This window comes from Psychrobacter sp. HII-4 (assembly GCF_904846595.1).
Classification (GTDB): Bacteria; Pseudomonadota; Gammaproteobacteria; order Pseudomonadales; family Moraxellaceae; genus Psychrobacter; species Psychrobacter celer.
On sequence record NZ_CAJHBJ010000019.1, the window covers coordinates 1 to 54,435 of the forward strand.

45 protein-coding genes, 1 pseudogene and 1 other annotated feature are annotated in these 54,435 nt (G+C 47.6%); of the genes and pseudogenes, 31 read left to right on the plus strand and 15 right to left on the minus strand.

Features of this window, described 5'->3' with window-relative positions:
• Positions 1 to 281: 281 nt before the first annotated feature.
• Together JMX98_RS09410 and JMX98_RS09415 are read right to left on the minus strand one after the other, a co-directional pair.
• Positions 282 to 1,055 (minus strand): hypothetical protein, encoded by a 774-nt coding sequence (locus JMX98_RS09410; protein ID WP_201586114.1) that lies wholly within the window; start codon positions 1,053 to 1,055, stop codon positions 282 to 284.
• A 171-nt stretch (positions 1,056 to 1,226) separates the two neighbouring features.
• Positions 1,227 to 2,174, minus strand: a complete 948-nt coding sequence (locus tag JMX98_RS09415; protein WP_201586115.1) for a dienelactone hydrolase family protein — start codon at positions 2,172 to 2,174, stop codon at positions 1,227 to 1,229.
• Positions 2,175 to 2,683: 509 nt separating this feature from the next.
• On the opposite strand from JMX98_RS09415, the gene JMX98_RS09420 reads away from it, so the two are divergent.
• The 8 genes from JMX98_RS09420 (at position 2,684) to mmsB (ending at position 14,309) form a co-directional block, all read left to right on the plus strand.
• Positions 2,684 to 3,823: an MFS transporter gene (locus JMX98_RS09420; protein WP_265089367.1), complete on the plus strand. Its 1,140-nt coding sequence runs from the start codon at positions 2,684 to 2,686 to the stop codon at positions 3,821 to 3,823.
• Between the two features lie 166 nt (positions 3,824 to 3,989).
• A complete protein-coding gene (locus JMX98_RS09425) occupies positions 3,990 to 5,660 on the plus strand; it encodes a fatty acid--CoA ligase (protein ID WP_201586116.1) in 1,671 nt (556 codons plus the stop codon).
• 230 nt (positions 5,661 to 5,890) lie between these two features.
• Positions 5,891 to 7,930 carry a propionate--CoA ligase gene (locus tag JMX98_RS09430; RefSeq protein ID WP_201586119.1) on the plus strand — a complete coding sequence of 680 codons (2,040 nt, stop codon included), beginning with the start codon at positions 5,891 to 5,893 and terminating at the stop codon, positions 7,928 to 7,930.
• A 313-nt stretch (positions 7,931 to 8,243) separates the two neighbouring features.
• Entirely contained in the window at positions 8,244 to 9,728 is a 1,485-nt protein-coding gene (locus JMX98_RS09435) for a CoA-acylating methylmalonate-semialdehyde dehydrogenase (RefSeq protein ID WP_201586121.1), read from the plus strand.
• 207 nt (positions 9,729 to 9,935) lie between these two features.
• Positions 9,936 to 11,096 (plus strand): acyl-CoA dehydrogenase family protein, encoded by a 1,161-nt coding sequence (locus tag JMX98_RS09440; protein ID WP_201586123.1) that lies wholly within the window; start codon positions 9,936 to 9,938, stop codon positions 11,094 to 11,096.
• Positions 11,097 to 11,162: 66 nt separating this feature from the next.
• Positions 11,163 to 11,960 (plus strand): enoyl-CoA hydratase, encoded by a 798-nt coding sequence (locus JMX98_RS09445; protein ID WP_201586125.1) that lies wholly within the window; start codon positions 11,163 to 11,165, stop codon positions 11,958 to 11,960.
• A 42-nt stretch (positions 11,961 to 12,002) separates the two neighbouring features.
• On the plus strand, positions 12,003 to 13,262 hold the full coding sequence (locus JMX98_RS09450; protein ID WP_201586127.1) for an enoyl-CoA hydratase/isomerase family protein: 1,260 nt from the start codon (positions 12,003 to 12,005) through the stop codon (positions 13,260 to 13,262).
• Positions 13,263 to 13,355: 93 nt separating this feature from the next.
• Positions 13,356 to 14,309 carry a 3-hydroxyisobutyrate dehydrogenase gene (gene mmsB, locus JMX98_RS09455; protein WP_413786545.1) on the plus strand — a complete coding sequence of 318 codons (954 nt, stop codon included), beginning with the start codon at positions 13,356 to 13,358 and terminating at the stop codon, positions 14,307 to 14,309.
• A 152-nt stretch (positions 14,310 to 14,461) separates the two neighbouring features.
• On the opposite strand, the gene JMX98_RS09460 is transcribed toward mmsB, so the two are convergent.
• Positions 14,462 to 15,220 (minus strand): IclR family transcriptional regulator, encoded by a 759-nt coding sequence (locus JMX98_RS09460; RefSeq protein WP_105245544.1) that lies wholly within the window; start codon positions 15,218 to 15,220, stop codon positions 14,462 to 14,464.
• 71 nt (positions 15,221 to 15,291) lie between these two features.
• Between JMX98_RS09460 and JMX98_RS09465 the strand changes: the two genes are divergently transcribed.
• A complete protein-coding gene (locus JMX98_RS09465) occupies positions 15,292 to 16,134 on the plus strand; it encodes a hypothetical protein (RefSeq protein WP_227680112.1) in 843 nt (280 codons plus the stop codon).
• Positions 16,135 to 16,351: 217 nt separating this feature from the next.
• Here the strand turns inward: JMX98_RS09465 and JMX98_RS09470 are convergent, their stop codons facing one another.
• The 3 genes from JMX98_RS09470 to JMX98_RS09480 form a co-directional block, all read right to left on the minus strand.
• On the minus strand, positions 16,352 to 17,119 hold the full coding sequence (locus JMX98_RS09470) for a 4'-phosphopantetheinyl transferase family protein (protein WP_201586131.1): 768 nt from the start codon (positions 17,117 to 17,119) through the stop codon (positions 16,352 to 16,354).
• Positions 17,120 to 17,235: 116 nt separating this feature from the next.
• Complete coding sequence (gene pal / locus JMX98_RS09475; RefSeq protein ID WP_201586134.1) at positions 17,236 to 17,754, minus strand: peptidoglycan-associated lipoprotein Pal; 519 nt, start codon at positions 17,752 to 17,754, stop codon at positions 17,236 to 17,238.
• A 206-nt stretch (positions 17,755 to 17,960) separates the two neighbouring features.
• Complete coding sequence (locus JMX98_RS09480) at positions 17,961 to 18,641, minus strand: DUF6231 family protein (protein WP_201586137.1); 681 nt, start codon at positions 18,639 to 18,641, stop codon at positions 17,961 to 17,963.
• 526 nt (positions 18,642 to 19,167) lie between these two features.
• Here JMX98_RS09480 and pepN point away from each other — a divergent pair.
• Entirely contained in the window at positions 19,168 to 21,810 is a 2,643-nt protein-coding gene (pepN, locus tag JMX98_RS09485) for an aminopeptidase N (RefSeq protein ID WP_201586140.1), read from the plus strand.
• Positions 21,811 to 21,985: 175 nt separating this feature from the next.
• On the opposite strand, the gene JMX98_RS09490 is transcribed toward pepN, so the two are convergent.
• Complete coding sequence (locus JMX98_RS09490; RefSeq protein ID WP_105245556.1) at positions 21,986 to 23,068, minus strand: 3-deoxy-7-phosphoheptulonate synthase; 1,083 nt, start codon at positions 23,066 to 23,068, stop codon at positions 21,986 to 21,988.
• Between the two features lie 326 nt (positions 23,069 to 23,394).
• Here JMX98_RS09490 and lpxB point away from each other — a divergent pair, with 326 nt between their 5' ends.
• The 3 genes from lpxB (at position 23,395) to JMX98_RS09505 (ending at position 26,054) form a co-directional block, all read left to right on the plus strand.
• Positions 23,395 to 24,726 carry a lipid-A-disaccharide synthase gene (gene lpxB / locus JMX98_RS09495; protein ID WP_227680114.1) on the plus strand — a complete coding sequence of 444 codons (1,332 nt, stop codon included), beginning with the start codon at positions 23,395 to 23,397 and terminating at the stop codon, positions 24,724 to 24,726.
• A 150-nt stretch (positions 24,727 to 24,876) separates the two neighbouring features.
• Positions 24,877 to 25,728: a ribonuclease HII gene (locus tag JMX98_RS09500; protein ID WP_201586142.1), complete on the plus strand. Its 852-nt coding sequence runs from the start codon at positions 24,877 to 24,879 to the stop codon at positions 25,726 to 25,728.
• Positions 25,729 to 25,853: 125 nt separating this feature from the next.
• On the plus strand, positions 25,854 to 26,054 hold the full coding sequence (locus JMX98_RS09505; RefSeq protein WP_201586143.1) for a hypothetical protein: 201 nt from the start codon (positions 25,854 to 25,856) through the stop codon (positions 26,052 to 26,054).
• A gap of 84 nt (positions 26,055 to 26,138) precedes the next feature.
• On the opposite strand, the gene JMX98_RS09510 is transcribed toward JMX98_RS09505, so the two are convergent.
• Complete coding sequence (locus JMX98_RS09510) at positions 26,139 to 26,804, minus strand: DUF924 family protein (protein WP_201586144.1); 666 nt, start codon at positions 26,802 to 26,804, stop codon at positions 26,139 to 26,141.
• 90 nt (positions 26,805 to 26,894) lie between these two features.
• On the opposite strand from JMX98_RS09510, the gene nspC reads away from it, so the two are divergent.
• Complete coding sequence (nspC, locus tag JMX98_RS09515) at positions 26,895 to 28,112, plus strand: carboxynorspermidine decarboxylase (RefSeq protein ID WP_201586145.1); 1,218 nt, start codon at positions 26,895 to 26,897, stop codon at positions 28,110 to 28,112.
• 282 nt (positions 28,113 to 28,394) lie between these two features.
• Entirely contained in the window at positions 28,395 to 29,666 is a 1,272-nt protein-coding gene (locus tag JMX98_RS09520; RefSeq protein ID WP_201586146.1) for a saccharopine dehydrogenase family protein, read from the plus strand.
• Positions 29,667 to 29,790: 124 nt separating this feature from the next.
• Here the strand turns inward: JMX98_RS09520 and htpX are convergent, their stop codons facing one another.
• Positions 29,791 to 30,705 carry a protease HtpX gene (gene htpX, locus JMX98_RS09525; protein ID WP_201586147.1) on the minus strand — a complete coding sequence of 305 codons (915 nt, stop codon included), beginning with the start codon at positions 30,703 to 30,705 and terminating at the stop codon, positions 29,791 to 29,793.
• Between the two features lie 272 nt (positions 30,706 to 30,977).
• On the opposite strand from htpX, the gene JMX98_RS09530 reads away from it, so the two are divergent.
• The 11 genes from JMX98_RS09530 to radA all read left to right on the plus strand — a co-directional run bounded on the left by JMX98_RS09530 (position 30,978) and on the right by radA (position 41,741).
• Positions 30,978 to 31,592, plus strand: coding sequence for a 6-pyruvoyl trahydropterin synthase family protein (locus JMX98_RS09530; protein ID WP_201586149.1), 615 nt, complete (start codon positions 30,978 to 30,980; stop codon positions 31,590 to 31,592).
• Positions 31,582 to 32,112, plus strand: coding sequence for a tRNA (adenosine(37)-N6)-threonylcarbamoyltransferase complex ATPase subunit type 1 TsaE (gene tsaE, locus JMX98_RS09535; protein ID WP_201586152.1), 531 nt, complete (start codon positions 31,582 to 31,584; stop codon positions 32,110 to 32,112). The genes JMX98_RS09530 and tsaE overlap by 11 nt, the downstream gene beginning before the upstream one ends.
• Before the next feature lie 45 nt (positions 32,113 to 32,157).
• Positions 32,158 to 34,086, plus strand: coding sequence for a DNA mismatch repair endonuclease MutL (mutL, locus tag JMX98_RS09540; protein WP_201586154.1), 1,929 nt, complete (start codon positions 32,158 to 32,160; stop codon positions 34,084 to 34,086).
• A gap of 172 nt (positions 34,087 to 34,258) precedes the next feature.
• Entirely contained in the window at positions 34,259 to 35,410 is a 1,152-nt protein-coding gene (miaA, locus tag JMX98_RS09545) for a tRNA (adenosine(37)-N6)-dimethylallyltransferase MiaA (protein ID WP_201586156.1), read from the plus strand.
• A 371-nt stretch (positions 35,411 to 35,781) separates the two neighbouring features.
• Positions 35,782 to 36,276: an RNA chaperone Hfq gene (hfq, locus tag JMX98_RS09550; RefSeq protein ID WP_075100954.1), complete on the plus strand. Its 495-nt coding sequence runs from the start codon at positions 35,782 to 35,784 to the stop codon at positions 36,274 to 36,276.
• Between the two features lie 223 nt (positions 36,277 to 36,499).
• Positions 36,500 to 37,492, plus strand: coding sequence for a KpsF/GutQ family sugar-phosphate isomerase (locus tag JMX98_RS09555; protein ID WP_198336984.1), 993 nt, complete (start codon positions 36,500 to 36,502; stop codon positions 37,490 to 37,492).
• Positions 37,493 to 37,612: 120 nt separating this feature from the next.
• Positions 37,613 to 38,179, plus strand: coding sequence for a KdsC family phosphatase (locus JMX98_RS09560; RefSeq protein ID WP_201586158.1), 567 nt, complete (start codon positions 37,613 to 37,615; stop codon positions 38,177 to 38,179).
• Entirely contained in the window at positions 38,176 to 38,757 is a 582-nt protein-coding gene (lptC, locus tag JMX98_RS09565) for an LPS export ABC transporter periplasmic protein LptC (RefSeq protein ID WP_201586160.1), read from the plus strand. Before JMX98_RS09560 ends, lptC begins: the two co-directional genes overlap by 4 nt.
• A 79-nt stretch (positions 38,758 to 38,836) precedes the next feature.
• The gene (gene lptA, locus JMX98_RS09570; protein ID WP_100749759.1) at positions 38,837 to 39,364 is read left to right on the plus strand and encodes a lipopolysaccharide transport periplasmic protein LptA; all 528 of its coding nucleotides are present in this window, start codon (positions 38,837 to 38,839) and stop codon (positions 39,362 to 39,364) included.
• A 54-nt stretch (positions 39,365 to 39,418) separates the two neighbouring features.
• Positions 39,419 to 40,198 (plus strand): LPS export ABC transporter ATP-binding protein, encoded by a 780-nt coding sequence (lptB, locus tag JMX98_RS09575; RefSeq protein ID WP_100749706.1) that lies wholly within the window; start codon positions 39,419 to 39,421, stop codon positions 40,196 to 40,198.
• 94 nt (positions 40,199 to 40,292) lie between these two features.
• Positions 40,293 to 41,741, plus strand: a complete 1,449-nt coding sequence (radA, locus tag JMX98_RS09580; protein WP_201586162.1) for a DNA repair protein RadA — start codon at positions 40,293 to 40,295, stop codon at positions 41,739 to 41,741.
• Positions 41,742 to 41,852: 111 nt separating this feature from the next.
• Here radA and JMX98_RS09585 read toward each other — a convergent pair whose 3' ends face one another.
• Together JMX98_RS09585 and rodA are read right to left on the minus strand one after the other, a co-directional pair.
• Positions 41,853 to 42,467, minus strand: a complete 615-nt coding sequence (locus JMX98_RS09585; protein WP_201586165.1) for a septal ring lytic transglycosylase RlpA family protein — start codon at positions 42,465 to 42,467, stop codon at positions 41,853 to 41,855.
• Between the two features lie 611 nt (positions 42,468 to 43,078).
• Complete coding sequence (gene rodA, locus JMX98_RS09590; protein ID WP_105245580.1) at positions 43,079 to 44,221, minus strand: rod shape-determining protein RodA; 1,143 nt, start codon at positions 44,219 to 44,221, stop codon at positions 43,079 to 43,081.
• 312 nt (positions 44,222 to 44,533) lie between these two features.
• On the opposite strand from rodA, the gene JMX98_RS09595 reads away from it, so the two are divergent.
• Both JMX98_RS09595 and JMX98_RS09600 read left to right on the plus strand, forming a co-directional pair.
• Entirely contained in the window at positions 44,534 to 45,436 is a 903-nt protein-coding gene (locus JMX98_RS09595) for a D-Ala-D-Ala carboxypeptidase family metallohydrolase (protein WP_227680115.1), read from the plus strand.
• Positions 45,437 to 45,659: 223 nt separating this feature from the next.
• Positions 45,660 to 46,211 (plus strand): hypothetical protein, encoded by a 552-nt coding sequence (locus JMX98_RS09600; protein WP_201586171.1) that lies wholly within the window; start codon positions 45,660 to 45,662, stop codon positions 46,209 to 46,211.
• A gap of 114 nt (positions 46,212 to 46,325) precedes the next feature.
• Here the strand turns inward: JMX98_RS09600 and JMX98_RS09605 are convergent, their stop codons facing one another.
• The 3 genes from JMX98_RS09605 to JMX98_RS09615 form a co-directional block, all read right to left on the minus strand.
• Positions 46,326 to 47,852 carry a M16 family metallopeptidase gene (locus tag JMX98_RS09605; protein ID WP_227680117.1) on the minus strand — a complete coding sequence of 509 codons (1,527 nt, stop codon included), beginning with the start codon at positions 47,850 to 47,852 and terminating at the stop codon, positions 46,326 to 46,328.
• 47 nt (positions 47,853 to 47,899) lie between these two features.
• On the minus strand, positions 47,900 to 49,462 hold the full coding sequence (locus JMX98_RS09610; protein WP_201586176.1) for a M16 family metallopeptidase: 1,563 nt from the start codon (positions 49,460 to 49,462) through the stop codon (positions 47,900 to 47,902).
• Positions 49,463 to 49,550: 88 nt separating this feature from the next.
• Positions 49,551 to 49,712, minus strand: coding sequence for a hypothetical protein (locus tag JMX98_RS09615; RefSeq protein ID WP_201586178.1), 162 nt, complete (start codon positions 49,710 to 49,712; stop codon positions 49,551 to 49,553).
• 725 nt (positions 49,713 to 50,437) lie between these two features.
• Between JMX98_RS09615 and ftsY the strand changes: the two genes are divergently transcribed.
• Both ftsY and JMX98_RS09625 read left to right on the plus strand, forming a co-directional pair.
• Positions 50,438 to 51,493 carry a signal recognition particle-docking protein FtsY gene (gene ftsY / locus JMX98_RS09620; protein WP_192992939.1) on the plus strand — a complete coding sequence of 352 codons (1,056 nt, stop codon included), beginning with the start codon at positions 50,438 to 50,440 and terminating at the stop codon, positions 51,491 to 51,493.
• Between the two features lie 83 nt (positions 51,494 to 51,576).
• A complete protein-coding gene (locus JMX98_RS09625; RefSeq protein WP_201586180.1) occupies positions 51,577 to 52,149 on the plus strand; it encodes a methylated-DNA--[protein]-cysteine S-methyltransferase in 573 nt (190 codons plus the stop codon).
• 174 nt (positions 52,150 to 52,323) lie between these two features.
• On the opposite strand, the pseudogene JMX98_RS09630 reads toward JMX98_RS09625, so the two are convergent.
• Positions 52,324 to 52,998, minus strand: a pseudogene (locus JMX98_RS09630) (IS256 family transposase); the annotation flags it as partial.
• Positions 52,999 to 53,047: 49 nt separating this feature from the next.
• Between JMX98_RS09630 and JMX98_RS09635 the strand changes: the two are divergent.
• Positions 53,048 to 54,267, plus strand: a protein-coding gene (locus JMX98_RS09635; protein ID WP_413786546.1) for an IS3 family transposase whose coding sequence is annotated in 2 segments (ribosomal slippage) — positions 53,048 to 53,324 and positions 53,324 to 54,267 — 1,221 coding nt in all. Because the reading frame shifts where the segments join, the coding sequence is not laid out codon by codon here.
• Positions 53,323 to 53,439, plus strand: a sequence feature (AL1L pseudoknot). Its footprint overlaps the gene before it by 117 nt.
• Positions 54,268 to 54,435: the final 168 nt, after the last annotated feature.

The following is a 54,435-nucleotide window of genomic DNA, read 5'->3' on the forward strand; positions in this document are numbered from 1 at the left end:
ACTCTTTTTTGCCGCTTCATCGTTAAAAATAAGCGCTTAGAATGACTAAACTTATTATTTTTAACATCGAATCGCCTAAAAAATAGTCGCTGTCAGTGCCATGGTCGAATGTTCAACACGCCCTAATAATTTTAATTGTAAACTCTATGATAGTACATCGTTTGATAAACAAGTCACTAGTAAATAGTAATGGATTCAAGCCGCTAGTATCGTTACACAACTTTTGTAACTCGTCCCAAGCTTTACAGTTGCCGTAACTGCATATCGATTAGGCCTTTCGATTAAGTCTGGCTAGAGGCCGCTTCTAAATCAGCGCGCGCGTTATCAATTCTCGATAGCAATGCAGCTTCAAACTCACCTTCTGCAAAGACGACTAGACCAGAATGGGCCCCGCAAAAGTTACGCACCTCTCGCCACTCGTGAGCAAGCTTTGTCGCCCAGTCGCAGTACGCTTTGCCAGCGTCAGGCTCATCTTTTAATGCTTTAAGTGTGGTCGCATGTAGGTTGATACCGGCTTGCACATCATTAAACTTCTTTGATGGCGGTATCTCAAAGGTATCGTCGACATAGAGGCTTTGACTGGCAGGGTGATAGACGAGAAGCGAGCCTGAATGTACGGAGTCGTCTGGGGCGATGTAATAGATACCTTTTGGTTGTGAAAACTGTAGCTCAGGATAGCGCTGGGCTACAGCTTCGCTTTCTACGTAATCCTTGCTCCAGTTGACCTCGGGTACCTGCTTATGATGGCGAGCGCTACCATAAAAAGTAGCGTGCGGAAAATCCTTGGCAACGCGCGCACAGTGTACGGTGTGAAAAGGATGTACATTGAGCACGGCTTCAATATCTTTACCATTATTGGTCAGCGCCAGCACTTGCTCGCGCACCTCACCAGTTAAAGTATAGCTATCTAGCAAAATAAACTTCCCTGATGCTAGCTTAACGAGCGCTGATTGATTACCGATATCGACCATACCATTTCTGACAAAAGAGCCTCTAATGTTCCAAAACCCAGCGCCTAGGTCATGTATCTGATCTTTTTTAAATTCTTCTGACATATAAGCCTCTATAGTGAATGACGTTCACGAATGTATAAAAGTAGTCTTTTAAGTGGTTTTTGAATAATTCTTTTTATTCATTCGGGAACCATAATACGCTTAATTAGATAGACTTATCCCTACGGTAACTTTTGTTGTACAGGGAACATACAAGCCAAGTATGTAAGTCAGTTACGGACAGTCAGCGTAATCATAATTCGATATACGCGGGTTTATGCTATAGTCTTCTCGACCACATAAGAACTGATCAAAGCGGGTATCGCCATTGATATGACGCTGCATCCACGCGATACTAGGCTTGCTTAGTAGCTTTTCATTCAAGCGGTAACTTGGACAGAGATGGCTGGCGTTATTGACCTCAATCTTCATCTTAGGCCCTGTCGCTTGTTTATAAAACAAATTGGTATACTTGTTATTAGCCGCAATAACATCGTACTCACAGGAGATAACAAAAGTCGGCGTTGTTACTTCACCATAGCTTCTATCATGATAAGGGGCGAGTGGCATAATGGCGCGTACGTTGCTACGCGTAGATGCCAGTTTGAGCGCGCCGCCCCCGCCCATGGACCAACCAATTGCCCCTAAGCGATCAGGATCTACTATATTGCCTACTGTATTATCGCTGATTACATAATCTAAAGCGTGGCTTAGCTGCTTAGCGCGGCTATCGGGTCTATCATAAATAGAGTTGGTATTCATTGTAATCACGACAAAGCCCCAAGCAGCTAGGCGGGGTCCCAACCATTTAATCGACGATTCATAAGAGACGTAGCCAGGTATCACAGCAATTGCGCCCAAACGTCCGCAGTTGCCAGCGTTAGTCGGATAGTAAATAGTGCCACCGCCAAAGCCGTCTACTAACTCACGTGGTACTTTTTTGCTAGCAATGTTAAAGGGTCCGTTATTTTTTGTTTGACTTAAATTATCAGCGCTAATTGCACTGTCAGAAATACAAGTTACATCTTGGTTTAGCGATGCTACCGATGTTGAGGTTGGCGTTGGCACTGTCTGTGTCGTTTCTATTAGTGCAATCTTAGCTGAAGCAGGCGCTGTAGACAGTAGCGCGTAGGTAGCTATTGTGATTGCAGCTATACTCAAACGCGTTAGGCAATTCATCATAGTAGTTGTCTTTTGATATTTGATAGTTGTCTTTTAAAAAGTTCAGTGCATTGCTTAATAGTCAATCTTAACAAGAGAGTAAGCTGATAAAAGCCGATTTACAATAGGTTTTAATAATTAATGTGTCAAAGGGAGCGATGTATAAGTTTAGGACTTGTTGGACGTTGTTTTTGCTGGACGTTTAAGAATGTCCATACTCAGATAGAACACCGAGGCACTTGAGAGCCTAGGTGATAAGTATCAATAACATTTTGTGCCCTTAAAACCGATATCGCTCGTGCTATAGTACTTCATTAATTAATAAGCGCTAAGGGTAGGTAATTAAAATACCTAGAGCGCTACTTTCTTTTTACTTACGCTTTTTAGCGTCCAATACAGTTAGCACTATTTTGAAACCAATACATCATACAACAAGTCGCAACGTCGCCGACGCTCACCACTCAAACGGCGAGAGAGCATATCACGCAAACACGCCACACCATTCGCCTTCGTGGGTATTAAAGCTGACCATGGGGCTTATCGGCATGTTTGCTTTTTTGCAGGTCTATTCTGTGCAGGCTATCTTGCCAGTGCTTATCACAGATTTTGCTGCCACAGAAGTACAGGCGGGTATGGTGGTTGGCGCGACGGTACTGGCGATTGCAATTATGTCGCCTTTTTTGGGCATGCTGTCTGATGCTGTCGGCCGTAAGGTGTTTATTGTTGGTGCTTTATTGTTTTTGGCGATACCAACGGCGCTTATCGCTCAAAGCCCGAGCATCGGCTGGATGGGGGTTTGGCGGTTTTTGCAGGGGTTGTCTGTACCCGGTATCACGGTGGTGACGATTGCTTATATCGGCGAGGAGTTTGAGGGGCGTGCGGTCACAGAGCTGATGTCGTTTTATGTATCAGGCTCGGTGCTTGGCGGCTTTATGGGCCGGTTTTTGCTGGGGCATTTGCATGAGCTGCTCGGCTGGCGTGCAGGCTATTATGTGATGGCGGCGATGACGTTACTTGGCGCTTTATGGGTCACTAAGATGCTGCCTGCGTCGCGGCAGTTTGTGGCCAATCCAAACTTTCGCTCGGCGATACAGACGCTCGGCGAGCACTTAGTCAATCGTTACGTGGTCACCGCCTGCTTACTTGGCGCTTGCGTGCTGTTTTCGTTGGTTGGCTGTTTTACCTTTATCAATTTGCACCTTGCAGATACGCCTTATGAGCTGAGCACTGGGGCGCTTGCGAATATTTTTGCCGTGTATTTACTGGGGGTGATCATCACGCCGCTTTCTACCACATTGCTGCGCCGCTTTGGCTCAGCGCGTACGGTACGTGTGGCCGTGGTGATCTCTATGCTTGGCGTACTGCTGACATTGGTCGCGCCGCTTTGGGGCGTGGTGATTGGGCTGGCGGTGATGTCGTCTGGAGTGTTTATTACCCAGTCGGCGACCATCAGTTATATCGCGGTCAATGTCAAAAAAGGCCGCTCTTTGGCGTCGGGTCTATATTATATGGGTTACTATGCAGGCGGCACGCTGGGTGCATGGCTGGGCGGTATCACCTATGCGCGCGGACAGTGGTCGCTGACGGTGTGGCTGCTATTATTCGTACAAGTATTAGCGCTGCTGATTGCAAGTTTTGGCATGATAAAAACCAAGTCAAAAGCTGCTTAGCCTACCACTTACGCAAGCTCACTTTACAGCACATTTAAATTTTTTTAGTATTAAGCGTATCTTGATTTGAAATTATTAGTATTCAAATGGCCAAAACTTGCAAACTGAATTACTAAGCCATGTTAAAACACGAAAATAACGAACACCCTCAAAGGAAATGAGATTTATGTCAAATGCTTATCATAGCGCCCCGTCTGCTTACGATTATCCGCTGATTATCAAGCAGCTATTGAACCGTGCTAAGACGGTCTCGCTCGAGCAAGAAATCATCTATGCAGATAAACAGCGCTTTACTTATCAAGAGTTGTTTACGCGTATCAATCGCTTAGCCAATGTGCTGGCAGACCTTCACTTAGATGCCGGCGACGTGATTGCGGTCATGGACTGGGACAGCCACCGCTATCTTGAGTCTTATTTTGCGATTCCGATGTCAGAGTATATCTTACAAACGGTCAATATTCGCCTATCACCAGAAAAAATCCTCTATACCATCAACCACGCCAAGCCCAAAGTGCTGTTGCTCAACTCTGAGTTTGCGCCGTTGGTCAAAGACTATCAGTTTGAAAACTCCAGTATCGAGCATATCATTTGGCTAGATGATAATGGGGTGTCGCACGAGGGCGTGTTTGGCGGCAATCAAAACCGCGTCACAGGAGAGTATGAGGCACTGCTGGCAGCGGCTGATAGTGAATTTGATTTTCCGGATTTTGATGAAGATACCATCGCCACGACTTTTTATACCTCAGGTACGACAGGCGATCCAAAAGGCGTGTTTTTTAGCCATCGTCAACTGGTGCTGCATACGCTCACGGAAGCAGCGACTTTGGGTATGTTGCCCAACAAGCAAGGCGTCAGCTACGGCGACGTCTATATGCCCATGACGCCGATGTTCCATGTACATGCATGGGGTTTTCCGTTTACCGCCACCATGGTCGGCCTAAAGCAAGTTTATCCAGGTCGTTATGCGCCTGATACTTTGCTCGATCTCATCATCAATGAAAAGGTCAGCATTACACATTGTGTGCCGACGATTTTGCAAATGGTGCTAAAAGAAGCACAAGAACGCGAGGTTAGCTTCAATGGCCTAAAAATGATCATCGGCGGCTCAAGATTGACAGAGGGTCTGGCAAAGGCTGCGTTAGCACAAGGCATTGAGGTCTATACCGGCTACGGTATGTCAGAGACAGCGCCTTTGATTAGCCTGACGGAGTTTAGCCTTGATGAGCCTGAAATGAGCGAAGAAGAGGATGTTGCGCGCCGCTGTATGACCGGTAAGCCAGTACTGATGGTCGATGCGCAGATATGGGGCGAAAACAACCAGCCAGTAGGCACAGGCAAAGATAAGACAGGCGAGCTGGTACTACGAGCGCCGTGGCTAACCCAAAGCTATCTAAAAAATGACGATGCTGGCAAAGAGCTGTGGGAAAACGGCTATATGCACACTCAAGATATCGCATACATACGCCCTGATGGCTATATCCGTATCACTGATCGTCTAAAAGATGTGATCAAATCAGGCGGTGAGTGGATATCATCATTAGAGATTGAGACGATTTTGTCGCTACATCCAGCGGTGGCTGATGTCTCGGTGATTGGGGTGCGTGATAAGCAGTGGGGCGAGCGTCCGCTGGCGCTGGTTGTCCTAAAACCTGCCTGCCAAGATACTAAAGTCGAAGATATCAAAGCCATCGCAGAAAAAGCAGTCGAGCGTGGTATCATCCCTAAATATGGCGTCCCAAGTCAGTTTAAGTTTGTCGATGATTTGCCAAAGACCTCAGTCGGAAAACACGATAAAAAAGTCATGCGAGAAATGTACGCCGATCAAACAGAGGTTTGATAGACAAAAATGGGCACCCATGATGCCCCTGCCTATGCTAAAATATCGATGAGAATATAGGCATAATAGTTGACGTTTATCGATTGCTCTGCTACATTTTAAACCGATACATAACGTATCGGTTTTTTAGTTCTGGTAAGGATGACCAGTACCTCATTTAGACATGTTGTTATGATAATGTCTGATAAGGCCTTATTGCCCCACCTATCGTCACGCTAAGGACAGCTATTATGAGCGACACCATTCAAACTCCTATTGCCACTCAAGAGTCAGCCACCAATATGGCCGACAGCGCCTCTCAATTTGCAGATATCTACCACGCCTCAATTCATGATCGAGAGCAATTTTGGGCGGAGCAAGCAAAGCGTATCTATTGGCACAAAGAGCCTGAGCAAATCCTCGATGACAGCAATCTGCCCTTTGCCAAATGGTATGTCGGCGGCGAAACCAACCTATGCTATAACTGTGTCGATCGTCATCTAGCAGAGCGCGCCGAGCAAGATGCTTTTATTTGGCTGTCTTCTGAGATTAACCAAGAGCTGATCGAGACTTTTCCTGCTATTGTTGATGCGTTCAAGGACTTGGGTAACCATGTCGAGCTATATACCGATTATGCCAAGCGCCGCCTGACCTACAATGACCTTTATAAAGAAGTCAATTATTTTGCCGATGTGCTACAGCGTCATGGTATCGGCAAGGGCGACCGAGTCATCATCTATATGCCGATGATTTTAGAAGCCGCTTATGCCATGCTGGCCTGCGCTCGTATCGGTGCGGTGCACTCGGTGGTATTTGGTGGCTTTGCCGCGCACAACCTCGCCATTCGTATGGATGATGCCGAGGCAAAAATGGTCATCACTGTCGATGCAGGTCTACGCGGCGGTAAAGTGGTCAATTATAAGAGTTTGGTCAATCAAGGTGTGGCGCAAGCAACGGTCAAGCCCGAGCATGTATTGGTGGTCAATCGCGGGGTTCTACCATTTGAGCCGCAAGCCATCGATGTCGACTATGCTGAGCAGCGCCGCATTAGCTGCGAAGCCAATGCCATTGTTGAGCCGGTGTGGCTAGAGTCCAACACACCATCTTATTTGCTTTATACCTCAGGTACGACCGGTACACCCAAGGGTGTGCAGCGCGATACCGGCGGTCATGCAGTCGCCCTGACCACCTCGATGGATTATATCTATGATGGCAAGGCAGGCGAGACCTTTTGGGCGATATCAGATATCGGCTGGGCGGTCGGGCATTCTTATACCATCTATGCGCCATTGCTCGCTGGTATGACCAGTGTGATGTATGAAGGTCTGCCGCATCGCCCAAACCCAGGTATCTGGTGGCGCATCGTCGAGGCCAATAAAGTCAATATCTTATTTACCGCACCGACGGGTGTGCGTATGCTCAAGAAGCAAGATGAGACATGGATGACGCGTTATGATGTCTCAAGCGTCAAGTCGTTTTTCTTAGCAGGCGAGCCACTTGATGAGTCAACAGCCAATTGGCTGACCAAGCATTTAGGCGTTCCGATCTTAGACCACTACTGGCAAACAGAGTCCGGCTGGCCGATTTTGAGCAACACGCCCAAGTTCAATCACAAACCGCACAAGCAAGGCTCACCTGGTTATCCCATGTATGGCTATGATGCTCGCGTTCTCAACGAAGAGACGGGCGAGCCATGTGCGGCAGGCGAAAAAGGATTGCTGGCGATTAGTGCACCACTACCGCCTGGCTGTCTCACCACCGTATGGCGCAACGATGAGCGCTTTATGAGTAGCTATTTTGGCTTGTTTGATGGTCAGCAGTACTCAACCTCAGACTATGCAGTCACTGATGAAGACGGCTATTTTTATATCTTAGGGCGTACCGATGATGTGATCAATGTCGCCGGTCATCGTATCGGTACCCAAGAGGTAGAAGAGGCCATCAGTACCCATCCTGAGATGGCGGAATGCGCGGTCGTCGGTATTGCAGATGAGTTAAAAGGCGAGCTGCCGATTGCTTTTTGTGTGTTAAAAGATCATGAACAAGTGAAAACGACCGAAAACCGCTTTCGTATTGAGCAGCAGGTCATCGGTGCGGTGGTAAAATCGCTTGGCGGTATCGCAAGGCCGGCAGCTATTTATTTCCCGCAAGCACTGCCAAAGACCCGCTCTGGCAAAATCTTGCGCCGCGCTATTCGTGCCTTAGCAGAAAACAAACCCACAGGCGATATGTCGACACTCGATAACCCAACTGCAATCGATGCAGTCAAACAATCTATGCAGGATTACTAGGACACGCCCGAATCTTCTCTTATGGCGGCTTGCCCAATAAGTCAAAATACAATCTAAATACTAAAAAGCTCATGCTCGCTCATGGGCTTTTTGGTTTTTGATGATAAGAAAATGCAGATAGGCAAAAATCTTAGATAAAAGTTTGATAAAGCCCTTGACCCTAAATTTGTTTTATTGCTATAGTCAATAACGATACAAAATAAATCATTTTAAATTAATTGTTAATCCAATAAAAACTTTTGGTTTTTTATCCCTTTTAAGTATAACTAGACACCTCGACAAGGTCGTCTCGCAGACAAGATAAGGATATCTTATGCACCACGTTCAGCAGCTCATCAATGGTCAGTTTGTAGACTCTACTACCAACGAGTGGATCGATATCACCGATCCTGCTAGCCAAGAGGTCATCGCCAAAGTGCCGCAGACCACGGATGATGAAATCAATCAAGCCGTCGCCGCGGCTCAAACAGCCTTTCAAACATGGCGCAAAACACCCATCACCACGCGCGCACGTATCTTTTTAAAATACCAGCAATTGATTCGCGAGCATATGGATGAGCTGGCAGAGACTTTGACAGCAGAGCAGGGCAAAACCATCGCTGATGCGCGCGGGGATGTGTTCCGCGGTTTAGAAGTGGTCGAGCATGCTGCAGGTATTGCCAACCTACAAATCGGTGATTTTGTCGAAAATGTCGCTTCAGGCGTTGACACTTATAGTATCTGGCAGCCGCTTGGGGTTTGCGCGGGTATCACGCCATTTAACTTCCCAGCGATGATTCCGTTATGGATGTTCCCGATGGCGATTGCCACGGGCAACACTTTTATCCTAAAGCCGTCTGAGCAAGACCCGATGGTAACCATGCGTCTGGTAGAGCTGGCCGTCGAAGCGGGTGTCCCTGAAGGCGTGCTAAACGTCGTACATGGTGGCAAAGCCACAGTTGATGCCATCTGTGATCATCCAGATATCAAAGCGGTATCGTTTGTCGGCTCTAGCGCTGTGGGTAAGCATGTCTATGAGCGTGCCAGCCAATCAGGCAAGCGTGCTCAGTGTATGATGGGCGCAAAAAACCACGGCGTTATCTTGCCAGATGCCAATAAAGAGCAAACGCTCAATCAGCTAGCGGGCGCAGCCTTTGGGGCAGCAGGTCAACGCTGTATGGCGCTATCTGTCGTGGTGCTGGTCGGTGCGGCAGGCGAGTGGATCGATGATATAAAGGCCAAAGCTGAGAGCCTAGTGGTATCTGCTGGTAAAAACGATAAGGATTTGGGGCCACTGATTTCTCCTGCGGCAAAAGCACGCGTTGAGCATCTCATCGGTACAGGGGTAGAAGAAGGGGCGAGCTTGCTGCTTGATGGTCGTGGTATCACGGTTGAAGGGTTTGAAAAAGGCAACTTTGTAGGACCGACTATCTTTGATAATGTCACAAGCGACATGCAAATCTATAAAGAAGAGATCTTTGGCCCTGTGCTGTGTATCATGCGCGCCGATAGCTTAGATGAGGCGATTGAGCTACTCAATGCCAACCCGCATGGCAACGGCACTGCTATCTTTACCCAATCAGGGGCCGCAGCACATAAGTTCCAGCAAGACGTGCAGGTCGGGCAGATCGGCATTAACTTGCCAATTCCTGTGCCACTACCAATGTTCTCATTCTCAGGCTCACGTGCCAGTAAACTCGGTGATTTGGGTCCTTATGGCAAACAAGCGGTGCAGTTTTATACCCAAACCAAGACGGTTACAGCGCGCTGGTTTGATGACGAGGCCAGCCGCGGGGTCAATACCACTATTTCGATATAAGGCCTTAGTCTGGGTCAGTGCGGTATAGTGTCTATCTTGCTGATTGTCGCCATGTGTGTTTTTGCCATGCAAGTATGTGTCGATGATGTTATACCGCTGTTATACTGTATGACCGACACGGTATCAACCATACCGTTAACCGACGTTAAAACAGGCACGGCTGACCCATTTTTATTCTATTTTTAATGCATGCACAAGGATGACCCCATGGATTTTTCATTGACCGACGACCAGATCGCCTTTCGCCAAACCGCCAAACAGTTCGCTCAAAAAGAGCTCAAACCAAACGCCGCTGAGTGGGACCGCACCTCACATTTCCCAGTCGATGTCATCAAAAAAACCGGCGAGCTTGGTTTTTTGGGGCTCTATACCAACCCAGAGTATGACGGCCTTGGGCTACCACGCTTAGACTCCGCCATGGTGTTTGAGGAGCTGGCATGGGGCGATACCGCGGTCGCCGCTTATATGAGTATTCATAATATGGCAGGCTGGATGATCGGTGAGTATGGCAGCGATACTCTGTGTAAAAAATATCTACCAAAGATGGTCAGTGGTGAGTGGCTGGGCAGTTATTGCTTGACCGAGCCCAATGCCGGCTCGGATGCGGCCTCACTACGCAGTAAAGCCGACAAGCAGGACGACTACTATGTGTTAAATGGCGAAAAGACCTTTATCTCGGGCGCAGGCGCGACCGATGTACTGGTCGTCATGGCACGAACAGGCACCGCCGGACCCAAAGGTATATCGGCGTTTGTCGTCGATGCCCATAGCGATGGCATTGAGTACGGCAAAAACGAGAACAAAATGGGCTGGAAAGCACAGCCCACACGCACCATCAGCTTTAAAAATGTCAAAGTCCCAGCCGAAAATCTAATCGGCGAGGAAGGCCAAGGTTTTCGTATTGCGATGAAAGGCTTGGACGGTGGACGTATCAATATCGGTATCTGTGCGGTCGGTACAGCGCAGTCGGCGCTTGAGACCGCGACCAATTATGTGCAAGAGCGTAGCCAGTTTGGCAGTCCGATTGCCAGTCTGCAGTCGGTGCAATTCAAGCTTGCTGATATGTTGACCCAGACCATTACCGCACGGCAAATGCTGTATCTGGCGGCCAACAAAGTCGACAATCAAGACAGCCAAGCATCGACCTATTGTGCGATGGCAAAGCGTCTGTCTACCGATCTTTGCTTTGATGTGGCCAACCAAGCACTACAACTGCATGGCGGCTATGGCTATCTCAATGAGTATCCGCTTGAGCGTCACGTGCGAGACTTGCGCGTCCATCAGATATTAGAAGGCACCAATGAGATCATGCGCGTGATCGTCTCGCGTCAGCTGATGCAAGATGATGCGCTGAGCCAGCTACGCTAATCTTGGTATTCAGTGTTTATGGCGTGTCTTCATTTCAAAAATAGTGATAAAAATAAAGGATTACTTATGACGGATTACACCAATCTCAATCTAGCTATTGATGGTCACATCGCCACCGTGACGCTAAATAATCCACCTGCTCATACGTGGACGATGGATAGTCTGCCCGCGCTTAAGCAGTTGGTGACGGATCTTAATGCCAATGATGAGGTATATGCCCTAATCATTCATGGCGATGGTGAAAAGTTCTTTTCAGCAGGGGCGGACCTAAATAATTTCTCAGACGGTGACAAAGGCCGAGCCATCAGTATGGCCATTGCTTTTGGCGAAGCGTTTGAAGCCTTATCTGCTTATCGTGGCGTTAGTATTGCAGTCATCAACGGCTACGCGATGGGCGGCGGGCTTGAGTGTGCGCTGGCTTGTGACATCCGTATCGCAGAAGCACACGCCCAAATGGCACTACCAGAGACAGGTGTGGGATTATTACCTTGTGCTGGTGGCACACAAAATCTGCCGATGCTGGTGGGTGAAGGCTGGGCCAAGCGTATGATATTGTGCGGCGAACGCGTCGATGCCGAGACGGCCTTGCGTATCGGCTTGGTTGAGGAAGTCGTGGACAAAGGCGCAGGACTACAAGCAGCACAAGCGTTGGCAAAAAAAGCCGCCAAACAGTCTCCTGTTGCCGTTAGTTATTCTAAAGCGCTTATCCAAGCAGCTAGATATAACCCGCCTGCCCAAAACCTCATCCATGAGCGCGAAGCATTTGTAAAGCTGTTTGATACCGAAGATCAGCGCGAAGGCGTGCAAGCATTTTTAGAAAAACGTCAGCCAACTTGGCAAAATAAATGCCCAAGACTGTATTGATAAAACGCCCTAATATTCATTTTACTTTTTGTAGGTCTTTTTATGACAACCTCAACAGATAACAATAATCAAGACGCTGCTACGCCTGCCGCGCCAGTATTGTTTGATACTGAACAGACAGACTGTGGTCATCTCATTGGTATTATGACGCTTAACACACCAAAATCTCTAAACGCCCTAAGTGTCGAGATGTGTCAATTGTTGGCTGTGCAATTAGAGCAGTGGGAGCGTGACGAGCAGATAGTAGCGTTGGTGCTCAAGGGCGCAGGCGACAAGGCGTTTTGTGCAGGTGGTGATATTCGCAAGCTATATGACAGCATGTCAGAGTCTGCACCACTACCTAACCCTTATGCGACAGAGTTTTTTGGTCATGAGTACCGTCTCTATCGGCAGATGCATTTTTATTCCAAGCCGCTGATACTCTGGGGCGATGGCATCATCATGGGCGGTGGTATGGGGCTGATGGCAGGGTGTAGTCACCGTGTGGTCACTGAGCGTACGCGCTTTGCCATGCCTGAGGTGACCATTGGGCTGTTCCCTGATGCCTCTGGTAGTTGGTTTTTGCAGCGTATACCCGCCAAGATGGGATTGTTTTTAGGTCTGACTGGGGCGATGTGTAATGGCAACGATGCCATCTTGTCCAATTTAGCTGAGTATGCCGTGAGCAGCGGCGATTATGATGGCATCTTACAACGTCTCAAACAAAGCGATTGGCAGCAAGCCGCCGACCGTACAGACAGCAGTCATCAGCGCCAGCATAACAGCGCGCACGATATCGTCAGCCGTGCATTAGCGGCGCAGCCTGTCACTGAGTTGCCCGCTAGCAAGCTGGCCACTTATTGGCATGCCATTGGACAGTTAATGAATAGCGGCGGGTTGGGTGACATTGATGCCATCTTGCAAAGCGACGCGGCGTTGGAGAAGTTAGATGCCGACTTTGCGCAAGACAGCTGGACACAGCGCGCTGTTGCCACTTATCGAGCAGGCTGCCCTGTGACAGTGGCATTGACTTACGCACTGTATCATCAAGTCGCAGACCTATCGCTTGAGCAGGTCTTGTACCTAGAAGCCAATGTCGCTGTACACTGCGCTGCCAACCCTGACTTCAAAGAAGGCGTACGGGCGCTGCTGATTGACAAAGACCGTAACCCCAATTGGTCGCGTTCATTGGCAGACTGTCTCAGCGCCGATGGACAGGCATACATTTATCAGCATTTCACCAATCCCTATGCGGCAGGCGGGCATCCATTGGAAGGCTGGCTGGGCAGTGAGGCTTTGGGGAGCCAGATTGTCAATCACTAACAATCTACTAAAAATAAGAGCAGATATGCCTAGGCAGCCGAGCAGGCGCTACTGGCAATAACATAAAAAAATCAATCATCAAGGAGTGATGAGATGGGTATGAAGGACACAAATACCAAAAATGCAGCAAAGAGTGCCGAGGCAAAACCAACGATTGCCTTTATTGGTCTTGGTAATATGGGCGCACCGATGGCAGAAAACCTATTAAAGGCAGGCTATCCGCTATCAGTATATGACTTATCTGCAGAAGCATGCGAGCGCCTGCAGCAAGCAGGTGCCAGCGTCGCTACCAGCCCAAAAGAGGCGGCGAGCAATGCGAATGTTGTGATTAGTATGTTGCCAGCGGGCAAGCACGTCCATTCTGTCTATATAGGTGAAAATGGATCTGATGGCTTGCTAGCAGAGCTGCCCAAGGGCACACTGGTCATCGATAGTAGTACCATCGCTGCCGCTGACGCCAGATTGGTAGCAGACGCCGCAACTGGTCTTGGTATAGACTTTTTAGATGCGCCCGTCTCTGGCGGTACAGGCGGTGCTATCGCTGGTAGTTTGACCTTCATCGTTGGCGGTAGTGCCGACGCATTTGTCAAAGCGGAGCCGATACTGGCGGTGATGGGCAAAAACATCTTTCATGCAGGCGAGCATGGAGCAGGACAGGTCGCCAAAATTTGTAATAATATGCTCTTAGGTATCTTGATGGCAGGGACGGCAGAGGCCATCAATCTAGGCGTAAAAAATGGCCTCGATGCCAAAGTATTGTCTGACATCATGCTACAAAGCTCTGGGCGCAACTGGACGCTGGAGGTTTATAACCCTTATCCTCAGGTGTTAGAAAACGTGCCATCGAGCAAGGGCTACAAAGGCGGCTTTATGAGTAAGCTGATGCAAAAAGACCTCAACCTTGCCATGCAAACTGCCAAAGATACCGCGGTTGAGACACCGATGGGTGCCAAGGCGACAGAGCTCTACGACGATCACGCGCGCGAAAATGGCGACAAAGATTTTTCTAGTATTATGGGACGTCATGACCATTCGGTGCTGTCTTAAAGTGCCTAATTCTTGAATTGCCTAGTCTTTGAAATATCTAGTCTTTGAAATATCTGTCTCGAACGTACAAAGCTACTAAAGGCACTCGTCTCAAAGCAAAAAAGGTCTGCGCTATCTGTGATAGCGCAGACCTTTTGGTTATAAAATTCTACTTAGTTTTGTAGCTCATAGACCAAAGCCTGAATATCCTGAGCGGCTGTCTGCAAGCGTGGCACATGCGTCATCAGCTCGTCTAATGACACGCGTATGGTCGGCGCATGCAAGTACAAAGAGGCCAGATAACGTGACTTCTTATCTAATACAGGCACAGACACCGCCACCATCTCCGAGATAAACTCTTCGTTATCGATACCGACCCCTGTCTCAGCGATTTTATCCAGCTCTTGATTGAGCGCATCGATATCTGTGATGGTGTTTTTGGTAAATTTATCTAAAGGCAAGCCTTTCAATATCTTGTTACGGCTGGTGGTGGAGAGCTGGCTCAGATATAGCTTACCCGTCGCCGTACACCACATCGGAGACTTGACGCCCACAGGCAGATAAATCTGCAAAGGTAGTGAGGTCTGCGCGCGGTTGGTATAGAGCATATTCATATGATAAGGAATCGCAATCCCGCAAGTCTCTTCGATCTCCTCGACCAGCTTATGCAAAACCATCTGCCGCTCATTAAAAAACTGGCGCTGCTGCCACAGCTCAACGCTCAAATTGCGTACTCGCTTGCCAGGTATGATGCCGCCGCCGATATCAACGGTGACAAACCCCTCATCCACCAGATTTTGAATCAAACGATGGATGGTCGGTTTTGGAATGTCCAGCTCTTGCGATAGCTCAAGTGGAGAGAGCGGTTTAGAAGCATAAGACACCGCTTCTATAATCTCTAACACACGGGTAATCGACGATACTTTAGGCATATAAATGGCTCGATAATAATAAAAGAGGAGAAAGCGCAGTCGCTTGCAACGCGTTAATTTCTGCTGCCGTTTTGGCTTCAACTGCTGCACTAGCAGCTGAGCCAGTTGTCGTTGTTGATGACAACACAGCTGTCGCTTATGAAGCAGAGCCAGTCGCTGTCGCTTATGAAGCCAAACCTGCTTATGCATACAATGCTGATGCTGGTGTGGTACGTAACACCACTGGTGCTGTCGTTGGTGGTAGTAAGACTTTCTTCCAAACAGCTATCAACCCAGCTGCTGTCAGTGCTGAAGTTGGTACACTAGGTTATGGTGCCAATATCGCTTGGGGTTTGAATGAAAAAACTGAACTACAAGCTGGTTGGGCAGGTGGTGATGTTGCTGACCTATTTGGCGGCGACTTTGATGCAAACGACGTAAACTATGATGTAGATGCTGACTTTAGTAACCCATACCTAGGCGTACAATTACGTCCTACTGGTAACTGGTTCACTATGGGCGCGGGTATCATCGTACCGGATAACGATCTCGATGTAACTGCTAACCCAGAAGGCGGTGTATATAAAATTAACGACGTATCATATATCGCAGATGACGTAGGTACTTTACAAGGTACTATGGAGCATCGTAATAAATTAGCCCCTTATGCAACTATCGGTTTCCGTCCAAATATTACCAATAATTTTGGCCTCTTCGGTGAAATCGGTGCTGCGTATATGGGTAAAACAGATGCTACTGTAACTGCAAGTAAAACAGGGCCAGTACGTATAGATGATGGCGGTAACAATGGGGGTACTGTTGTACCTGGTTTGTCTCCTGATGATGTAGCTAAGCGTGCTGAGCAAGAGTTAGAAGATAAAGACTACTTAGAGTGGATGCCAATCGTAAAAGTTGGTGCAACTTACCGCTTCTAATTTAATTACAGTCTACTGGCTGTTATTAAATAAACAAAAAACGATCCTATTTATTAGGGTCGTTTTTTTGTGCGCTGATTAGGGCGTGTTGAACATTCACAAATAGTCTCTGTCAGTGCCATGGTTGAATGTTCAACACGCCCTAATAACAAGTAGTAAGATGCTAGCGATTAAATAGAGGATATGCCACGCCTTAGATGTTGGCTGGAGATCCTCATCAAAACACAATTACAATATGCTGCCTAGGAATGATGGCGATACGGTACCCTGTTTTTTTATCCATCACAGTCATCAGATGATGGTCGTCTATCACGCTGTCTATCAAATCCTCAATCAGATAAGCGTAGTCGATACCCAGCCCTTGCGCGAGGGTGTATTGATATACCTTGATATAGCTTTCTTTTATTTGCCATAGCTGCTTTGCGATCGCATCACGCTGCCATGCAGGCAGTCGTTGCAATACCGCCTTTTCTTTATCAGCATAAAAACGCCGAACCACCTGCCAAGCTACCTCATTTGCTTCTATATCGATGCCAGCAGGACGATGCTGGCTGAGAATGACGGCCACCTGATTGTCTAGACAGCTCGTTGGTTGAGTGTTGCTATTATCAGTATCGTCTGTATTTTTTGCGCCTGTATGGCTAAAGCATACGTAGTATTTGCTACGAGCAAGCTGATAAGGAAAAGCTGACTCATCTAAGGTATCGTCTATCTGTAGCTTGGTGAGTAGCTGTTGTAATAACAGCCTTACGCCTTGCCGCTGTAGTTGGCGCTGCTGCTGCGCCCGATCAGGTGCTGATATGTCTGCAGACGCACGGTAATACTGCCATTGCTGGGTATCATCTATATGGGTGTTTAGGTCGTATCGGCTTAGATAGGGCGGTTTATTGATACGCTTATGGGCAAGGGCGTTGACATGCGCAGTGGCACACCATGTCGTAGGCCCAAGCCTCACATTATGAGTTTGTGTCAAGTATAAGGGCATAGGTGTAGCCGCAGGTTTTATGTAGGAGTAGGAAGTATAAAGCCCAGCAACGTGATATTGCTGGGCCTTTTTAGTATTACGCTGAAGATTGGTAATACGAGCGTACGGGATTTGTCTTAATAAGACAGCTCCGCGCGGCGGTTTTGCGCATAGGCGGCTTCGGTGGTGCCAGCGGCGGCAGGGCGCTCTTCACCGTAGCTGATGATGCGGATATTATTGACCGCGACACCTTGAGCGGCCAGATAGTCACGCGCTGCTTGGGCGCGGCGCTCGCCTAGCGCCATGTTATACTCGCGGCTACCACGCTCATCGGTATGACCAGCAATCACTACGCCAGCGGTTGGGTTTGAGCGTAGCAAGCTTGCGTGTTGATTGAGGACATTGGCCGCTTGTGCGGTGATTTCGCTGCTATCGAAGGCAAAGTAAACGACGGCTTGCAGGTTGTCTGCGCCAGTGACGACGGTGCTAGCATTGTCTACGATGACGGCACCATTATAGCCCGTTTGACCGCCTGGGATACCTAGCGGGGCAACCACAACTTCAGAGGTGGCGCGTTTGGTCGCACAGCCTGTAGTGATTGCGATAGCGCTTGACAATACAGCGAGAACTGCAAGCTTAGAAAAACGAATTGACATGGTGAGCTCCTAAAATTTTTAATTAACATTGTTGTTGTAAACTGCTTCGATAAAACTCAGGCAATTACCATTTATCATATATTCAGTGTTACTTTATGTAAGTAGTATTACTGTAAATCACTCGAGAATTTACAATCAGATATGCTCGTTTTGTTATATATATAGCCGTTTTGATAAATGCTCTGATATCGAGGCAGAAAAACAAACTACCAGCGGTGCTTGTCCCAGTTTTCAGGGTTTGCCCAGTAGTCGGCATTGAGCCAGTTAGGCAGCTGTTTGTAGTCATACAGATTAAATTGCCACAGTGTCGCTGATCCAAAAGCATGGGCGGCGGCAGGCATCTGGGTCATATCGGCACCTGATAGGTCGGTATCTTCTGCCACAGTAGAAGTCTGTAATATATCAAATGGGGTAAATCCGTAGGGTTGTAAGTCGATATTGTGCTCAAGGGCGATGAGTAGATGGGCGGCGTATAGGTCGCGATAGCGCATGAGTAATGGGATATACTGCTGTAGCTGCTCTGCTGATAGCGTCGGCAGCCAAAAACACACCAGCTCATACCGCTCAGATACTGGCTGTTGGTTGAGCGCCAGTAAGGTCGATGAGGCAAGTTTGTCAGCGGGCTGTGCGGTATCGCTGGCTTGAAAAGCAGCATGGTTGGTAAGCGCGGTATTTAATAACGCTAGCGTGTTTTTGTCTTCGCTTACCCACAGTAGATTGGGCAGTAGCTCGGGCTTATCGTCAATTTTATGTTTGGTGCTTTTGCTGTCTGATTGAGTGTTTGTCTGCGCATCAGTTTCCTGTGCTAGAGTGGGCAATAGCGCATCGATATAAGCTATTAATAAAGGTAGCGTCACCTCTGCGCGACGCGTGGGTTGCTTTGTCATATGATAGGCCGTTTCTCAAATGGTAATCGTCAGTGCCTTTATTAAATCATTTTGGTATGCATTATCCAATGAAAAATTGAGGCCTGACGACTAAACTTACTATTTTTACCAAAGCCAGCTATCTGACTGACTTAGTTAAATTTGACTATAAGCCACGGATTATCAGCGCCACAATCTAGGGAGCTGCTCTTGAAATTTGGTGATTTAGGCCAATGTAGCTAAAAAATAAACAGCTAAACCACGTAAAAAACCTAAAAAACTTAAAATCTAACACAGGACTTTTAGGTGTTAAGGTTAGGGCGTGTCTTCAATTCACTCGATAGTTATCTAAATGGGCTAAAAATGGCCAAATTTTGCCAAACATCGTCAAATAGCTGGTCAATATCCCGATATGAACGGCGCGATTTTCCTTGTTTGACCGCAATTTATCTCATTTTTATCACCATTTTTGAAATAAAGACACGCCCTAGGAAGCGCTAGGAATTTTAATCACACGTATTTTTTATGAATAACAATAGGAACCCCCATGTCTACTGCTGAAACAGATATCCAAATTATCAACCCTGAAATGCCTGATGTGCCACCGCAAGCACCCAGCAAAATCAATCTAAAAGACTATCAAAAGCCAAGCTTTGCTGTCGAAACGGTCGATTTGGATATCAAGCTATATGAAGACCACGCGCAGGTAGCTAGCACGCTACAGATGGTGCGCCAAAGTGCAGGGGATCTTGTGCTATTTGGTGAGGATTTGGCGCTACTGGCAATCACTATGAACGGCGAGTCATTGCCCTCCGAGCGCTATCAACACAGGGCAGGCAAACTGACGATAGCAGATGCCCCTGATGAGGTTACTTTAGAGATACAAGTGCGTATCTGTCCGCAGACCAACACAGCGCTTGAGGGGCTATATATGGCGGGCAGTGGCGACGATACCATGTTTGTCACTCAGTGCGAGCCTGAGGGGTTTCGTAAGATCACTTTTTATCCAGATCGTCCAGATGTGCTGGCGGTATTTACCACGCGCTTGGAGGCGGATAAATGTTATCCAACGCTGCTGGCCAATGGTAATTTGGTAGAGGCGGGCGACGTCAGTGGTACACCAGACCGTCATTATGCCATCTGGCATAACCCGACCAACAAGCCAAGCTATTTGTTTGCTTGCGTCATCGCTGATTTGGATGTGCTGACGGATTCATACACCACCAGTGAAGGGCGCGAGGTGACGCTTGAGCTTTATGCCAAGTCTGCCGATATCGATAAGTGTGATGTCGGTATGCAAGCGCTAAAAGACGCCATGCGCTGGGACGAGGTCAACTATGGCCGCGCTTATGATTTAGACCGTTATATGATCGTCGCTGTCAGTCAATTTAATATGGGAGCGATGGAAAACAAGGGCCTAAATATCTTTAATACCGCTTGTGTGCTATCTAGTCCTGAGACGACTACAGATGCGCGCAGTTTTAGTGTCAAATCTATCATTGCCCACGAGTATTTTCATAACTGGACGGGCAACCGCATTACCTGCCGTGATTGGTTTCAGCTGTGTCTAAAAGAAGGCCTTACAGTGTACCGTGATCAGTCGTTTTCTGCCGATCAGCAATCGAGCGCGGTACAGCGTATCGATGATGTGGCCACCTTACGCGCGCATCAGTTTGCTGAGGATGCAGGGCCGCTTGCGCATCCTGTGCGCCCTGAGAGTTTTGTTGAGATTAATAATTTTTATACGACGACTGTCTATGAAAAAGGCGCTGAAATCGTGCGTATGATTGCCAATACGCTAGGGCCAGTCAACTTCCGAAAAGGGACAGATGAGTATTTTCGCCGTTATGATGGGCAAGCGGTGACGGTGGAGGACTTCTTATCTGCGCTCAGTATTACCGATAGCAAGATTGAGGACTTTATCGACTGGTATCGCCAGCCTGGTACGCCTGTGGTGACAGGGCACCAAGACTATGACAGCGACACGCAGACGTTGACCATTACGTTGAGTCAAAAAACTCGCCATGTCGCAGGTTTTGATGCGCCAAAGCCTCTGCCGATACCTGTAGCGACGGCACTGTTTGATCGAAATACTGGCAATATCGTCGCCGAGCGTATGTTGCTGCTTGATCAAGAAACACAAGCCTTCGTCTTTGAAAATGTGACCAGCGAGCCTGTGGTATCGCTATTACGTGACTTTAGTGCCCCTGTGCAGCTCAACTATGCTTATCAAGATGCTGATTTGGCGTTTTTACTTGAGCATGAAACCAATGGTTTTAACCGCTGGCAAGTGACGCAGATGCTGGTCAATCGTATCTTGCTACAAAACAAAGGCGAGAAAAGTAGCCCAGATATTTATCTGCATGCAATGGCGCAGACATTGCCTGTGCTTGCCGCCGAGGATGCGATGCTGGCGGCACGCTTACTGGATATTCCATCCGCGCAGGAGCTGGCTTCTGCCATACCGCAGGACTATGACCCAGAGGCGATCAAAGCGCAGCGTGAAGGTTTATATCAACAGCTGGCTTTGGCATTAAAAGATGAGTGGGCAGAGCTTTATGAGCAGCTACCCATACAGGCGTATCAAGACAGTGCCGATGCTCGCGGCAGACGTGCGCTGCGTAATGTGGTACTCGATATGGCAGTGACCGCCAACGTTGATGGGGCTGCTGAATGGGCGCAGCAGCAATATGACAATGCCAGCTGTATGACAGAGCGTTTTGGCGCGTTAAAGGTGATGGTCAATCATCAACTGGCAAAAGCTGATGACTATCTAGCAGATTTTTATGAGCGCTTCCAAGACAATGATTTGGTCATTGACTTGTGGTTTAGTGTGCAGGCATCTGCCGATACGGTCACCCCTGACGCCATCACTGCATTGCTTACACATAAGGACTTTGATTGGAATACGCCCAACCGTGTCCGCTCGGTCGTCGGCGCTTTTGCCTCGCAGCCTACCGTACTTTGGACAGATGATGGACTGGATATCTATACTGGTGTCATCAGAAAGCTGGATACTGCCAATCCAGTATTGGCATCGCGCTTATTACAAGTACTGGCACGCTGGAACACTTTGGCTGAGCCGCGCCGTCAGATGGCGCATGAGCAGCTGCTTGATTTACAAAAGCAGGTATCGTCTAAGCATGTACTTGAGAGTTTAGAGAGTGTGCTTGGGTCTACAGGCGAGTAGGATAGGATATAGTCGATGCACTCTAAAAAGCGCGTTTAAATTTATATAACAGTTTTATTTTCAACTGACTATCATAAAAAGCCCGCCCGATATGCGTATCGGGCGGGCTTTTTTTAGCGTATCACAGTATCAATGCTGGGCATGCTAGCTAGACGATAGCTCTTTGCATTGAGAGTTAGCGATTTGGCAAGACGTCTTTGACCATATCACGCAGCTTATATAGAGCTGTGACCGTACTGTCCCAATCCAAGCAGCCGTCGGTGATAGATTTGCCATACTCAAGCTGGCTTAAGTCGGCGGTCAGCTTTTGATTGCCGCCTTTAAGGTGACTTTCGATCATCATACCGATGATGGATTTGTTGCCGTTTTGGATTTGTTCGGCGACGTTCGCGATGACCATTGGTTGTAGATATGGGTCTTTACCTGAATTGGCATGGCTTGAGTCAATCATGATTTTGCCATTGGTTTTGCCTTTGGCCAGTGCGTTTTCGGCTTGTGCTACCGCCGTTTCATCATAGTTTGGTTTGCCATTACCACCGCGCAATACCACGTGAGCGTAAGGGTTGCCTTTTGATTTGATGATAGAGACTTTGCCATCTGCTGATAGACCTAAGAAACTATGGCCTTCTTTGACCGCTTGCATGGCGTTGACCGCGACTGTCATTCCGCCGTCGGTGCCGTTTTTGAAACCTACTGGACAAGACAAACCTGAGCTCATCTCACGGTGTGTCTGGCTTTCAGTGGTACGCGCACCAATGGCTGACCAGCTGATCAAATCCTGCATGTATTGCGGCGTATTTGGGTCCAAGGCCTCGGTGGCACACGGCAAGCCTTTTTCGTTGAGATCTAACAAAAGCTTACGCGCCGTACGCAAACCTTTTTCGATATCAAAGCTGTCATTCATGTCAGGGTCGTTGATCATGCCTTTCCAGCCCACCGTTGTACGGGGTTTTTCAAAATAGACACGCATCACCACAAATATGCTATCTTCGATCTCTTTTGCCAATACCGCCAAACGATCGGCGTATTCGTGAGCGGCTTTAATATCGTGAATAGAGCAGGGGCCGACGACCACAAACAAGCGCTTGTCTTTACCGTCCAAGATATCTTGGATAGTGTTGCGACCTTTTAGGACGGTATTATAAGCTTTGTCTGACAAAGGCAGCTCAGCTTTTAGCTCAGCGGGAGTGATCAAAGGAATGAATTTTTCAATATTCACGTCGTCAATATCTGCATTATGGGTAACTGATGTTGTCATGGTTATATATCGTCTAGCTGATTTATAGGGATATTCATTATGCGGACAAAAGCGCTGGTTGACAAGGGCAATCATATAGTTAATTAACTGATAACTGGAATGAGGAAGCTAAAATCCAGTTATCATTGTGACGCCTGCGTTGGATATAAAAACAGGCGGCGCGTGGTTTTTGTGAGTCAATTTAGCTATTTTGGCCGTCGTCACGTATGATGGCAGCGTCAATGAGCATCGTTATTAGCGTTATCAGGCCTTATGGCCACTGACATGTGTTATATTTTATAATTGTTTTTATCGTACCTTTATCATCTTCATATCGAGAGCTTGTCATGACAGATTTTGCTACCCTTAACCACTCCCTTGGTGTGACGCCAGACGCAGCGGTACAGACGCTTGAGAGTCAAAGCACGGCTGAGCTTGTGGTACCTAAGTCAAACGCGGGTTCACTGGTCATCGGTATCGTCGCAGGTGAGGTGTCAGGTGATAGCTTGGGTGCCGACTTTATGCAGCAGATGAATAATCTGCGCGATGATATTGTTTGGGTAGGTGTCGGCGGCGCCAAGATGCAAGCACAAGGATTACAAAGCATCTTTGCATTAGAGCGATTGGCTGTTATGGGGCTGGTCGAGGTGATGGCACAACTGCCAGATTTGCTAAAGGCACGCCGTGAGTTATTAGTAGCGTTTCAAAACGCTGCTATCGACTGGTTTATTGGTATCGATGCGCCTGATTTTAATCTGCGGGTCGCAAAAAAACTAAAGCCCAAAGGGGTTTTTTGTGTTCAGTATGTCAGCCCCTCTATTTGGGCATGGCGTGAGTCGCGTATCCATAATATCAAAGCAGCTACCGATTTGGTGCTGTGCTTGTTTCCGTTTGAGTTGCCAGTCTATGAGCGTCATAACCACCCAGCAATCTGTGTCGGTCATCCGCTATTACGCACCATAGATCAAGGGCTGCTCGCGACACCTATCAATCAGCGCCGCAGTGAGCTGGTCTGGCATAATGATGGCTTGCAGCAGTTTTTTATTGATCGTTTTGATGAAGTCAGCCAGCTCATTTGCGTGATGCCAGGGTCACGGCGCGGGGAGATTACCGCCATCTTGCCTTTGATGCTCGATGGTATTCAAAAATTGATATTACTGGACCCAAAACTGTGTTTTATCATCCCTACTGTGGATCAAAACCATCAATATATCGTGCAGGATGTCATCGATAAACGCTCAGAGCAGCTGCGCGCCGCTATTGTGGTGGTCTACGATGATAGCCAGCCAGCCTTTAGTCAGCAAGCGATGGCAGCAGCCGATGTGGTGATGCTAGCCTCAGGCACCGCGACACTAGAGGCGATGCTGCTTGAGCGACCGATGGTGGTGATTTATCAGTTAAATCAGCTGACCTATCAGATCGCCAAGCGTCTGGTAAAAGTGCCTTATGTGGCGTTGCCCAATATCCTAGCAGATGCCGCGATAGTGCCTGAACTGATACAAGAGCAGGCGAGTGGGGACAATATCTGCCGTACGGTGATGCGTTTATTACAGCCACGCGCCTATGCCGAGCAAATGAGCGATTTGCTTACCACCAAACAGCTATTACAGCAGCAGAGCAACCATGAGCCGGCAAACAGCGTCATCGAGCAATGGTATAAGCAAAACCATCAGCAATAACACATGTCATCTGTGCCGTATGGCAGCACTGTTATGACAAAATACTAAAAATCATGCTAAAAACGATACTAAGAACAATGCTAAAAGCCACGCTAAAGGTAATGTCACCAAGTCCAACTTTCACCCCTCAAAAAAAGATATAGCAGTGTTATGAGTAACCCATCTAGTAGTGCCCAGCCTTTGATACCAATTGATATACGTATTGAGCAAGTCGATATCAAAGGTCAGTATATTCAACTAGCAGCCCCCATCCATTTGTCTGGTCAACTACATACCTCGGAGCTACAAAGCCAATATGGGCAGACGACAAAGGACGCGGTCTTGCCACTACAGATAGGTGTCGATGAAGCTGGCCGCGGGCCTTTGCTAGGCTCTGTCAATGTCGCCGCGGCGCTATTACCTGCCGCGTGGTCGGGGCTCATAGAAGCGCAGCCGCTAAAGGATACCCCGCTGTCTGTATTGACTGACTCCAAGCAGTTGAGTGAAAAAAAGCGTGACAGGCTCTACCCCTTGGTGCAGCAGTATGCGGCTGGGTATATCATCGCGGAGATACCGGCCGCCGTCATCGACCAAATCAATATTTTGCAGGCGACGATGCTCGGTATGCGTTTATGTACCGAGGAGCTGCTACAAGCAATTGCCGCCCATTTGACCGCTGTCGGTCATCGCTCTATCGAAGTGCTAATCGATGGCAATCGCTGCCCTGATTTAGACGTTAGTAAGATTGCCAAGGCAGGTATAGCGCCCGCCATGCTCGACTGTCAAGCATGGGTCAAGGGCGATGGCCTTCATACCAGTATCGCCGCGGCCAGTATATTGGCAAAGGTGAGCCGTGATAAGGCCATGTATGACTTAGATGCGCAGTATCCTGAGTATGGCATCGCTAAACACAAAGGCTATCCAACGCGCGCTCATATGGCAGCCGTTGCGACGCTTGGTGTGTTACCAGAGCATCGCCGCAGCTTTGCCCCTATAAGAAAGGCGCTGGAGAGCGAATGCTAAACGCCGACTATGCTTGTTATCGTTAGGGCGTGTTGCACATTCAACCATGGCACTGACAGCGAGTATTTTTTAGGCGACTCTAAGGTAATGAATTTACGTTTTGTAAGCTTTAATGAACTTATTTGATGAGGTATGCTTTTTTATTTTTATCATTGCCAATGACCGATGATTTAAAAAGCTGTGAGATTGCACGCCGGCAAGATCAAAGCCAGCAGTGCGGACTCTATGGCAATACTGAATATCGTGTCAGCTATGAGGTATTGATTGATAATAAAATCTTACAGCAGCAGTCGTTTAGTTTTACCACAGGTGAAGTGAACTACTAGGAGATGCTTTGTCGAACGCCGCGCCATAAAAGAAGGGCTGAATAAAATTGCTGATCCAGCCCTTCTTCTAAGAAGCGAAAAGACTTAGAACGATGAGTTTGGTTGTTCTAAAAAGGCTTCTTCTGCCGCTGTCGACTCTCGGTCCAATATATCGTTACGGTGCGGATAGCGGCCAAACTGCTCGATAATATCTTTATGACGGTGCTCAAAGTCGAGTGTCATCGCGTCATCTAACTGCTCAAAGAGCGGCAAGTAGCGCTCATGAACCATCAAAGATTCAGAGTGCATAAATGGCATAATCATAAATTTTCGCCACTGCGCGGGGAGGGTATCGAAATGTGGTTGTTGAATGGCTTCTTGCGCCAATACCAGTGCCATACCATCTTGTGCAAAGGCATTGGCTTGCCCGCGGCACAGATTGCGCGAAAACTGATCGAGCACAATAATCTCAGCCAAGCGTCCTGCTAGAGCAGTGATGGAGCTGTTGCTATCTGCTGCGGCGTTGGCGATACGCCAGGTGACACATTCGCCTTGTTTGGCGGCTTGCCAAATCTTACCAAATTTTTCTCTTATTCTTTGATCAAAGGCATCGTTTTTTTCAAACCAATATGCCTCATTGTCTTTATCAAACCAAAAATCTAAAACCGCCCGCGCATCGGCATCAAGATGCGCTAAATTGATATTTTTTGGTTCAAGCTGAGATAAATTGGCTTGGCTCGCTGCACTGGAATAATCGGTTGATAATGACATAAGATATTCTAATTATAGTGAATTTAGTCTACTATAGCGCAATTATTTATATCTGTCATGATGCCAACCGCAGCGATTAGGTAACCACTTATGAATGTTGAAAACACTGTAATAACCTCTGATTTATCTTCTCTACCTACGCCTTATTATTTGCTTGATGAAGCGGCAATCGTTGCCAATATGCAGATTATCGCACGTCTGTGTGAGTTGTCTGGTGCCAAGGCTTTGCTTGCGCTCAAGTGTTTTGCCACGTGGGGCGTGTTTGATGTGATGCAGCCTTATTTGCATGGTACGACTTCATCGTCACTCAATGAAGTGCGTTTGGGCTATGAGACTTTTGGTAATAACCGTGATGCCAATAACAGTGATAAAAAAGAAACCCATGCCTATAGTGTCGCCTATAGCTTGGATGAAATCGACGAAGTATTAAGCTACGCGGACAAGATTATTTTTAACTCCATCTCGCAGTTGCATGCCTTTAAAGATAAAGCGCATGCACAGGACATTCCAGTCGGGCTACGCTTAAACCCAAAAACCAGTAATTCGTCGTTTATCATCGCTGATCCTGCCCGTCCTTTTAGCCGTCTTGGTGAGCATGACAAAGATAAGATTGCCGCGGTGCTTGGTGATATCACAGGGGTCATGATTCATAACAACTGTGAAAACGATAGCTTTGAGGCGTTTAGCGCAAGCTTGGCTGATATCGAAGACAGGTTTGGTGATATTTTAGCGCAGCTAGAGTGGGTGAGTTTGGGCGGCGGTATTCACTTTATCGCACCTAGTTATCCGCTAGAAAAATTAGCCGACAGACTAAAAGGTTTTAGTGAAAAATACGGCGTCCAAGTCTATCTTGAGCCAGGTGAGGCGAGTATTCATGGCGCTGGCACGCTGGTTACGACAGTGCTGGATACCATGCACAATGACAAAAACCTCGCCGTCGTTGATGCCTCGATCGAGGCGCATATGCTTGATTTGCTGATTTATCGCGAGTCTGCGCCAATCACTTCTGTCAATGCAGAGTCAGTGGAGGTGATGCCTGTCGATCAGGCGCAACAAGAGGCTGCTGACAATACTATTATCTATGGACGCTCCTGTTTGGCAGGCGATATCTTTGGCGAGTATGCTTTGGCGCATGAGCTGCAAGTGGGCGACACCGTTGCGTTTGGTAATGCGGCAGGCTATACCATGGTTAAGAAAAACTGGTTTAATGGTGTTAATATGCCAGCGATTGTGATTCGACGTCTAGATGGCAGTATTGATGTGCAGCGCGAATTTGATTATCAAGATTACAAAGCCAGCTTGTCTTAGTAGCAGGCTTCGTTGTTAAAATTAATTTATCAAAAACAAAGACTTAAGGGTAAGGGTTCAAACTTTAAGTTCATTGGTTTTTTCTATATTATTTTTATCGACAACCGAATAAAAATTGTTATAATCGCGTCGGACAAAGCGCCTACAAAAAGGGCGCTTTGTTCGACGGGTGCGTGGGTTTTCCTCGGTCTTCCTTTTTAATTCACGCATATCATTCACTCGTTTCTGTTTTGCATAGCCAGTATCGATGGTATCGACAGGGACACAAAGGAGGATTGTTCATTGAACACAAATCAAACCAAAGCTAGTAAAAAAAACGTACTCATCATTGGCGCAGGCGGTGTCGCGCAAGTGGTCGCGCATAAATGTGCGATGCACAACGATGTGCTGGGCGAGATTCATATTGCCTCACGTACCAAAGATAAGTGTGATGCTATCGCTAAAAGCGTCGAGGACAAAGGTAGCTTTAAGCAAGCGGCAGTCTTGCATACCCATCAAGTCGATGCCATGGACAGCCAGGCTGTCGTTGATCTTATCAACGATACCGGTATTCAAATCCTAATCAATGTCGGCTCGGCATTTATCAATATGACGGTGTTAGAAGCTTGTATTGAGACGGGCGCGGCTTATATTGACACCGCTATCCATGAAGATCCACGCAAGATTTGTGAGACGCCGCCATGGTATAACAACTACGAATGGAAGCGTAAGCAGCGCTGTGCCGACAATAATATCACGGCGATTTTGGGTGCAGGGTTTGATCCAGGTATGGTCAATGCTTACGCGCGTCTGGGCTATGACATGATGGATAAAGGTTCAGTGACCGATATCGACATTATCGATATCAATGCCGGTAGCCACGGTAAGTACTTTGCCACCAACTTCGACCCTGAGATTAATTTCCGTGAGTTTACCGGTACGGTGTACTCTTGGCAGGACAGCAAATGGCAGTCGAATAAGATGTTTGAAGTCAAGCGTACTGACGATTTGCCAGTCGTTGGCGAGCAAAACAGCTACTTGAGTGGACATGACGAGATTCATTCTTTATCAGCCAACCTAGATGTGCCAAACATTCGTTTTTGGATGGGCTTTGGTGAGCACTATATTAATGTCTTTACCGTGCTCCAAAACCTAGGTCTATTGTCTGAGCAGCCAGTCACGACCGCTGAAGGCCAAGAAGTGATTCCGCTAAAAGTGGTCAAAGCGGTACTACCAGACCCAAGCTCGCTTGCGCCAAACTATACCGGCAAGACCTGCATCGGTGACAAGGTCAAAGGTAAAATCAATGGCGTCGATACTGAGGTGTTTATTTATAATGTCTCAGACCATAAAGACGCCTACAATGAAGTTGGTAGCCAAGGTATCTCTTATACCGCAGGCGTACCACCTGTCGCTGCGGCGATGCTCGTCGCCACTGGCGAATGGGACGCGGGCAAGATGGTCAATGTCGAAGAGCTGGATGCCAAGCCATTTATCAATCTACTCAATCAGATTGGCTTGCCAACCCGTATTCAAGACGCCAATGGTGATAGAGCGCTTGAGTTCGATATTTAGTCAGTAAGTTTATTTAATAGAAAGCCTATCTTTTTTAGATAGGCTTTTTTTATGCTTGGTTTTACAAGATAATAGCAGCGCTGATACTGATATCTACTATTATCTGTCGTTTTAGAGCAATGGCTTACGCTTCACTAGGACTGTACTTTCTCAGCGCCGCAATACGATCATCCAGCGTTGGGTGTGAGCGGAAAAGGTTTGCAATACTAAAGCCTGTAGACTGCCCAGACGCGATAGCAAAGGCTTTCATGCTCTCAGGCATCTGGTCTGGACGCTGCTCAGCAGGACGCAGGGCATCTAGTGCGCTGATCATCTTGTCACGGCTAGCAAGTTTGGCGCCCATCTCATCAGCACGAAACTCGCGCAGGCGTGAGAACCACATAACGATGGCAGATGCCAAAAATCCTAGCAAGATATCCATCACGATACTGGTGACAAAGTAACCGATACCAGGGCCATCTCCTTCATTTTTAAACACAGTGCGATCGACGAAATTACCGATAATACGCGCAAAGAACATCACAAAGGCGTTTATCACCCCTTGAATGAGCGCAAGTGTGACCATATCGCCATTGGCCACATGACCAATCTCATGCGCCAATACCGCTTCTACTTCATCTGCAGTCATACTCTGGAGTAGACCCGATGAGACGGCAACCAGCGCTTTATTTTTATTCCAGCCTGTAGCAAACGCATTGGGCTGCGAGTTGTTAAAAATACCAACCTCAGGCATATCGATATTGACCGCGCGCGCTTGTTTGGCGACCGTATCTATCAGCCATTGTTCAGTGGCATTGCTTGGTGCCTCAATGACCACCGTTCCCGTTGATCTTTTTGCCATCCATTTGGAGATAAATAACGATACCATCGACCCGACCATACCGTAGACACCGCACATAATGGCTAGGCTGGCATAGTTTATCCCGCCTGCGCTATGTACGCCACCAACCCCAAAAAATCGGGACAAAATCCCAAACACGATGCTAAATACTACGATCACCGCTAAGTTAGTTAATAAAAACAATCCAATACGCATCATGACGCTAAATTCCTCATAAAAATTCGACCACAGTCTTAGGCGCGACCCTGCGACTGCGATAACAGCTAAAACAAACAGCAGACAATTATAACCTGCTAAATATAATATGGCAGGCAATAATGCATGTATTCGTCAGTGCTTACTTACGGAGTCATCTTGATTTGCTATAATGGGCCACAGGCTGATAAGTTAGCACGGCAAACGACTTCACGGCAAACGATTTATAGTATTCATAGTTAGCATGAAGATGCTTACTTTTTTGGTTGATTATCATGCGTATTCGTAAACTGTTTAAATTTGAAAACGCTCATATTGTGCGTAACTGCAGCTCAGAGCGTTGCAAGCACTCTATTCATGGTCATAGCTATCAGATTGAGCTGATACTTGAGGCCACGCGTTTGGATCACGGGCAGATGGTCTATGATTTTGGTTTATTAAAATCCTCGATCAAAGACATCATTGATAGCTTTGATCATGCCATTTGTTTTTGGAACAAAGACGATCCTGAGTATATCGCTGCTTGCAAAAAATTCAGCGCGCGCTGGATCAGTTTGCCAGTGTCACCCTCAGCTGAGCAGTTTTCGCGCGTGATATTTTTTTGGGCGCAAGAAATCCTAGCGCAGACGCAAATGCAAAACGGCGAGGCAGACGTCAGTGTGTACTCGGTGATAGCCCACGAAACAGCCACAGGTTACGCTCAGTGCTTTTCTGATGATGTGGCAAACGCGCAAATGGGTAAGCTTATTTTAGAAGATTTTGAGTTTAGTGAGCAAGTACGAAGCGAATGGCATGATCCTGAGCTTTATGCCAAGCTCATCCGCGGTGAGCGCTTTACCAATCCTTCAGTCACCATGCAAGTACAGGCAGGTAATCGTGATGTCGAGTAATACAGAAGCAGCCAAAAACACCAAAACGTTGACGCTGCGTACAGAAGATGACACCCAGCATTTGGCGGCGCAGTTAGCAGCGCTATCGCTAAGTGGCAGTGTGTGGCTGGCAGGTGATTTGGGCGCGGGCAAGACGACCTTGACCCGCTACTGGTTACAAGCGCTTGGTCATACAGGAGCAGTCAAAAGCCCGACTTATACATTGGTAGAGCCGTATGCGATCGCACAAAGCGATGGCTCAATAAAACCGGTCTATCACGCCGATCTTTATAGGCTACAAGATCCAGAAGAGCTGTCTTTTATCGGCTTTGATGAGTATCTAGATGAGCCAAATGCGCTGGTTATTATAGAGTGGGCTAGCCGAGCAGACAGCTACTTGCCGCCGCCCAGCGTATTTATCGACATAACGCAAGCCACCAGCGATGACTGTGATAACGACACAGAGTATCGGCATGTTGAGCTGCGTCTATCCAGAGTAGGGCAGGCGCAAGGCATAGATCTGTCTGCTTTACATATTTAGCTTTTGTCTACTTTGCTTTTTTAATGCCATAACGATACCTTTTAAATGCCAGAGACTCCTCCTCAGACCCGTATCAAAAAACTACCACCGCTGCTGGTCAATCAATTGGCCGCAGGTGAAGTGGTGACGCGCCCGGCTGCCGTGGTAAAGGAGTTGCTAGAAAACGCCATTGATGCTGGCGCAAGCGACATTGAGATACGGGTGACCCAAGGCGGCATGGGCATGATCGAGGTGATAGATAACGGTACTGGCATTCATCCTGATGATATGGTGATGGCGATTACCCGTCATGCGACCAGTAAGATTGCAGATGTGGCCAATCTACAAGGGATTACGACGTTGGGGTTTCGCGGGGAAGCATTGGCTGCGACGGCGGCGGTTTCTCGCTTAACCTTGACCAGTAGTCCTGACGATAGCGGCGTCGGCCGTCAGTTACAGGTTGCAGGCGTGCTGGCTGATGTACCGACGCTCACGCCCGTGGTGCATCATCGTGGGACGACGATTACGGTCAAAGATTTGTACTTTAATGTTCCTGCTCGGCGCAGCAATCTTAAATCTATTGCCACAGAGTTTGGTCATATTGAGGCGATTGTTCGTGATGTGGCTTTGGCTCGCGCAGACGTAGCACTGAGTTTGTTTCATGATAATAAAAAACGACTATTACTCTCATCCAACCCGATGACCTCTCATGGAATGCCAACCGAGCGTAATCAGGCGGCAGATTGGGCGACCAACTGCAGTGCTAATGCCCATCAAAACAGTCCAAACCCGTTATCGTTATCACGGCTAGAGCAAGCATTGGGGGTTGCTTTGACGACCAATGCGCTTGAGATTATGCTTGATCTGTCGGGTCTACTACAGCAGTCTTTCGTGTCTGATGCTGGGTTGGGGTGGGGTGATAGAGCCCGTGTCCATGGCTGGCTGTGGCCCAGTGTCGAGACACAAGTGGCGTCGGAACAGAGTATGCCAAAGCTACTCTACGTCAATGGCCGTTTGGTCAAAGAGCCGATTATCAGCAATCAGCTGCGTCAATTGGCTCAAAGCGCGCGGCTGGCAGGTCTGGGTTATGCGCTATATTTTGAGTTGCCAGCCGAGTGGCTCAATATCAATGTACACCCGACCAAACAGCGCATTAAGATCAGTCCTTTAAACAACATCATGGCGCATCTCAATCATGCGGTTCGTGCTAAGCTAAAGCCCATTATGCCTGCGCAGCTGCCAGATGAGCCTACTCACAAAAAAGATAAGCGATCAGCAAATTACAATGCTACCAATAGCCGCTCAGACAATAGGTCAGATGCTGAGCGTTGGCTGTCATCTGCAGTAGCCACCAATAATCATCACAATAGCTCATCACGGTTGCAGTATCCGCAGTCCAGCAGACGAGTCAGTGAATACCAGCAGCCCTATGAGCTATCCAAAAACCCAGATAGCACGGCAACGGTGACGCCAGTAGGCAAGGACCCGACTAAGACGTTGACTAAGACGCCGGGTAAGTCAAGGGATGCCGCACCGCAGGTGGCCTCTACAGAGTATGGGTTAAAAACGTTTTATTTAGACCTCGTCTGTTTAGAGGTAATCCATTTGGACAGCTTGCATAATATCGAGCCTCTCATGGACTCTGCTGCTACAAATATAGATAAAGACACATTTATAGATAAAGATACATTGCCGTGGTTGCTGTTTTATCATCAAGGTCAATGCTCGATTGTCAGTGCCGCCGTATGGCAGTCGCAGCTTAGCTTGCTGTTTGCGCCCAATAGGTGGACGGATAGTACTGATACAGATCAAGCTTGCATTGCCACTGATATCAATCAGCAACTAAGCGAGATAGGGCAGCGGATGTCGATGCCAGATGCGTTGGCATTTAAGGCTGACTTACAGGCTTTGCTAAATAACCATGCCATTTATTCGGTAGCGGGCAGTCAGTTAATCGCATGGATGCTATCAGCCGCCGCGCCGTCAGTATCATAACCATATCACCAGTACTCGTCTTCTATAGCCAACCACTCATCAGCCTTATCATAAAAACCCTACAATAATTATCATATACTCTGCGATTAGCCATTGTGCTTTAGCATGTGTAAGGCAGTTAGTACGGCGTTGGCTCGCAATTTATATAAAAATCATTTATAAAGGTCGTTTTATGCAACTCTCCTCTGATAGCTCGTCTTATCGCTTAAATCCCAATTTGGCGGACAACAGCGTGGTGTGTTTGATGGCGCCTACCGCCAGTGGCAAGACCGCGCTAGCGTATGAGCTATACGACACAGGACGCTATGAGCTAATATCAGTGGACTCAGCACTGATATATCGTGAGATGAATATCGGAACCGCCAAGCCCACAACAAAGGAGCTGGCGCGTTATCCGCATCATTTGGTCGATATTATTGATCCTGTGCAAAGCTATAGCGTCGCGGAGTTTGTCAGTGATGTGGCGCGGCTGATTGAAGCCTGTCATCAAAACGGCAAAATACCACTACTGGTCGGCGGTACCATGATGTATTACATGGCGCTGCTAGATGGGCTCTCACCTGTGCCGGATAGTGATGAGACAGTACGCCTGTGCGTAGAGCAGTGGCGGCAAGAGGACGGTATCGACGCGCTGTATGGCTATTTGGAAAAGGTGGATCCGATCAGTCATCGGCGTCTCAATGCCACTGATACGCAGCGTATCACTCGCGCGGTCGAGGTGTATCTGCAAACGGATACAGCGATCAGTGACTGGCAGCAGCAGCCCAAACAAGCCCTCGCGCACAATACAGACCAACAATGGCATGCGCTGGCCGTCATACCAGAGCGCTCGTGTTTACATCAGCGCATCGAGCAGCGCTTGGATATCATGTGGCAAGAAGGGCTGGTTGCTGAAGTCCTAGGCCTGCTTGAGCGTCATTCGTTAACGCCTAACATGCCCTCGATGCGCTGCGTTGGCTATCGGCAAGTGTTAGAGTATCTCGTCCAGATTGAGCACCCAGTCTTTGAGTACAGCCACTTAGACAAAGCGCTGTTTTATGATGCTTTTTTAACCCCGTCATCACAAGATCAAGTGGCTGTCTCTACTAGTGAGCGGCAGCGGCTTGCTTGTCAGCAAATGCAAAATAAGGCATTATATGCCACTCGGCAGCTGGCAAAGCGTCAATACACATGGCTACGCAAGCTCACGCAGCTGCCAACCCTGTCTGATACGTGGGTCGATAGCACACACTCGCTTGCCCATCCTAACGATCGACAAGCCGTTCATCCAATCACGCTACAGACATTCGATACCATGGCCCACGTCAGAGATTACTTGTATTAACGCATGTTTTATCAATATGTAAAAAATAATGACAATTAGTTTCAAAATACAATGTAGATAACTGGTATAATTTAAACCTAGTAAACTAGTAGGAATTGCCTAGTTATTGCGGTTTTTTATGGGTATTGACTGACCTTTGTTTATAGAAAGTCTTTGTGAAACAAGTGGTTACTTAATTATTCACAAGAAAAGCGTATTCACAAGAAAAGCGTATTCGCGATAAAGTAGAATGACTCACATAGCATGCGTGTTTATTTGGATGCGTTTGATGAAAGCGTATCATTGTATCTATCTTCAGCCATTATAATGAAAGCCACACTTAAAATAATTGGCACTCAAAACATAATTATATAATATTTAGGAGAGACTTCATGTCAAAAGGACAAACTTTACAAGATCCGTTCTTGAATTCGCTGCGCAAAGATCGCATTCCTGTCTCTATCTTTTTGGTTAATGGTATCAAGCTGCAAGGTCAAATCGAATCGTTTGATCAATACGTGGTACTGCTCAAAAACACGGTCAGTCAAATGGTTTACAAGCATGCCATCTCGACAGTAGTGCCAGCACGCAACCCACGTAGCGGCACTACTGGCACGGGTAGTCAAACACAAGGTGTTAGTCCAACTGGTTATCAAGGCGGCGGGTTTGAACGAGGCGGCAATCCTGCGGGTGTCGGCGGCTTTGAAGAGCGTGGGTTTGCTTCGAGTCGTAGCGGTTTTAACCGTGGCGGCTTTGGTCAAGGCCAAGATCGCGGGTTTGAGCGTGGTAGCTTCGGTCAAGATCGTGGATTTGAGCGCGGTGGATTTGGTCAAGACCGCGGCTTTGAATCGCCCGCAGACGAAGGGTCGCACGACGATAACGGCTAGGCGGCTTAGTACAGGATAAACGCCGTGATGCGATACGACTGATTGAATTAAAACCTGCTTTATAGTGGGTTTTTTTATATGATTTTTTATGGTTTTACAAGCAATGGAATGGGGCGTTGATACTCTAATACCCGCGCCTCTCAGTACGTTTGAAGATATTATTAATATTGACGATAGTATAGTAAAATAGACAATTGATTCATGATAACAATAGAGCGGATCCATGAGTAATACCCAAAGCAATCTCACCCACGAGCAATTTATCAGCACTGCTATTGAAGCCATCAATACGGAAATTTCTGCGTTGGCATTGTTGACAGAGCAGATAGATGATCGATTTGCCCAAGCCTGCGATATTATTTTGGCCTGTCAGGGTCGTGTGGTGGTGACGGGGATGGGTAAGTCGGGACTGATCGGGCGCAAGATAGCGGCGACCTTTGCCTCGACTGGTACGCCTGCGTTTTTTATGCACCCAGGCGAGGCAGGGCATGGCGACTTAGGGATGCTGGTCAAAGGTGATGTGCTGCTTGCCATCTCCAACTCTGGCGAGTCAGATGAGATCAAGATGCTACTTCCCGTGGTCAAGCGTCTAGAGATTCCGCTGATCAGTATCAGCCGTGATAAGCGTGGCATGTTGCCCCGTTCAGCGGACATCGTATTGACGCTCGGCAAGTCGCAAGAAGCTTGCCCGCTGAATTTAGCGCCGACTTCTAGTACCACAGCGACGTTGGCATTAGGTGATGCGTTGGCAGTGGCGTTGGTACATGCGCGTAATTTTACCTCAGAAGATTTTGCGTTGTCGCATCCAGCAGGCGCGCTTGGTCGTCAGCTACTGACTCGCGTGGAAGACTTGATGCACTCCAAGTCTGAAGACTTGCCGCTTATTCATCAGCAAGCGCCTTTACAAGACGCCCTCTTTACGATGTCAGCTGGGCGTTTGGGTATGACGGTGGTGATTGATGACAGCGATAGAGTGGTTGGCGTTTTCACCGACGGGGACTTACGCCGCGGCTTAGAAAAAGGCATCGATTTACAAACACCGATGCATGAGGTGATGGTCAGTAATCCTCGCCGCGTCAGTAAAACCATGCGAGCATCAGATGCGCTAAGCGTGATGAACGAAAATGGCATCAGTCAGCTACTCATCATCGATGAGCAAGACCGTTTAGAGGCCATCATTACCTTGCATGATCTACTAAAGGCTGGTGTAAAATAACTTTTATTGCGAAAAGTACAGAAAGTAAGACAAAGCGCCACTAAACAAAAACCAAGCTCATTAGCCGCTACAGTGCATGCAGTTTAATCATTATCTATAACATAATAAAAGAGAGATATCATGCAAGACTTAATCAAAAAAGCAGGAAGAGTCAAACTTTTGGTGATGGATGTCGATGGTATCTTATCAAACGGTCAAATCATTTATGATGCCAATGGCACCGAGACCAAGGCTTTTTCTGTACAAGATGGTGTCGGCGTCAAGTCGTTGGCGCGCTATGGTATTTTGACTGCCATTATCACAGGGCGCAGCAGTCCTATGGTCGACAAGCGTGCCCGTGAGATGGGTGTGGATTATGTCGTACAAGGTCGTGATGATAAACTGATTGCATTGACTGAGTTGTTAGCGATGCTGGATCCTGCGCTCAACATCACAGCAGCAGACTGTGCTTATATGGGCGATGATTTACCGGACATCAAAGCGATGCAGACCGTAGGGTTTGCCGCCACTGTCCCTAATGCCCATGCCGAGGTTATCAAGCGCAGCGACATGGTGACGACGCGAGCTGGTGGTACAGGTGCGGTACGCGAGATATGCGATTTGATTTTAAAGGGCCATGGGCACTATCAGGATTTTATAGCGCACTATACACTTGAGCAAACGCAAACTGGGGATGAGGAACTGTGAATACACGTGTATTAATTGTTCTGGCATTGATTATCGCTGGTATCGCTGGTTGGTTTTTTCAGCAACAAGGCGAGATAACCCCGCCGGTCAGTATGGAAGCGACCGATGTCGACTATGAAGCAACGGACATCAAGGCTGTGCAGACCAACGAGCAAGGCGAGACAGAATACGAGCTGACCGCCGAATCATTGACCCACAACCCTGTGACCAATCTCGATGAGATGTCCGGTATTACCATGAACTGGGAACCATCTGCCGAGCAGCGCTATCGTATTGAGGCTGGGAGTGCCGCTATCAGCCAGCAGACAGGGGAGCTTAGCTTGTCTGGCGGTTTTACCCTCATCAGTGAAGGCAATCCGGATAAAGAGGTCGAACCTATCAAGGTGACGGGCAGTACGCTAAAGGGCAATACCAAATCAGAACAAGTGTATAGCGAAGCACCTGTGAAAATCGAACAAGGGGCAAATCGTTTTGAAGCGGCCACTATGACAGCCAATCTCGAGACTGGTGATTATGAATTTGGGCAAGTAGCGGTCGCCTTTACACCAGCTCAGCGTCAGGACAAGGCCCTGTTTTAAAGTGGCTGTTTACAGTTTACAGTTTACAGTGCCCAGTTAGCTGCAAGTCCTTCTACCTATTATGAGACGAGTGATGTTTATGAAACCTAAATTTTTGTCTACGCTGCGCGCGCTACCGATGCTCATGCTGGTTGCGCTGCCGCTTTATAGCCACGCTCTGCCATCAGATGCCAACCAGCCGATCAAACTATTGGCAGACAAGGCCACGTATAGCGAGCGTACAGGGGTCACCAGCTATGCAGGCAACGTGATTATTACTCAAGGGACTTTTAAGATGACCGCAGATAATATCACGGTCAACCTATCTCAGCAGCGCAGTATCAACTCAGCGGTGGCGACCGGCCGACCAGCGACGATGCAGCAAATCGTGACACGAGAAAAAGGCCTAGCAAAAGGTCAAGCCAATAAGATTGATTATAATGCCGTCACTGGCATCATCACGCTGACTGGTAATGCCAGACTGGTGCAAAACGGCGCAAGTTTTGCAGGTAATGTCATTCGTTATAGTCTAAAAGCCGGCGATGTTGAGGCCACTGCCGGTGGTAATCAGCGCGTAGAGCTGGTATTTCCGCCCAATGCCAATAGCAGCCAAAGTGGTATACGTTAGACGGCAAAGCAGCTTTTGTCATCGTGCCTGAATTTTGCAAAACATGAGTAAGTTATGAGTGATAATCAAAGTATTGACCCTGTAGTCGCCCCGCAAGCCTCGGTCTCAAGCACCCGACTGTCTATGCAAAACTTGGGTAAGCGCTACGGAAAGCGCTGGGTCGTCAAGGACGTCTCGTTTTCTGTCGAACAAGGGCAAGTGGTGGGACTGCTAGGCCCAAACGGTGCTGGTAAAACCACCAGTTTTTATATGGTGGTCGGGCTGGTCAATATGGACAAAGGCCGCGTGACACTCGGTAAGATGGATCTGTCCAAATACGCCATGCATGAGCGTGCGCGGGCAGGTATTGGGTATCTGCCGCAAGAGGCTTCAATATTTCGCAAACTCTCTATCGAAGACAATATTTTGGCGATCTTACAGACGCGAACAGAACTAAGTGCCGCTCAGCAGCGCCAAGAGCTTGAAAAACTCATCGGTGAGTTCCATTTAGAGCATGTGCGCAAATCTTTGGGTATGAGCGTCTCTGGTGGTGAGCGCCGCCGCTGTGAGATTGCCCGTGCTCTAGCGGCTGACCCGAAGTTTATTTTGTTAGATGAGCCGTTTGCTGGGGTAGATCCTATCTCTGTCGGCGATATCAAAGACGTGATTTTGACCCTAAAAAATCGCGGTATCGGCGTCCTGATTACTGACCATAATGTGCGAGACACATTGGCCATCTGTGAAAAAGCCTATATCGTCTCAGAAGGTGCCATTATCGCTGAAGGTACCTCTTGTGAAGTGCTAGAAAATGAGTTGGTGAAGTCAGTGTACTTGGGTAAAGACTTCCAAGTATAAGCCATTCATCTTTCATACTTTTTTACCATGATGGGGGCTAGGTACTCAGTTTATTGGTATTATCAATCAAACACCTAAAATAGGCTCATAAATTATGGCAAAAAATAAGAGCAGTTATGTTTGTCAAAGCTGCGGTGCGCATTTTGGTAAATGGGCAGGGCAGTGTAGCGATTGTAGTGAATGGAATAGTTTGGTCGAAGCCCCAAATGTCAGCATGCCGCATCATAACAAAAGCGCGGCAAAATCTACGGCCAGCCGTGGCACTCCTCGTACGGCCAGTACTGCCAGTACTGCTGCGACCGGCAATTACTCAGGGACACATAGTGCGGTGATGCCACTCAATGCGGTGAGCGTCACATTGGATACACGCTTGCCGACAGGTATCAGCGAGTTCGATCGTGTGCTAGGTGGCGGCTTGGTCGCAGGCTCAGTGGTGCTGATCGGTGGTGATCCGGGTATCGGCAAGTCAACCATTCTTTTACAGACAGCGACCAATATGGCGCGCGCCGACTCGTTGGCGGGTAGTGCGCTGTACGTGACGGGCGAAGAATCATTGGCTCAGGTCGCTATGCGTGCCAAACGCTTAGAGCTGCCAGCCGATAGATTGCGAGTATTGGCGGAGACCAATGTAGAGACCATCTGTGCCGCATTGACCCAAGAGCAACCGGCGATTGCGATTATTGACTCTATTCAGACCATTTATACCGACGCCATTAGCTCGGCACCGGGCGGCGTCAGTCAGATTCGAGAGTCAGCCGCGATGTTGACCCGTTATGCCAAACAGACAGGTACCGCGTTATTTTTGGTCGGTCATGTGACCAAAGAGGGTACACTTGCAGGCCCGCGCGTACTTGAGCACATGGTCGATACGGTGCTGTACTTTGAGGGGCAGTCAGACTCTCGTTTTCGGATGATTCGCGCAGTCAAAAACCGTTTTGGCGCAGTCAACGAGCTGGGTATCTTTGGTATGACAGATTTAGGTCTCAAAGAAGTGGCGAACCCTTCAGCAATTTTTTTGAGCCGTTACGACAAGCCTGTCGCAGGCTCAGTGGTGATGGTCAGCCGCGAAGGCACAAGACCGCTATTGGTTGAGGTGCAGGCATTGGTGGACGACTCACAAGGATCGCCTAGGCGCATGGCATTGGGGTTAGATTTTCAGCGTTTATCGATGCTGCTGGCAGTGATGCATCGTCATGGTGGTATCCATACCAGCGGTCAAGACGTTTATGTCAACGTCGTCGGCGGGGTCAAAGTGATAGAGACAGGCTCTGATCTGGCGGTATTACTTGCGTGCGCGTCAAGTATCAAAGAGCGCGCTTTGCCATCTTCGCTAGCGGTGTTTGGTGAGGTGGGTCTTTCAGGTGAAATCCGTCCCGTACCCAATGGACAAGAACGGCTCAAAGAAGCTATGAAGCATGGCTTTAAGCATGCTATTATTCCTAAGGCCAATGCGCCTGCAAAAGGTGCGGCGCAGTTTAAAGGAATTAACGTCATCGCGGTGGAGCGTCTAGATGATGCCATCGAAAGCGCTTTTGAGTTATGAGGGGAGTCTTGCTCAAGCAGACACTATGAATGACCTTTAAAATAAAAAAAGCACCTAACTTATTCAAGTTGGGTGCTTTTTTAGTGCTATGCTTTAAATATCAAACCAGTATTAGGGTCCTGCAACGCGCTCGATTGATACGTTACCGACACCTTTATTGGTGATACCTAAACGCTTAGCAGCGCCATAAGATAAGTCTAATACTCGGTTGCCATGGAATGGGCCACGGTCGTTCACCTTAACCACGACACTTTTGCCATTGGTTTTGTTGGTTACTTTGACATAGCAGTTCAAAGGTAGAGAACGGTGAGCAGCTGTCAAACCATTCATGTCAAAAGTTTCGCCGCTGGCTGTTTTGCGGCCATGAAACTTACGACCATACCAAGAGGCAAGCCCTGTTTGTTTAAATTTGCTCACAGAGTTAGAAGCCACAGCAGTGAGACGCTCTAATACATCTTCGTCGTTGCTGACTTCTGTGGTATCACTGGCCAGTAGTGAGCTGTTCAGTGCCAACGATGTTGGCTTGCGTGCTGACTTGACCAAGCTTGATGCGCCGTCATGCTGACGGCTAAGCTCACTTAAAACGCGATCGATATGGGCGGCGTTGTCTTGCGAAATCATAGCAAGATTGGTTTTTGCTTCAGCGGCATTTGCATGAGTCGCCGCTGCAGAGCCAGCGAACAACACAGCTGACACAGTCAGTAAACCAGATAAACGCTTATTCATAGATACCTCGATAACTTATATATCAAAACCTAACTCTATTCTTCTGAGGTTTGGATGGAGAGCCGCAGCGCCGGAGTAATCCAGCGGTATCACACGCTCCAAAGCCTTCTCATCACGATATATATTGATGACGACCAAAGGCTTTATAGGTATTAATATATGTTAATTTTATGTCATTATCATAAGTGGTTTTCACACCTAGCTACTTATGAAACGCTCAAAGGATGGTTAACGATACATACTTGATTTAAACGATAACGATCTTAGGAGAAAAGACGATGCCAAATATATAAGGCACATTGCTAACTTAATCAAGGGTTTGAGAAGTGTTCAGTGTAACTTTGTTATCAAACCGTTAATTAAGTAGTGTCTTTGCAAGCCTGCAATCTACAAGTCGCTAACTATACGGCTGAGCTACAACCAAAATATAATTGAATGCAAAGTTTTTTAGCACCTATGTACGGGTTATGTATCACAGGGCAATAAAAAGAGGGTAACGCAATTATTTGTAAAAAACAAGGATTAATGTCTATCCGCACCAATCAGTCATGCGTTGGTACTAAAGGATACTTGAGGAGAAGTGTTGGATTATGCGATAGATTAAAGTAGCCTTAGCTTGGTCTGTGCGTATGAATAGACATCAGTAGTCCAAAGCCTGCCATCAAGGTGACAATGGCTGTACCGCCATAACTAATGAATGGCAACGGCACCCCAACCACGGGTAAGATGCCGCCAACCATGCCAACGTTGACGAATATATACACAAAAAACGACATGGCGATGGCACCAGCCAGCAGCCGGCTATAGACATCAGGATGCGTAAAAGCGATATATAACGCCCGTGCCAGTAGGCAGCAGTAAATGAACATCAGCAGCAACACACCAAGCAAGCCAAACTCTTCTGAGAATGCAGCAATGATAAAGTCTGTATGACCTTCTGGCAAAAAATGCAGATGTGACTGCGTGCCTTCTAGGTAGCCTTTACCAGTGAGTCCGCCTGAACCGATAGCGGTTTTGGACTGTATGATGTTCCAACCAGCGCCTTGGACATCTGCCTCTGGGTTGAGCAGCGTCATGACACGCGTCCGCTGATAATCGTGCAACAAAAAATTCCATGCAATGGCCACAAAAGGTACGGCAAGAATGGCAGCCGCGGAAATCAGCCGCCAAGATAGACCAGCTAAAAACAACACAAAAATCCCACTGGCCGCGACCAACAATGATGTGCCTAGGTCTGGCTCTTTGGCGATCAACAACACCGGAACCATAATCAAGGCTAAGGTAACGATAATGCTTGCAAAAGAGGGCGGCAGGTCACGCTTGGACAAAAACCAAGCACACATCATCGGCATCCCAAGCTTCATAAACTCTGAGGGCTGCACGCTACCGAACCCTGGAAGGTTAATCCAGCGCTGAGCACCCATCCGAACTTCACCAATGATATCGACCAACACCAATAAGATAAGCCCTAAGACATAAAAGATGGGCGTAAAGGTTCGATAAACGCTAGGAGGGATCTGCGCCATGGTAAACATCACAGCAAACGCCACACCATAACTGACCACTTGACGGATGACCATGTCCACGTCTTGACCGGCGGCGCTATACAAAATCGTCAAGCCAATACAGCAGACCGTCAATAACAAGAGGGTCAGCCAGGGGTCGATATGAATACGTTGCCACAGCGTCGGTGCATGACCTTGGCCTAAATGATGGCTCTGACGTGAAAAACGGTATTGCGGGTTAGAAGACATAGGCAAGTGGGGCTGACAATTGGTATAAAAAATGGGGGAGCCAAAAATAAGACATCAAACCTAACGATGTTGTCTTAGTATCGATAGCCTACCGTATATAAGGTAACACATAAGCAATAAAGTCACGTAATTATAAAACTATTAAGCATAAGTGTTATTTGTAAATTTTTGACCTCTATTTAGAAGCGATAGTTTAGCCTGCTTGCTGAAAATTTGATAGTATCGATAAAACGTTTTTAGCGGCAGTTTCTTGCAATGACTCATACAAAAAAACCTCTCTATAGGCAAATCTATCAGCCTATGCTGGCTCTCATGCTAGCTCTCATGCTAGGTGCCAGCAGTATCACCACCCACGCCGTTATTATAAGTGACGATAGTGAGCGCCGTATTCAAGTCAGACACGGCAACAGTACGGCAAATGCTTATGTTAATAACAGTGACTCTAATCATAGTCCGGGCGTGACCATGCTTAGCGGCGCGAATGCCGTATCGGGTGACAGTATGCAAAGCTTGATTGCCCAAAAACAGCGTGATTTTGAGTCGAGCTTGTCCATACAAGAAAACAAGCGTGTCAATATCAAGCAGCGTCCACCTAGCTATACGTCCCCCAACAATCGCTATAGCACCGCGCGCAATACTTATAATAATACCTATCGTGATTTTTCTAGTATGGATTTTCATGCATGGCTCAATAGCAACAGCTACCGCGCCCGTCAAGTGGCTGATTATCAGCGTTATCTTAGCGCCCGCGTTGGCGCTCAAAACGTACCGCCTTTGTCGCAGCTACTCACCACAGCACGCAGCTGGAGCAAGTGTGGCTATGAGCCCTACCAGTTGCCACCGCAAGAGCTGTGGGCAAACATCGTACCGACGTTGCGATTATATAGTGAGCTCAAGCATCAAGGTGTACTGCCTGCCACCAGTGAGATACGGTCGGTATATCGCAGCCCTGGGCTCAATGATTGTGCCGGCGGTGCTGCGCGTAGTAAACACATGAATGCAAGTGCCATAGATATTTGGGTGCCAGAATACCAAGACGATCTGTGGCGACTGAGCACCATGCAAGATGGCTTGTGTCAGTTTTGGCACTATCAAGGAGAAGCGCACAACTTTGGGTTGGGGCTATATGCCACAGGGGCGATTCACCTAGATACCGACGGCTACCGAAAATGGGGCTTTAATCATGCCAGCAGTAGCTCATCATGTCGCTATTAGCTCAAGAAAAACGACCGTTTTGCCTAAGGGGGCACAGAGCCTAATAAATTTCGGTCAAAGCCGTTATAATAGTGCTGATACAATAGCGATAAGTGGCGCATGCTTTATTGATTGATCATGCCAGATTGCTGGGTAAATATTATTGGGTAAATAAGGTAACAACAGGCGTTTATGACAAGCGGGATTTATGAAAAAGCGGTATATAACCACAGTGGAAACTGCCATGATTGATAAATCGAAGACAGGGTTTTGGCAGTCAAGTAATATATATTTGACGTTTTTTGGTGTCAGTTTTTTATTGCTTTTGGCCGTCAGTGCTTGTAGCTCAGAGAGCTTCTCTGAAAACGGCACGGCAGGGGCAGACAAAGCAGTCATGAATGACAATAAAGCCAAAGCTGAGCAAAACGCCCAAGAGATTAAAGACAATATCAGAAACTCTTATGCCAGATTGGCCTCTGGTCGCTCTGATGTCTGCCCAAAGCTTATCCAAGAAAAGGTAGGCAGTCCGGTAGTCGAGCGTACCGCTGAAGTCATGGTCGGTGATTACTGCGATTATTTTTTGTATGCAAGAGAAGGACAAGTGATTGCTGTGCAGACAGACAATCGTCAGCTAGAAGCTTTGCTTATCGTCCCAACGCTGCATAATTTTGCCAACGGTGATTATCAGGTCGGCTCTTATGATAAGCATGTGATTCGCTTAAGCTATAATGGCGCGACGTATAAGCCTGAAAATCTGGTTTATGATGTTGCCGTTACTGTCTCTGATGTACATTAATAGCGCTCAATCATAAAGTCTAAGTCATAAAACATGAAACATAACATGGACGATACCACGTGGCATCGTCCATTTTTTACGGCGGTTTGTTTTATCACCGAGAAGTATTTGGCGCTATTTTTTAGCCTGCTTGTCTTGCCAAGGATCTACCTGCCCGACAGTGACAATCAAAAAATCATCAGGCTGCAACGTATCGCGTAGGGTTTGATTGACGTCAGCGAGCTGTACTTGATCGATACGATTGACATAATCGTCTAGGTAGCTGTTTGGTAATTGATAAAAGTTCATCATTCCCAGCAAACCATTGATGCCTGCATTGCTGGCAAAGCCCATCGGAAAGCTGTTTTTTAGGCTGTCTTTGGTCAGACGTATCTCGTCATGGGTAAGACCATTATCCAAAGTCTCTTGAATAACTGCTAAGCTTGCATCAATGGCTGCGCGCGCTTTGTCATTGCGGGTCGAAAACCCAATCTGATACGGGCCGCGTGTTAGCATCGGGTTCATAGCACCTGAGATACCATAGGTGTAGCCAAGGTTTTGTCTGATTTCAGTCATCAGGCGAGCGTTAAAATCACCCCCTGCCAATACGTCATTACCGATGGCAAAGTTGGTTTGCTGCTGCTGCTCTTTTGGATTGGTCGCGCGTTTGCTACCCAGTTGCCCCATTAGCACCGTGGTTTGTGTACTGGGAAAGGGTATATGAACATGCTTGGCTTGGGTGAGGGGCTTGGGTTCGGCAAGCTCAGGCGCAGGCTGACCGGAGGGCAGCGTGGTGGTAATGTCCTCAGCCAGTTTTTTTGCTTGCGCCAAGGTGAGGTTGCCCGTGATAGCAAGAGAGGCATTGGCCGCGACCAGATAGCGGTTTTTAAAATCGATAAGCTGCTGCTTGTCTATGTTTGGTACGGTCTCAAGGGTACCAACTGAAGGGTGCGCATAAGGATGATCGCCGTATAGTGCTTGACTAAACGCAATGCTCGCCAGACTGCTTGGGTCTTGTTTTTGCTGCTGTAAGCCGACCAGCAAGCGTGCTTTGTTTCGTGCCAATACTTCATCATTAAAGGCAGGCTCGGTGAGCATCTGTGTCATCAAGTCGGCAGCTGGCAATAAGTGCGCATCATCTGACAAGCTGCGTAGCGAGACAATAAACATGTCTTTGTAGGCGCGGCTACTCAGATTGATGCCTAAGGTTTCAACGGCTCGTGTAAACGCTGTTTCATCCAAGCGCTTGGCACCTTGTGTCAGCATGGTGGCGGTCATATTGGCAATGCCAAAACCTTTTTTGCGTATGCTACTATCGCGGGCGCTACCGGCGTTAAAGCGTAGATCGATATCGACGATGGGCAGCGCGGTTGTTTGGACAAAGCGCACGGGCACACCGGCGCTGGTCGTAAATTGCTCAATCGCTGGGACAGTGACGGTCAAAGGCATAGCATTATCCAAACTGCTGAGCTTAGATAAGGCGGCAATGGGCGCGCTGGTATCGACGATTGCAGTACTGCGATTTTCTTCTGTGGCTGTATAGTCTGCTTGCGCTGGCATGACCAGTGTGGTCAGGCTCAATAATACCCCGATGCTAAGCGGTGACAGTTTATAGCTGAAGGGTCTTTTGATTACTTGCAATAAATCACTAGTATGGCTCATGGTTTTCTTCTTATTCATCATGTATTTGGCAGGCGACTGATTGAGGCTTATTTATCTGTAGCGTCTTGTTGTCCAAGCTTTTCTTGCACGGACTCTTTTCGCTCAGTCTCTTTGGGCGGTATGATATGCATCGCAGTCAAGTTGTTTTTTACCAGATACTTTTTGCTCGCCGCCTGAATGTCTTGTACTGTGATGTTATCAAGCTTGCTTGGTAGCTCGGCCAGCAGCCGATCGTCGAGCCCGATAGATTGTAGTGAGCCAATCATACGTGCTTGACCCTCCATACTATCTTGTGCGTAGATAAGGCCTGTGACGGTGTTGGTCTTAGCGCGACTGATTTCATCGGTGGCGATAGGGTCGGTTTTTAGTTTTTCTATCTCATCGATAATGGCTTGCTGAGCTTGTGCTAAGCTGACGCCTTCGCGCGGTGTTGCTTGAATCAAAAACAACCCGTCACCGCGATCTAACAGATCATAGGACGTGCCGACTGTGGTCAGTAGACCCTGCTCACGTATCAAGCGGCTCTCTAGACGGGCAGAGAGGCCACCATCTAGGACGTCCTGAGCGAGCGAGAGCGCATAGGCTTGTTTTTCATCGTTTTTATCTACAGTCACAAGGCTTGGGACGTTATAACCCATCAGCAAAACGGGTACTTGTACGGCTTGCTCAGAGTCGACTTTTTGGTAGCCGCGAAAGCCTGGTTGTCTAACGGCTGGGCGTTTGGGTAGATGACTTGGCGTTAGCTGCCCAAAGTAGCGCTGCACCTGCGTCAATACATCTTTTGGCTGTACATCGCCGACGATGACTAACGTGGCGTTGTTTGGTGCATACCATGTTTTGTACCAGTCTTTTAAATCAGGCAGCGTGATAGACGCCAGCTCATCCATGGAGCCGATGACCGATTCGCCCTTTGGACTATCAGGCAGCGCAAGCAAACGAAATGATTCGTAAGCTTTGGCAAGCGGGTTGTCATCAGTACGCTGACGGCGCTCCTCCATCACTACCTGATGTTCTTTGGCAAACTCATCTGCATTGAATATAAGGTTTTTCATACGGTCAGCTTCTAGCTCAAGCGCTAGCGGAAAACGGTTGGCTGGGAACAGCTCGTAATAACCGGTGTAGTCGTAGCTGGTAAAGGCATTATTGATCCCGCCAAACTTGGCAATCAAGCGCTCAAAGTCATCGCTTGATACATCGCTTGTGCCTTTAAACATCATATGCTCAAGCAGGTGCGAGATGCCCCCTTTATCGACCGGTTCGTCTGCCGAGCCAACGCGATACCAAACCTGTGTCATCACGACAGGAGCGCGGTGGTCTTCTCTAATCACCACTTTTAAACCGTTTTTTAACTGGTACTCATGGCGGCCGGACATGTCCATACTCAAGGCTGATGCACTCTGAGAACGACTAGCGTATTGGGCGCCATTATCGGTATTTTGGCCTGCTTGGCTTTGCGCTTCGCTAAGCGGTGTCGCTGCTGATGAAGGTGGGCTGATAGCACTGGTTTGGCAAGCACTTAGGGTTGTTGCCAACGCCAGCGCACACGCGATGCGTAATGATAGAGCAGATAAAGGCGCAGAGGGTACAGACGATAAAAAGGGCAGTGACATGGTGGCTTCTACTTATATAAAATGGCAGCGAATAAACAGGCAAAAAACAATCAATCAGACGTGTGATTCATGGCGAAAAAGCACGCAGTTAGATAGACTTGTGCGCCCCAACCATGACGCTGGCAGTCGGCTTGATTTCTTGAGTCGTGCTACACCCAGTCATCGAGAAGGCGATGCTCGTCAATAATAATGCCGAACCGATGCTGGTGGTTTTTTTGCTCAGGCGGTTATGATAAGAAAGTAGTGACATAATTGTTTCCAAAAATAATGATGAAAGATGACTGTGTTTGGATAAGGCAGTCTTTAAATAAGACTCTGTAGAGTAGGCGAAGTCTGAAAGATATAAGGTCGGATTTTTGTGTCCAAACCTTAAGCCAAACTTACTTGGCATCACGCCTGAATCCTCATACCCAAGGCATTTATCGATTGTCCGACATGGTAGGGCAGAGCGCACTTGTAATTATGCTAAACTAGACCAAAATAATCCGCCACGCTGGGATTTGTCGATAGCGAAAACGGATTACATACCAAACCATTTAAAATAATCAAATTATTGATAGCAACAACTTTTAGGGCAAGCTTATGAACAACCCAAATAATAGCAGTCGTGTGGTCATCAATCTAGATGGCGATCTAGACGATTTAGATGACGACGATATTACCTTACCCAGTCTGCCAGCGCAATCAGTGCCCATTATCGATGAGTCTGAACATCAAGAGGATCCTCACACAGCGCAAAAGGACACAACTGCGGTTACAAATGGCTCTTCGGCAGATAGTGCAGATAATGTCGCTTTAGGCGCGCCCATCGTGACGCTTGATGAGCAAGGTGACATCAGTCACACATCGACGACGCAGACTGAAATGGATGAGCACGCGGTCGATGATGCTAAAGAGAGTGATAATAATACCAGTGATCACGCCGTATCAGCACCGCCGCAGCCTAAGCCCAGTACCGTTTCCACTATCCCGGCCATGCCATTGCAAGAAAAACTAGGCGATAGCCAAAGTGTTAGTGCTACTCGTACGCCTGCAGCCAGTCAGCCTACATCTGAAGCAGCAGAGGCGGTAGAAGACAAAAAGGTAGAAGACAAGAAAAAGGGCAGCTGGTTTAGCCGTATGAAAACGGGGCTAAGTAAGTCACGTAAAAACCTAGCCGAAGGCATGGTCAACATTCTGATCGGCGGCAAGGAGATCGATGACGAGCTGTTAGAAGAGGTCGAAGATCAACTACTGGTCGCCGATATCGGGGTCAATGCCACCAATCGTATCATCAAAAGTCTCACCGAGCAGACCGACCGTGGTGACTTGATTTATGCCCACTCCCTTTATAAAGCGCTACAAAATGAGCTGGTTGATATCTTAACACCAAAGGTTGCACCGCTGCTTATTGACACCAGCAAAAAGCCCTTTGTTATTTTGGTGGTTGGCGTCAACGGTGTCGGAAAAACCACCACCATTGGTAAGCTTGCCAAGCGCCTACAAGGCGAGGGCAAATCTGTCATGCTCGCGGCAGGTGATACCTTCCGCGCGGCAGCCACCGAGCAGCTACAAATCTGGGGTGAGCGAAACGACATACCAGTCGTGGCACAGGGTCATGGCTCTGACAGTGCGTCGGTGATTTTTGATGCCATGCAGTCGGCCAAAGCCAAAAACATCGATGTGTTAATCGCTGATACGGCTGGGCGCTTGCAAAACAAGACTCATTTGATGGCGGAGCTTGAAAAGGTGGTGCGTGTCATGCGTAAAGCCGATCCTAGCGCGCCGCACGAAGGCATGATCGTTCTCGATGCAGGTACCGGACAAAACGCCATCAATCAGGTCGAGCTGTTTAATAAAGTTGTGCCATTGACTGGGATCACCGTCACCAAACTAGACGGTACGGCCAAAGGCGGAGTGGTCTTTAATATCGCTGAAACGACGGACGTGCCGATTCGCTATATCGGCGTGGGAGAGTCGATTGATGACTTGCGTGCCTTTAGTCCTAAGCAGTTTGTCGCCGCTTTATTTGAAACCGATGACAAAGCGTAGCACTGCTAGCATGATTTGGGTGAACAAGCAAAATAGTGATGACCCAAAACGAGTGAGCGTATCAGTAGGAGCAAGGAGGCATCATGATAGTCACTGAAGCGGTACTTGCATCGCACCGAGTCGCATTGATTGCGAATGGGCATGCGCAGGATACGCCTAGGTTGGTGGAGGTCAACTGGCTGCAAGCAGGGGACAGTTGGCACTCTTCAAAGTCCATTGCTAAGCTAAAAAAACATCATGGTCTTTGTGATAAAGACTTTAGCTTTATCACAAAAAATAGCCTAAGCAAAACTAAGCCAGCTCAAGCGTTACTCATTGACACCATCTCGCAGCTCACCGCGTATTTTAGCGGCGCGCGGCAGACCTTTGATTTGCCGCTAGACATGAGTCTGGGCACCGAGTTTCAGCAGCGGGTGTGGCAGGCTTTGCAAGGCATCGATTATGGTGAGGCCATCAGCTATGCTGAGCTCGCAAAGCGAGTGGGCAGCCCAAAAGGCTTTCGCGCGGTTGCCAATGCCAATAGCAAAAACCCTTTTAGTATTATCGTTCCATGTCATCGCGTGATCGCAAGCGATGGTAAGCTTGGTGGCTATACAGGTGGATTAGATAAGAAGAAATATCTGCTAGCGCTTGAAGGGGTGAAGTGTAGAACGTAAAGATAAACATAACGTTTGAACTATTGAGTGATTGAACAGAAAAAAGCACCAAGCCACTGTCGGTTTGGTGCTTTTTTCTGGGGGTGTTCTTGCCAGTATTTAGTTAACCCCAGTTCGGGATAAGCCACATTGTAACTCATTGAGAGCCCATCCCAGATTCTGTGTAACTGCAATTTAGATTAAATGCTTACTAACGCGCTCATCGAACATAATCATAAAGCGATTAAGAGCAGACGTCCAGTTACGGATAGGCATTGACCATTTTTTAGACGCCTGCTGGGTCGCTAGGTACACCACTTTAAACGCCGCCTGATCCGATGGAAACACCTTACGCTTATTCACCGCCGTCCGAATCACACTGTTTAGCGACTCTATCGCATTGGTGGTATAAATCACTTTTCTGATGTCTTTCGGATACTCAAAGAACACCGTTAAGCCCTCCCAGTTATTACGCCAAGACTTAACCACGTGCGGATAACTTTCACCCCACACCTCATCAAAGTGCTCAAGGTTGGCCTCTGCCATCTCAAGCGTATCAGCGCTATAGATGGCCTTTAAATCAGCCGCTACGGCCTTCTTATCCGTCCACGGTACAAACTTCATGGCGTAACGCACCATATGCACGATACACAGCTGAACCTGCGTGTTTGGATATACCGTATTAATTGCCTCACTAAAGCCTTTGAAGCCATCTACACAGGCAATGAGGATGTCTTGTACCCCGCGGTTTTGTAGTTCAGTAAGAACACCTAGCCAGAACTTAGCGCCCTCATTCTCTGATAGCCACATACCAAGCAGCTCTTTTTTACCATCAAGTCCCACACCTAGCGCCAGATAGATAGCCTTGTTGAACCGCCCCGGTATTGTCGGAGACTCAACATTCTGAGAGAATACCACAATGAAAAGAAAAACCTACACTCCTGAGATTAAAGAACGCGCCGTTCGCATGCTCATTGAAGCGGCAGGCGACTACCCCTCTACCTGGTCAGCCATCAAAGCCATAGCGTCAAAGATTGGCTGCACGCCTGAGACCCTACGATCATGGCATAAAAAGCACATTGATCAAACCATTCCTGCAAACATTCAAGCTCAAAGCCAAGCGGAGCGTATCAAAGAGCTTGAACGTGAGAACAGAGAGTTAAAGCAAGCCAATGAGATTATAAAGAAAGCTGCCGCTTTTTTCGCCCAGGCGGAGCTCGACCGCAAACCCAAGTAATGGTTGATTTTATTGAAGATCATAAACAACAATATGGAGTCGAGCCAATCTGTAGAGTATTACCGATTGCTCCATCCACATACTATCGTGCTAAAGAACTAGAAGAAAATCCTGAAAAGCGTTCACAGCGTAGTCAGCATGACGATTTCTACCTTAATGAGATTAAACGTATCTGGAAGAACAGCAAATGCCGTTACGGTGCTCGTAAAGTTTGGCAACAGTTGAAAGCAGAGGGTATACATCCTGCACGCTGCACTATAGAGCGGTTAATGCGTCAGCATGGTATGCAAGGTGTTTGGCGAGGTAAAGGTAAGATAACGACTAAGTCTCGTGATGATCAAAAGCGTGCTGATGATTTAGTTAATCGTAACTTTAACGCCCATCGTCCTAACCAACTATGGGTAGCTGATTTTACCTATATAAAGACATTGAGTGGTTGGGTATATACTGCTTTTATCATTGACGTGTTTGCTCGCGCTATTGTTGGCTGGAAAGTTTCTAATCGCATGAATACCGATATGGTTATGGCAGCATTAAATCAGGCGATAGCAGATGGGAACCATCTCAAAGATGTGATTCATCACAGTGATCGTGGGGTTCAGTACTTATCCATTCGCTATACTGACAAAATGTGTGACTCTGGTATCATCGCTTCTGTCGGCACGACTGGTGATTCATACGATAACGCACTGGCTGAAACGGTTAACGGGCTGTATAAATCTGAGGTAATTGACTATTTAAAGGAGAACTGGACTGGCGTTAATGATGTTGAACTGGCAACCCTTGAATGGGTGGACTGGTTTAATAAAATACGACTGCATAGCACCATTGGTTATGTGTCACCTTTTGAGTTTGAAAAACGATATTATGATAATTTAATCCTGTCAGGCATGGCTGCCTGACTCAAGTAAAACACTCTCCGATATAGTCGGGGCTTTTCACCGGTAGTGTTCAAAATTCTGTGTCATTCCCCTAAACTATGTAAAAAACAAGGAATGACACCATGCAAAACTTTGACTTTAACGAAGCCTTAAAAGGCATTCAAGCAGGTAAACCTATCACAGGCAGTG

Bases quoted from the DNA above. Each gene is read 5' to 3' on its own strand.
- JMX98_RS09560 (WP_201586158.1), top strand. From the start codon at position 37,613: ATGCAAGACTTAATCAAAAAAGCAGGAAGAGTCAAACTTTTGGTGATG.
- JMX98_RS09480 (WP_201586137.1), bottom strand. From the start codon at position 18,641: ATGACAAAGCAACCCACGCGTCGCGCAGAGGTGACGCTACCTTTATTA.
- htpX (WP_201586147.1), bottom strand. From the start codon at position 30,705: ATGATGCGTATTGGATTGTTTTTATTAACTAACTTAGCGGTGATCGTA.
- JMX98_RS09505 (WP_201586143.1), top strand. From the start codon at position 25,854: ATGAGGTATGCTTTTTTATTTTTATCATTGCCAATGACCGATGATTTA.
- JMX98_RS09605 (WP_227680117.1), bottom strand. From the start codon at position 47,852: ATGAGCCATACTAGTGATTTATTGCAAGTAATCAAAAGACCCTTCAGC.
- JMX98_RS09450 (WP_201586127.1), top strand. From the start codon at position 12,003: ATGACAACCTCAACAGATAACAATAATCAAGACGCTGCTACGCCTGCC.
- pal (WP_201586134.1), bottom strand. From the start codon at position 17,754: ATGTCAATTCGTTTTTCTAAGCTTGCAGTTCTCGCTGTATTGTCAAGC.
- hfq (WP_075100954.1), top strand. From the start codon at position 35,782: ATGTCAAAAGGACAAACTTTACAAGATCCGTTCTTGAATTCGCTGCGC.
- JMX98_RS09430 (WP_201586119.1), top strand. From the start codon at position 5,891: ATGAGCGACACCATTCAAACTCCTATTGCCACTCAAGAGTCAGCCACC.
- rodA (WP_105245580.1), bottom strand. From the start codon at position 44,221: ATGTCTTCTAACCCGCAATACCGTTTTTCACGTCAGAGCCATCATTTA.
- JMX98_RS09555 (WP_198336984.1), top strand. From the start codon at position 36,500: ATGAGTAATACCCAAAGCAATCTCACCCACGAGCAATTTATCAGCACT.
- JMX98_RS09610 (WP_201586176.1), bottom strand. From the start codon at position 49,462: ATGTCACTGCCCTTTTTATCGTCTGTACCCTCTGCGCCTTTATCTGCT.
- JMX98_RS09410 (WP_201586114.1), bottom strand. From the start codon at position 1,055: ATGTCAGAAGAATTTAAAAAAGATCAGATACATGACCTAGGCGCTGGG.
- miaA (WP_201586156.1), top strand. From the start codon at position 34,259: ATGCAACTCTCCTCTGATAGCTCGTCTTATCGCTTAAATCCCAATTTG.
- JMX98_RS09625 (WP_201586180.1), top strand. From the start codon at position 51,577: ATGATAGTCACTGAAGCGGTACTTGCATCGCACCGAGTCGCATTGATT.
- JMX98_RS09470 (WP_201586131.1), bottom strand. From the start codon at position 17,119: ATGCCCTTATACTTGACACAAACTCATAATGTGAGGCTTGGGCCTACG.
- ftsY (WP_192992939.1), top strand. From the start codon at position 50,438: ATGCCATTGCAAGAAAAACTAGGCGATAGCCAAAGTGTTAGTGCTACT.
- lptA (WP_100749759.1), top strand. From the start codon at position 38,837: ATGAAACCTAAATTTTTGTCTACGCTGCGCGCGCTACCGATGCTCATG.
- mmsB (WP_413786545.1), top strand. From the start codon at position 13,356: ATGGGTATGAAGGACACAAATACCAAAAATGCAGCAAAGAGTGCCGAG.
- JMX98_RS09445 (WP_201586125.1), top strand. From the start codon at position 11,163: ATGACGGATTACACCAATCTCAATCTAGCTATTGATGGTCACATCGCC.
- tsaE (WP_201586152.1), top strand. From the start codon at position 31,582: ATGTCGAGTAATACAGAAGCAGCCAAAAACACCAAAACGTTGACGCTG.
- radA (WP_201586162.1), top strand. From the start codon at position 40,293: ATGGCAAAAAATAAGAGCAGTTATGTTTGTCAAAGCTGCGGTGCGCAT.
- JMX98_RS09425 (WP_201586116.1), top strand. From the start codon at position 3,990: ATGTCAAATGCTTATCATAGCGCCCCGTCTGCTTACGATTATCCGCTG.
- nspC (WP_201586145.1), top strand. From the start codon at position 26,895: ATGAATGTTGAAAACACTGTAATAACCTCTGATTTATCTTCTCTACCT.
- lptB (WP_100749706.1), top strand. From the start codon at position 39,419: ATGAGTGATAATCAAAGTATTGACCCTGTAGTCGCCCCGCAAGCCTCG.
- JMX98_RS09435 (WP_201586121.1), top strand. From the start codon at position 8,244: ATGCACCACGTTCAGCAGCTCATCAATGGTCAGTTTGTAGACTCTACT.
- JMX98_RS09600 (WP_201586171.1), top strand. From the start codon at position 45,660: ATGATTGATAAATCGAAGACAGGGTTTTGGCAGTCAAGTAATATATAT.
- lpxB (WP_227680114.1), top strand. From the start codon at position 23,395: ATGACAGATTTTGCTACCCTTAACCACTCCCTTGGTGTGACGCCAGAC.
- mutL (WP_201586154.1), top strand. From the start codon at position 32,158: ATGCCAGAGACTCCTCCTCAGACCCGTATCAAAAAACTACCACCGCTG.
- JMX98_RS09440 (WP_201586123.1), top strand. From the start codon at position 9,936: ATGGATTTTTCATTGACCGACGACCAGATCGCCTTTCGCCAAACCGCC.
- JMX98_RS09415 (WP_201586115.1), bottom strand. From the start codon at position 2,174: ATGATGAATTGCCTAACGCGTTTGAGTATAGCTGCAATCACAATAGCT.
- JMX98_RS09460 (WP_105245544.1), bottom strand. From the start codon at position 15,220: ATGCCTAAAGTATCGTCGATTACCCGTGTGTTAGAGATTATAGAAGCG.
- JMX98_RS09420 (WP_265089367.1), top strand. From the start codon at position 2,684: ATGGGGCTTATCGGCATGTTTGCTTTTTTGCAGGTCTATTCTGTGCAG.
- JMX98_RS09500 (WP_201586142.1), top strand. From the start codon at position 24,877: ATGAGTAACCCATCTAGTAGTGCCCAGCCTTTGATACCAATTGATATA.
- JMX98_RS09490 (WP_105245556.1), bottom strand. From the start codon at position 23,068: ATGACAACATCAGTTACCCATAATGCAGATATTGACGACGTGAATATT.
- JMX98_RS09615 (WP_201586178.1), bottom strand. From the start codon at position 49,712: ATGTCACTACTTTCTTATCATAACCGCCTGAGCAAAAAAACCACCAGC.
- JMX98_RS09530 (WP_201586149.1), top strand. From the start codon at position 30,978: ATGCGTATTCGTAAACTGTTTAAATTTGAAAACGCTCATATTGTGCGT.
- JMX98_RS09510 (WP_201586144.1), bottom strand. From the start codon at position 26,804: ATGTCATTATCAACCGATTATTCCAGTGCAGCGAGCCAAGCCAATTTA.
- JMX98_RS09585 (WP_201586165.1), bottom strand. From the start codon at position 42,467: ATGAATAAGCGTTTATCTGGTTTACTGACTGTGTCAGCTGTGTTGTTC.
- JMX98_RS09595 (WP_227680115.1), top strand. From the start codon at position 44,534: ATGCTAGCTCTCATGCTAGGTGCCAGCAGTATCACCACCCACGCCGTT.
- pepN (WP_201586140.1), top strand. From the start codon at position 19,168: ATGTCTACTGCTGAAACAGATATCCAAATTATCAACCCTGAAATGCCT.